52 protein-coding genes (1 of these 52 running past the window's edge) are annotated in these 55,964 nt (G+C 63.6%); 35 read left to right on the top strand and 17 right to left on the bottom strand.

Annotated elements, in window-relative coordinates; all coding sequences use genetic code 11:
* The 10 genes from gyrA to GTA51_RS06170 form a co-directional block, all read left to right on the top strand.
* Positions 1–1,872 carry the 3' portion of a DNA gyrase subunit A gene (gene gyrA / locus GTA51_RS06215; protein WP_343039485.1) on the top strand. Its footprint begins 570 nt before the window's first position, so the window shows 1,872 of its 2,442 coding nt (coding positions 571–2,442); the start codon falls outside the window, past its left edge; it ends in the stop codon at positions 1,870–1,872.
* Positions 1,851–2,657 (top strand): tetratricopeptide repeat protein, encoded by an 807-nt coding sequence (locus GTA51_RS06210; RefSeq protein WP_160959577.1) that lies wholly within the window; start codon positions 1,851–1,853, stop codon positions 2,655–2,657. The genes gyrA and GTA51_RS06210 overlap by 22 nt, the downstream gene beginning before the upstream one ends.
* Before the next feature lie 99 nt (positions 2,658–2,756).
* On the top strand, positions 2,757–3,632 hold the full coding sequence (locus tag GTA51_RS06205; protein WP_160959575.1) for a PilZ domain-containing protein: 876 nt from the start codon (positions 2,757–2,759) through the stop codon (positions 3,630–3,632).
* 43 nt (positions 3,633–3,675) lie between these two features.
* Positions 3,676–4,896 (top strand): bifunctional phosphopantothenoylcysteine decarboxylase/phosphopantothenate--cysteine ligase CoaBC, encoded by a 1,221-nt coding sequence (gene coaBC, locus GTA51_RS06200; protein ID WP_160959574.1) that lies wholly within the window; start codon positions 3,676–3,678, stop codon positions 4,894–4,896.
* The gene (locus GTA51_RS06195; protein ID WP_160959572.1) at positions 4,872–5,600 is read left to right on the top strand and encodes a hypothetical protein; all 729 of its coding nucleotides are present in this window, start codon (positions 4,872–4,874) and stop codon (positions 5,598–5,600) included. The genes coaBC and GTA51_RS06195 overlap by 25 nt, the downstream gene beginning before the upstream one ends.
* Complete coding sequence (locus GTA51_RS06190) at positions 5,587–6,948, top strand: NfeD family protein (RefSeq protein ID WP_246198013.1); 1,362 nt, start codon at positions 5,587–5,589, stop codon at positions 6,946–6,948. The genes GTA51_RS06195 and GTA51_RS06190 overlap by 14 nt, the downstream gene beginning before the upstream one ends.
* A 27-nt stretch (positions 6,949–6,975) precedes the next feature.
* Positions 6,976–7,836 carry a slipin family protein gene (locus GTA51_RS06185; RefSeq protein ID WP_160959569.1) on the top strand — a complete coding sequence of 287 codons (861 nt, stop codon included), beginning with the start codon at positions 6,976–6,978 and terminating at the stop codon, positions 7,834–7,836.
* 58 nt (positions 7,837–7,894) lie between these two features.
* Positions 7,895–8,902: an NAD-dependent epimerase gene (locus GTA51_RS06180; protein WP_160959567.1), complete on the top strand. Its 1,008-nt coding sequence runs from the start codon at positions 7,895–7,897 to the stop codon at positions 8,900–8,902.
* Positions 8,903–8,983: 81 nt separating this feature from the next.
* Positions 8,984–9,274, top strand: a complete 291-nt coding sequence (locus GTA51_RS06175) for a GAK system XXXCH domain-containing protein (protein ID WP_160959566.1) — start codon at positions 8,984–8,986, stop codon at positions 9,272–9,274.
* 85 nt (positions 9,275–9,359) lie between these two features.
* Entirely contained in the window at positions 9,360–10,133 is a 774-nt protein-coding gene (locus tag GTA51_RS06170; protein ID WP_160959564.1) for a ParA family protein, read from the top strand.
* A gap of 95 nt (positions 10,134–10,228) precedes the next feature.
* On the opposite strand, the gene GTA51_RS06165 is transcribed toward GTA51_RS06170, so the two are convergent.
* The gene (locus GTA51_RS06165; RefSeq protein WP_160959682.1) at positions 10,229–10,660 is read right to left on the bottom strand and encodes a hypothetical protein; all 432 of its coding nucleotides are present in this window, start codon (positions 10,658–10,660) and stop codon (positions 10,229–10,231) included.
* 136 nt (positions 10,661–10,796) lie between these two features.
* Between GTA51_RS06165 and GTA51_RS06160 the strand changes: the two genes are divergently transcribed.
* Genes GTA51_RS06160 through GTA51_RS06130 form a run of 7 tightly spaced genes read left to right on the top strand, consistent with a single transcriptional unit; the run spans position 10,797 to position 16,340 of the window.
* Positions 10,797–11,726 carry a ParB/RepB/Spo0J family partition protein gene (locus GTA51_RS06160; protein WP_160959563.1) on the top strand — a complete coding sequence of 310 codons (930 nt, stop codon included), beginning with the start codon at positions 10,797–10,799 and terminating at the stop codon, positions 11,724–11,726.
* A complete protein-coding gene (locus GTA51_RS06155) occupies positions 11,723–12,820 on the top strand; it encodes a bifunctional heptose 7-phosphate kinase/heptose 1-phosphate adenyltransferase (RefSeq protein ID WP_343039483.1) in 1,098 nt (365 codons plus the stop codon). Before GTA51_RS06160 ends, GTA51_RS06155 begins: the two co-directional genes overlap by 4 nt.
* Complete coding sequence (locus GTA51_RS06150; protein WP_160959561.1) at positions 12,817–13,152, top strand: STAS domain-containing protein; 336 nt, start codon at positions 12,817–12,819, stop codon at positions 13,150–13,152. The genes GTA51_RS06155 and GTA51_RS06150 overlap by 4 nt, the downstream gene beginning before the upstream one ends.
* 27 nt (positions 13,153–13,179) lie before the next feature.
* Positions 13,180–13,950: an ABC transporter permease gene (locus GTA51_RS06145; RefSeq protein ID WP_160959560.1), complete on the top strand. Its 771-nt coding sequence runs from the start codon at positions 13,180–13,182 to the stop codon at positions 13,948–13,950.
* 14 nt (positions 13,951–13,964) lie between these two features.
* Positions 13,965–14,792 (top strand): ATP-binding cassette domain-containing protein, encoded by an 828-nt coding sequence (locus GTA51_RS06140; protein WP_160959558.1) that lies wholly within the window; start codon positions 13,965–13,967, stop codon positions 14,790–14,792.
* Positions 14,793–14,796: 4 nt separating this feature from the next.
* A complete protein-coding gene (locus GTA51_RS06135; RefSeq protein ID WP_160959556.1) occupies positions 14,797–15,708 on the top strand; it encodes an MlaD family protein in 912 nt (303 codons plus the stop codon).
* The gene (locus GTA51_RS06130; RefSeq protein ID WP_160959555.1) at positions 15,705–16,340 is read left to right on the top strand and encodes an ABC-type transport auxiliary lipoprotein family protein; all 636 of its coding nucleotides are present in this window, start codon (positions 15,705–15,707) and stop codon (positions 16,338–16,340) included. Before GTA51_RS06135 ends, GTA51_RS06130 begins: the two co-directional genes overlap by 4 nt.
* A 321-nt stretch (positions 16,341–16,661) precedes the next feature.
* Here the strand turns inward: GTA51_RS06130 and GTA51_RS06125 are convergent, their stop codons facing one another.
* Positions 16,662–17,672, bottom strand: a complete 1,011-nt coding sequence (locus GTA51_RS06125; RefSeq protein ID WP_160959553.1) for a glycosyltransferase family protein — start codon at positions 17,670–17,672, stop codon at positions 16,662–16,664.
* A gap of 134 nt (positions 17,673–17,806) precedes the next feature.
* Between GTA51_RS06125 and ilvD the strand changes: the two genes are divergently transcribed.
* The 10 genes from ilvD (at position 17,807) to GTA51_RS06075 (ending at position 29,674) form a co-directional block, all read left to right on the top strand.
* Complete coding sequence (ilvD, locus tag GTA51_RS06120) at positions 17,807–19,483, top strand: dihydroxy-acid dehydratase (protein WP_160959551.1); 1,677 nt, start codon at positions 17,807–17,809, stop codon at positions 19,481–19,483.
* Between the two features lie 215 nt (positions 19,484–19,698).
* Complete coding sequence (locus GTA51_RS06115; protein ID WP_160959550.1) at positions 19,699–20,436, top strand: class I SAM-dependent methyltransferase; 738 nt, start codon at positions 19,699–19,701, stop codon at positions 20,434–20,436.
* 89 nt (positions 20,437–20,525) lie between these two features.
* On the top strand, positions 20,526–21,794 hold the full coding sequence (hisS, locus tag GTA51_RS06110; RefSeq protein ID WP_160959548.1) for a histidine--tRNA ligase: 1,269 nt from the start codon (positions 20,526–20,528) through the stop codon (positions 21,792–21,794).
* A 46-nt stretch (positions 21,795–21,840) separates the two neighbouring features.
* Positions 21,841–23,646: an aspartate--tRNA ligase gene (gene aspS / locus GTA51_RS06105; RefSeq protein WP_160959546.1), complete on the top strand. Its 1,806-nt coding sequence runs from the start codon at positions 21,841–21,843 to the stop codon at positions 23,644–23,646.
* Between the two features lie 4 nt (positions 23,647–23,650).
* Positions 23,651–24,175 (top strand): peptide deformylase, encoded by a 525-nt coding sequence (gene def / locus GTA51_RS06100; RefSeq protein ID WP_160959544.1) that lies wholly within the window; start codon positions 23,651–23,653, stop codon positions 24,173–24,175.
* Positions 24,176–24,183: 8 nt separating this feature from the next.
* On the top strand, positions 24,184–25,152 hold the full coding sequence (gene fmt / locus GTA51_RS06095; RefSeq protein ID WP_160959679.1) for a methionyl-tRNA formyltransferase: 969 nt from the start codon (positions 24,184–24,186) through the stop codon (positions 25,150–25,152).
* A 142-nt stretch (positions 25,153–25,294) separates the two neighbouring features.
* On the top strand, positions 25,295–26,128 hold the full coding sequence (locus GTA51_RS06090) for a DUF116 domain-containing protein (protein ID WP_160959543.1): 834 nt from the start codon (positions 25,295–25,297) through the stop codon (positions 26,126–26,128).
* Entirely contained in the window at positions 26,125–27,468 is a 1,344-nt protein-coding gene (locus GTA51_RS06085) for a transcription antitermination factor NusB (RefSeq protein WP_160959541.1), read from the top strand. Before GTA51_RS06090 ends, GTA51_RS06085 begins: the two co-directional genes overlap by 4 nt.
* 245 nt (positions 27,469–27,713) lie before the next feature.
* Positions 27,714–28,571 (top strand): alpha/beta fold hydrolase, encoded by an 858-nt coding sequence (locus GTA51_RS06080; RefSeq protein WP_160959540.1) that lies wholly within the window; start codon positions 27,714–27,716, stop codon positions 28,569–28,571.
* Complete coding sequence (locus GTA51_RS06075) at positions 28,568–29,674, top strand: NADH:flavin oxidoreductase/NADH oxidase (protein WP_160959538.1); 1,107 nt, start codon at positions 28,568–28,570, stop codon at positions 29,672–29,674. The genes GTA51_RS06080 and GTA51_RS06075 overlap by 4 nt, the downstream gene beginning before the upstream one ends.
* 379 nt (positions 29,675–30,053) lie before the next feature.
* Here the strand turns inward: GTA51_RS06075 and GTA51_RS06070 are convergent, their stop codons facing one another.
* From GTA51_RS06070 to GTA51_RS06050, 5 genes are all read right to left on the bottom strand, one after another.
* Positions 30,054–32,291 carry a sensor histidine kinase gene (locus GTA51_RS06070; RefSeq protein WP_160959537.1) on the bottom strand — a complete coding sequence of 746 codons (2,238 nt, stop codon included), beginning with the start codon at positions 32,289–32,291 and terminating at the stop codon, positions 30,054–30,056.
* 228 nt (positions 32,292–32,519) lie between these two features.
* Complete coding sequence (locus GTA51_RS06065; RefSeq protein WP_160959535.1) at positions 32,520–33,758, bottom strand: EAL and HDOD domain-containing protein; 1,239 nt, start codon at positions 33,756–33,758, stop codon at positions 32,520–32,522.
* Positions 33,759–34,025: 267 nt separating this feature from the next.
* Positions 34,026–35,252 (bottom strand): amidohydrolase family protein, encoded by a 1,227-nt coding sequence (locus GTA51_RS06060; RefSeq protein WP_160959534.1) that lies wholly within the window; start codon positions 35,250–35,252, stop codon positions 34,026–34,028.
* Between the two features lie 139 nt (positions 35,253–35,391).
* Complete coding sequence (locus tag GTA51_RS06055) at positions 35,392–35,919, bottom strand: hypothetical protein (protein WP_160959532.1); 528 nt, start codon at positions 35,917–35,919, stop codon at positions 35,392–35,394.
* 82 nt (positions 35,920–36,001) lie between these two features.
* Complete coding sequence (locus tag GTA51_RS06050) at positions 36,002–37,096, bottom strand: radical SAM protein (protein WP_160959531.1); 1,095 nt, start codon at positions 37,094–37,096, stop codon at positions 36,002–36,004.
* Positions 37,097–37,230: 134 nt separating this feature from the next.
* Between GTA51_RS06050 and GTA51_RS06045 the strand changes: the two genes are divergently transcribed.
* Both GTA51_RS06045 and GTA51_RS06040 read left to right on the top strand, forming a co-directional pair.
* Positions 37,231–37,659, top strand: a complete 429-nt coding sequence (locus GTA51_RS06045; protein WP_160959529.1) for an HIT family protein — start codon at positions 37,231–37,233, stop codon at positions 37,657–37,659.
* A 98-nt stretch (positions 37,660–37,757) separates the two neighbouring features.
* Positions 37,758–38,060 (top strand): integration host factor subunit alpha, encoded by a 303-nt coding sequence (locus GTA51_RS06040; protein WP_043633634.1) that lies wholly within the window; start codon positions 37,758–37,760, stop codon positions 38,058–38,060.
* 176 nt (positions 38,061–38,236) lie between these two features.
* Here the strand turns inward: GTA51_RS06040 and GTA51_RS06035 are convergent, their stop codons facing one another.
* From GTA51_RS06035 to wrbA, 3 genes are all read right to left on the bottom strand, one after another.
* Positions 38,237–38,986 carry a septal ring lytic transglycosylase RlpA family protein gene (locus tag GTA51_RS06035; protein ID WP_160959527.1) on the bottom strand — a complete coding sequence of 250 codons (750 nt, stop codon included), beginning with the start codon at positions 38,984–38,986 and terminating at the stop codon, positions 38,237–38,239.
* 148 nt (positions 38,987–39,134) lie between these two features.
* Complete coding sequence (locus GTA51_RS06030; protein ID WP_343039480.1) at positions 39,135–41,291, bottom strand: putative bifunctional diguanylate cyclase/phosphodiesterase; 2,157 nt, start codon at positions 41,289–41,291, stop codon at positions 39,135–39,137.
* A gap of 230 nt (positions 41,292–41,521) precedes the next feature.
* Entirely contained in the window at positions 41,522–42,133 is a 612-nt protein-coding gene (wrbA, locus tag GTA51_RS06025; RefSeq protein WP_160959526.1) for an NAD(P)H:quinone oxidoreductase, read from the bottom strand.
* Between the two features lie 191 nt (positions 42,134–42,324).
* Between wrbA and GTA51_RS06020 the strand changes: the two genes are divergently transcribed.
* Positions 42,325–42,504 (top strand): hypothetical protein, encoded by a 180-nt coding sequence (locus GTA51_RS06020; RefSeq protein ID WP_160959524.1) that lies wholly within the window; start codon positions 42,325–42,327, stop codon positions 42,502–42,504.
* A gap of 94 nt (positions 42,505–42,598) precedes the next feature.
* A complete protein-coding gene (trmFO, locus tag GTA51_RS06015) occupies positions 42,599–43,912 on the top strand; it encodes a methylenetetrahydrofolate--tRNA-(uracil(54)-C(5))-methyltransferase (FADH(2)-oxidizing) TrmFO (RefSeq protein ID WP_160959522.1) in 1,314 nt (437 codons plus the stop codon).
* 91 nt (positions 43,913–44,003) lie between these two features.
* On the opposite strand, the gene GTA51_RS06010 is transcribed toward trmFO, so the two are convergent.
* The 6 genes from GTA51_RS06010 to GTA51_RS05985 form a co-directional block, all read right to left on the bottom strand.
* Entirely contained in the window at positions 44,004–44,561 is a 558-nt protein-coding gene (locus GTA51_RS06010; RefSeq protein ID WP_160959521.1) for a hypothetical protein, read from the bottom strand.
* A gap of 67 nt (positions 44,562–44,628) precedes the next feature.
* Positions 44,629–45,498: a UDP-N-acetylmuramate dehydrogenase gene (murB, locus tag GTA51_RS06005; RefSeq protein ID WP_160959519.1), complete on the bottom strand. Its 870-nt coding sequence runs from the start codon at positions 45,496–45,498 to the stop codon at positions 44,629–44,631.
* Between the two features lie 170 nt (positions 45,499–45,668).
* The gene (locus GTA51_RS06000) at positions 45,669–46,259 is read right to left on the bottom strand and encodes a cyclic nucleotide-binding domain-containing protein (RefSeq protein ID WP_160959518.1); all 591 of its coding nucleotides are present in this window, start codon (positions 46,257–46,259) and stop codon (positions 45,669–45,671) included.
* A 122-nt stretch (positions 46,260–46,381) separates the two neighbouring features.
* The gene (locus tag GTA51_RS05995) at positions 46,382–46,696 is read right to left on the bottom strand and encodes a hypothetical protein (RefSeq protein WP_246198012.1); all 315 of its coding nucleotides are present in this window, start codon (positions 46,694–46,696) and stop codon (positions 46,382–46,384) included.
* Between the two features lie 227 nt (positions 46,697–46,923).
* A complete protein-coding gene (gene hemL, locus GTA51_RS05990) occupies positions 46,924–48,189 on the bottom strand; it encodes a glutamate-1-semialdehyde 2,1-aminomutase (RefSeq protein ID WP_160959516.1) in 1,266 nt (421 codons plus the stop codon).
* The gene (locus GTA51_RS05985; RefSeq protein ID WP_160959515.1) at positions 48,186–48,635 is read right to left on the bottom strand and encodes a VOC family protein; all 450 of its coding nucleotides are present in this window, start codon (positions 48,633–48,635) and stop codon (positions 48,186–48,188) included. Before GTA51_RS05985 ends, hemL begins: the two co-directional genes overlap by 4 nt.
* A gap of 496 nt (positions 48,636–49,131) precedes the next feature.
* Here GTA51_RS05985 and GTA51_RS05980 point away from each other — a divergent pair, with 496 nt between their 5' ends.
* A complete protein-coding gene (locus GTA51_RS05980) occupies positions 49,132–49,557 on the top strand; it encodes a 3D domain-containing protein (RefSeq protein ID WP_160959513.1) in 426 nt (141 codons plus the stop codon).
* 213 nt (positions 49,558–49,770) lie between these two features.
* Here the strand turns inward: GTA51_RS05980 and GTA51_RS05975 are convergent, their stop codons facing one another.
* Positions 49,771–51,819 (bottom strand): SpoIIE family protein phosphatase, encoded by a 2,049-nt coding sequence (locus tag GTA51_RS05975; RefSeq protein ID WP_160959512.1) that lies wholly within the window; start codon positions 51,817–51,819, stop codon positions 49,771–49,773.
* Positions 51,820–51,983: 164 nt separating this feature from the next.
* Here GTA51_RS05975 and GTA51_RS05970 point away from each other — a divergent pair, with 164 nt between their 5' ends.
* The 3 genes from GTA51_RS05970 to GTA51_RS05960 all read left to right on the top strand — a co-directional run bounded on the left by GTA51_RS05970 (position 51,984) and on the right by GTA51_RS05960 (position 55,441).
* Positions 51,984–52,373, top strand: coding sequence for a CBS domain-containing protein (locus tag GTA51_RS05970; RefSeq protein WP_160959510.1), 390 nt, complete (start codon positions 51,984–51,986; stop codon positions 52,371–52,373).
* 21 nt (positions 52,374–52,394) lie between these two features.
* Complete coding sequence (locus tag GTA51_RS05965) at positions 52,395–52,892, top strand: hypothetical protein (RefSeq protein WP_160959509.1); 498 nt, start codon at positions 52,395–52,397, stop codon at positions 52,890–52,892.
* A gap of 137 nt (positions 52,893–53,029) precedes the next feature.
* Positions 53,030–55,441 (top strand): GGDEF/EAL domain-containing response regulator, encoded by a 2,412-nt coding sequence (locus GTA51_RS05960; protein ID WP_160959507.1) that lies wholly within the window; start codon positions 53,030–53,032, stop codon positions 55,439–55,441.
* Positions 55,442–55,964: the final 523 nt, after the last annotated feature.

Here is a 55,964-nt window from a genome sequence, read left to right as displayed (position 1 = left end):
TTGCTCGACAATCCGCACTGCCCGGTGACCGACATCATCGGTCTGGTCAAAGGCCCGGATTTTCCCACGGCCGCTTCCATCTACGGCGGCAAGGGACTGATCGAAGCCTACACCACCGGGCGCGGCAGCATCAAAATCCGGGGCCGGACCGAAGTCGAAGAGCGCAAGAAAGACTATGCCTCGGTGGTCATCCGCGAGATTCCCTATGCGCTCAATAAATCCTCGCTGGTGGAAAAGATCGCGGCCCTTATCAACGACGGCCGCATTGAAGGCGTGTCTGATTTGCGCGATGAGTCCGACCGCAAGGGCATCCGCATTGTCCTTGATCTGAAAAAGGGCACCATCCCGGACATCGTCATCAACGCCCTGTACAAGTACACGCCCCTGGAAACGTCCTTTGGCATCAACATGCTGGTGGTGGCTGAGAACCGCCCGGCCCTGCTCAATATCAAGCAGATGCTGGAGCATTTTTTAACCCACCGCCGCGACGTCATTATCCGCCGCACCCGGTTTGATCTGCGCAAATCCGAGGAACGCGCCCACATCCTGGAAGGGTTGCGCATCGCTCTGGACAATATCGACGAAGTGGTGGCCATCATCCGGGCGTCCAAAAACGCCGTCGAAGCCCGGGAACGCCTCATGGAGCGTTTTGAACTGTCCGAGCGCCAGTCCCAGGCCATCCTCGACATGCGCTTGCAGCGGCTGACCAACCTCGAGCGCCAAAAGCTCATTGACGAATACAATGAGCTCATTAAGCTCATCGAATACCTGCGCTCGATCCTGGAAAACGACGAGGTGCTGCGCGGCGTCATCCGCGATGAGATCACCGAGATACAAACGCGCTACGCCACCCCGCGTAAAACTGAGATTCTCGAAGACCTCGAAGGCATAAACATCCTCGATCTCATTCCCGACGAGGACGTGGTCATCACCCTGTCGCGGCGCGGCTACATCAAACGCACCCGCATCGACAACTACCAGCAGCAAAAACGCGGCGGCAAAGGCATCGCCGGGGTTTCGACCTCGGCCGACGACTTTGTCCAGTCCTTTTGCGCCACAACCAACCACCAGCAACTGCTGCTGTTTACCAACCTCGGCCGCATGTTCATGCTGCCGGTGCACCAGATTCCCGAAGGCCAGCGCACGGCCAAGGGTGCCCATATCGCCAACCTGCTCCCCATGGACAAGGAAGAATTTGTGGCCACGGCTTTGGCCATCCGCGAATTTTCCGAGGAACGCTATTTCCTGTTCGTGACGCGAAAGGGCATGGTCAAGCGCACCTGCACCGACCTGTATAAAAACTGCCGCTCAACCGGCATCATTGCCGTGGGCCTTAAGGAAAACGACGAACTCTTGACGGTCAAAGAAATTGACGACGAGACCGAAGTGCTCCTGGCAACCCAGCACGGCCTGTCCAACCGGTTTCATATCAGCGGCGTGCGGCCCACCGGCCGCGGCGCGGCAGGGGTTAAGGGCATTGCCCTTAAAGGCAACGACCGCGTGGCCGCCGGGGTGGTCATCACCCATGCCAGCCGCAGCGAGGTCTTGACCATCTCGACCAATGGCTACGGCAAGCGCACCTCCATTGACCATTATCCCCTGCGCAATCGCGGCGGGTCCGGCGTTATCAACATGCGCGTCACTCCCAAAACCGGGCTGGTCATTGGTGCGGTGATGGTGGGCGAAGGTGATGAGATGCTGCTGCTCACATCAGCCAACAAGATCATCCGCCTTTCGGTTGCCGGCATCTCCACGGTCGGCCGGGCGACGCAAGGTGTTATGCTGGTGCGCATGGATGAAAACGACAGTGTCATCGGTTTTGACCTGGTCGATCCGAGCGACCTCGAACGGTGTACGCCGTCCGTCGAATAGCCCGAGCGTTCCTGTACGCCGGTCTGGCCTGGCTGCTGCTGGGCCAGGCCGGGTGCAGCGGACCGCAACCGGACCCTGAAGGACGCCTGCTGGAATCGGCTCGCCGGGCTTTGCTCGACGGCCGATTTTTGCAAGCGCAAACGGCCTACCAGTCCTATTTGCAGACCTATCCCCAGGGGAGTGCCCGGCTTGAAGCCTGGCAGCGGCTGGTGGATATAAGCCAGGATGCCCAGGGCGCAACCGGGCAGGCCACCAGTCTGGCGGAAGCGGCTTTGCTGGAATTTGGCGGCGACACCCCCACGGCCGCAGCCCTTGATGTCCGGGCGGCCCGGCTGCGCTTTGATCGCAAAGAGTACGCCAAGGCGGTTTCCCATTGCCGTGTTGTGCTGGACAATCCCGGTGCGCCGGATAATTCTTTGCTGGAGTGCTCGTTGCTGGCCGCGCGCAGTGAGCTGGCCCTGGGCCAGGGGGAAAAGGCTTTGGCCCGCTACATCGCCTGCGGCCAAAGCCGCTTGCCGCCCTCTGGCAAGGCCCGCTGTGCCCTGGCCCAGGCCGAACTGCTCAGCCGTTTTCAGCGCGATAGTGAAGTGGAACCTCTCTTGCAGGCCGTTTTCCAGGCGGCAGATATTGACCCGGCCCTGCGGGCCCAGGCCGGCTTTGATCTGGGCCTGCTCTATGAAGCCCGAAATGACAAGGCCGCAGCCAAAGCGGTCTATGAGGCCGTGCGGCCCCTGCATCCCAATCCCATGGTTGTGGACAAACGACTCGATTCGCTTCAAAATTGAAAACCCCGGCCAGGGCCGCTCGTGCAGAGCCCGGCCCGCGCCAGTGACGCACATTTCGCCCCACCTGGGTGCACCATCCTTTGACCGGATTGGCAGGCCATGGTTTTGGATCTTTTGCGAGGCAAAAAGCCCTCCAAAGAGGCAGAGCAGGAACGGCGGCGAAACGCTGATATCCTGGATCTGGCTATGGGCCAGCGCGCCAAGGTCCATGTCCAATTCGATGAAAAAGACACGAATCTGACTGGCGTGACCGCCACGGTCATGGGGGTCAATGATGCCGCCGTGTTGCTGGAACTGGGCGGCGTGTCCGGCCTCAAAGACCGGTTTCTGAAAAAAAACGTCACCTGTTTTTTTCGCATTATTGAGCGTGATGAACGGCATCGCGAGATTTTTTATAATTTCACCAGCGAGATCCTGCGCATCCGGCAACAGCTCGATGGCCCGCCCCAGATCGCCGTGGCCTTTCCGGCTGCTTTAAACGGTGCCCAACGCCGTAAAAGCCTGCGTATGCGGCCGGATTTTCAACAGTTTTCCCACATTGGCATTTGGAAATACGAGGCCAGCGGTTTCGATATCAACAAACCCTCGGTAGGCCACTGCCATTTTAAAAACGGTTTGGCCCATATCGATAATATTTCCGCCGGCGGATTGCGCTTTGTCGTGCGTCGGCCGCATCTGAAAGAAAGCGCCCTGGACCCCAAAAAAGGGGATCGCTTCATTTTGTTTCTCACCTTTGGCGACAAGGTTCCCAAACTGCGCGAAGAGTATTGGCTGGTGGCCAAGGTCAATAACATCCAGCCCGATCCTGTCTCGGGCGATCTGGCCCTGGGTCTTGAATTTGTCGCCAACGGCGTGCGCCAGCCCGAATCCAGCAAGGTGGAATGGTCCAAAATCACGGATAACGTCATCGACGATCTGGCCCAGCGCATCTATCTCTGGCACGTGGCCCTCTACCGTGATCGGGGACTGACCTGACCCCGAGCTTCCCTTGATGGCCGGCCCTGGCCAAGGACACCCCATGCAGAGCACCCATCTCGATTTTACCGGCTACATGGGCCGACGCATCCATCTTGGCGTCACCGGCTCGGTGGCAGCTTACAAAGCCCTGCCACTCCTGCGCCGGCTGTTGGCCACCGGGGCCGGGGTGGGCGTCACCTTGACCCAAGCGGCCCGGCAATTTGTCACCCCCCTGTCCTTTGAAGCCCTGGGGGCTGATCCGGTCTTTACCGATCTTTTTCTGCCGGATTCGGCCAATTTCGCCCATCTGGCCCCGGCCCAGACCGCCGATCTGCTGGCCATCGTCCCGGCCACGGCCAACACCCTGGCCAAACTGGCCCACGGGCTGGCCGATGATTTGCTGTCCTGCCAGTCCCTGGCCTTTGCCGGGCCGCTGGTCATTGCCCCGGCCATGAATTCCCGCCTGTGGCAGGCCCCGGCCACCCAGGACAACTGGCGCACCCTGCTTGGGCGCGGTGTCATCGGATTAACCCCCCAGTGCGGCCCCATGGCCTGCGGCGAAACCGGCCAGGGGCGTCTGGCTGACGACGACGCCATTTTTGCTACCATGCTGCGCGCCCTGACCCCCCAGGATCTGGCCGGGCGCAGTGTGCTGGTGAGCCTTGGCCCGACCCGGGAATATTTCGACGCCGCCCGGTTTTGGTCCAATCCCTCCACCGGGCGCATGGGAGCCTGTGTGGCCATGGCCGCCTGGCTGCGCGGTGCCACGGTCACGGTGGTGTCCGGTCCGGTATCCTGGTGGTTCCCCCAGGACGTACGGCTGTTGCCGGTGACCAGCGCGGCCCAGATGTATGACGCCTGCCTCGATGTCTGGCCGGACAGCGACTACGGCGTCATGGCGGCTGCCGTGGCCGATTTTTCGCCCTTGCCCCACCCGGGCGGCGGCAAATTTAAAAAAGATGCGGCAAGCGGCCGTCCACCGCTGGAATTTGTCCCCACCCATGATATCCTGGCGGCCATGGGTGGCGTCAAACGGCCCGGGCAATATCTTATCGGCTTTTGCGCCGAGACAGACAATTTGTATGAAAACGCCAAGGGAAAGCTGACCCGCAAACGCTGCGACGCCATCATCGCCAATCCCATCGGCCGCAGCGACGCCGGCTTTGCCGCGGTATCCAACGAAGCCCTGGCCTTGGATGCCGGCGGGCGGCAGGAAACCTGGGGCAGTATCCCCAAAACCGAAATGGCCATGAAAATATGGGACTTCTCGATTCGCTCCTAGAGGTGCCCGAACATCTGCGCGTCTGGCAGATGGCCGGCGTGCGCCATTTCTACCTCGACCCCGACGCGGTTCCGGTGCCGGGCGACAGGCCACCCGGCGACCAGCCCGGCCTTGCCGCCCTGCCTTTAGCCGACAGCCCGGCCGGCGCAGCCTGCGGCCCCGGCAGCGACGCTTCCCCTTGCGCCGCAGCCACGGTCGCAACCCCGAGCGCAGCCGTCCTGGCTGCGTCCGAAGCGTCGCAGACTTCCCCGCCCACTGTCCTGCCGCCCCACCCCGGCGACTGGCCGCAGCCCTGGCCCGGCCTTTTCGCCAAGGCCCCGGCCCGGCCCCGGCTGGTCATCGCCTACCGCGAATTGGGCCTGGATCTCACCGGTCAGGCCGATCCCCGGCGCGGCGGGCTCTGGCGCAACCTTATCCGCGATTTGCGCCTGACCGGCCAAAACGCCGTGGCCTTTTGGCCCCTGGCCCTGCCCCGGGACGGCGAACTGGTGGATCAGCCCGAAGCCTTTGCCGCGGGGCTGGCCCTTTTTTCTCCAGAAATAACGGCTGTTTTCGGTCCCTTGCCCGAAGTGGTGGCCGCAGCCCTGGCCGCCAGAACCGACACGGCCACGTTGCCGATCACCGTGCTTCCCCATCCCGATGTCCTGCTTCAAGGCGACCCGGAGGTCTGGGACCATGTGTGTAGCCTCCTTGGCATCGACTAAGATCCGCCGGTTTTTTCCTGCCTGCGCCCTGCTCCTGGGCTGTCTGCTTTGTGCCGGGCCGAGCCTGGCCTTTACGGTCCTGGATGTGCGTCTGGCCGGGGCCATCTCGCCGGCCCAGGCCGATATGCTCGATGCCGCCTTGGCTTTGGCCGGCAGGCAGGCCAACCCCGATCCAACCCGCCCTGCGGCCCAGGAACAGCGTTTCGATTTGGTCCTGTTACGCCTGGACACTCCGGGCGGCAGTATCGAGGTCATGCGCCGCATGGTCGCTTCCATCCTCAATGCGCCAACCCCGGTGGCGGTCTACGTGAGCCCCGGCGGAGCCCGGGCTGCTTCGGCCGGCGTCTTTCTCGTTGCCGCCGCCGCCGTGGCCGCCATGGCCCCCCAGACCACCATCGGCGCGGCCTCGCCCATTACTGCCAGTGGCGACGATTTGGAGAAGACCGCTGATAAAAAGGTTCGCAACGATCTGCAAAGTCTGGTGCGCGGTCTGGCCGACAAATACGGGCGCAACGTCAACTGGTACAAACAGGCCATCGATCAGGCGGCCAGCTTGAACGCTGCCGAGGCAGTGACTGAAAAAGTGGTGGACTATATCGCGGTGGATCAGGCCGATCTGCTGGTCCAGATCGGCAAGCGCGGCCTGCCCACCCCCACCGGCAAAGTGCGCTTTGACGGCAGTCAGGCCCGGTTTGTCGCCTACGAACCCGGGCCGTGGTATAATCTGCTTTCCTGGCTGCTCGATCCGCAGATCGCCTATGTGTTGCTGCTTATTGGCGTGGCCGGCGTATTTTTCGAGCTGACAACCCCAGGGGCCATCCTGCCCGGCGTGGTTGGCGGCTTGAGCCTTATCGTGGCCCTGTATGCCCTCTCCATTTTGCCGACCAATGCCGCCGGGCTGTTGCTGCTGCTCCTTTCCGGCGGGTTGTTCCTGCTGGAACTGCACGTCACCAGTTTCGGCCTGTTAAGCCTTGCCGCGGTGGCCTCGCTTTTTCTGGGATCGTTGCTGCTTTTCCGCTTTGACGGCAGCAGCGGCCTGCCCTTGGGCCTGATCCTGCCCACCGTGGCCGGGGTTTCCGCCCTGCTCCTTGGCGCGGTCTGGATTTTGTCCCGGTCGCAACGCAGCAAACCCCAAACGGGCCTGGAAGCACTTATCGGCCAGAAAGCCCTGGTGCGCCATTTTAAGGGGCGCATGGGCAAAGTCTTTGTGCACGGCGAAATCTGGGACGCCCGGCTTGTGGGCGACGGCCCGGCCGTGGCCCTGGCCCCGGGTGCGGAGGTCGTCATTGACGGGGTGGAGGAATTTACGTTGTTAGTAAGCTTGGCCACGAAGTCGCCAACGTCCTAACCAAGGCCACCAGGCGCGGAGGATACCATGTTCGGCTATTTGCCACTGCTTGCCATTGTGATTTTTCTGCTCATGGCTTCGCTACGGGTGCTCAATGAATACGAGCGCGGTGTGATCTTTCGCCTGGGCCGCATCATCAAGGCCAAAGGGCCAGGTCTTATTTTGCTCTTCCCGGTCATTGATCGCATGACCAAGGTGTCCCTGCGCACCATTGCCATGGACATACCGCATCAGGACGTTATCACCCGGGACAACGTGAGCATCAAAGTCAATGCCGTGGTCTATTTCCGGGTGGCCGAGCCGATCAAGGCCATCCTGGAGGTCGAGGACTACATGTACGCCACCTCCCAGATTTCCCAGACGACCCTGCGCAGTGTCTGCGGCGGCGTGGAGCTGGATGAAATTTTGGCCCACCGCGACAAGGTCAACGAGCGGGTGCAGACGATTCTGGACGCCCACACCGGCCCGTGGGGCATCAAGGTGGCCAATGTGGAGCTGAAATATATCGATCTGCCCCAGGAGATGCAGCGGGCCATGGCCAAACAGGCCGAGGCCGAGCGTGAACGCCGGGCCAAGATCATCAATGCCGAAGGTGAGTTCCAGGCTGCGGCCCGCTTGGCCGAGGCGGCCGAGATCATCAGCGTTCGGCCCGAAGCCATGCAGTTGCGCTATCTGCAAACCATCCGCGAGATGGCTGCGGAAAGCCAGGCCACGACAATTTTGCCCATCCCACTTGATTTTATCCGCTCTTTTTTTAATGGTCCGAGCCACGCCGCCGCGCCCACAAGTGCCCAGTCCCCGGTGACGGTGGCCCAACCCCGGGAAGGATTGGGAAGAGACGACCCGGCCGTGCCCGGAGCACTTGCAGCTCCCCGGGATGACGCCTGATGTCGTCTCGGTGCCCGGCGTGCCCCAATTTTTGATAGGACTGTTACCCAAAGGAATCATGAATATTCTTGTTACCGGCGCTGCCGGCTTCATCGGCTTCCATCTGTGTCGCCGTTTCTTGTCCATGGGTTTTGACGTTACCGGTCTGGACAACCTCAACCCGTATTATTCCGTTGCCCTGAAAAAGGACCGCATCGCCCTGCTCTCCGCCGACGCCCGGTTCCGGTTCGTCCAGGAAGACATGGTTGACCGTGCGGCCATGGATCGTCTCTTTGACGCCGGCGGCTTTAACTATGTCATCAATCTGGCGGCCCAGGCCGGCGTGCGCCACAGCCTGACGCATCCTGAAGATTACATTAATGCCAATATAATCGGCTACTTCAATATCTTGGAGAATTGCCGCCAGCACAAGGTGGACCATTTTGTGTTCGCCTCGTCGAGTTCGGTCTATGGCTTAAACACCAAGATGCCTTTTTCCGTCCACGACAACGTGGACCATCCGATCAGCCTCTATGCGGCGTCCAAAAAGTCCAACGAGTTGATGGCCCACTCCTACAGCTATCTGTTCGGACTGCCGTGCACCGGGCTGCGTTTTTTCACGGTCTACGGGCCTTGGGGCCGGCCGGACATGGCTTTGTTTTTGTTTGCCAAGGCCATTATCGAGGACAAGCCCATCCAGGTTTTCAACCACGGCAAGATGGAGCGGGATTTCACCTATATCGATGATATCGTCGAAGGTGTTGTCCGGGTGACGCAAAATATTCCCACGCCCAATCCGGCCTGGGACCCGGCGCAGCCAGACCCCAGTTCCAGCATGTGTCCGTACAAGCTGTACAACATCGGCAACAACAACAGTGTCACGTTGCTGGAGTTTATCGAAGCCATTGAATCGGCTCTGGGCAAGAAGGCCATCAAGGAATTTCTGCCGCTCCAGCCCGGCGACGTTCCAGCCACCTGCGCCAATATTGACGATCTGATCAGCGACGTGGGCTTTAAGCCGTCCACCACCATACAGACAGGCATCGCCAATTTTATCGACTGGTATCGTGAGTATTACCTTCATTAATATTGACAGGATGCGTTCGGTCCTCTAATCGGGCCTTTTACAGAACCCTCTCTAACCCGTTTCTAAGGACGGACAGCGGTGATGGAATTCAAGACCACGAAACGTGATCTCGAGGCGGTATTTGCCCAAATCCAAAACCAGGTCGTGGATGCGACGCTGCCTGATGAAGAATTGGTTCACCGCTTGACCCGTCTCGCCCGCAGGATGCATCAACTGGCTCAAGACGCCTGGGCAGACGAGGCCGAGGATTTTTCCCATCTTGCCGGTCAACTGCTCAATGCTGTAAAAAAGGGCGATGTGGAAGGCTGCGTCATGCTCGTCGAGTCTCTTGACGATGCCCAGACCTTTTGCCATCGCACCTTTCGCGAATAAGCCGCTGCCCCGCTGTTTCACGTGAAACAGTCGGGGGAGGCGCGTCTCGACCGTTACGGGACGTATCCGGCCGAGGAGATGCGTCATGGCCCGTGTCATTGTTATTGCCAATCAAAAAGGCGGCGTGGGAAAAACCACCACCGCCGTCAATCTGGCCGCTTCCCTGGCGGTGATGGAAAAAAAAACCCTGCTGATCGACTGCGATCCCCAGGCCAACGCCAGCAGCGGGTTGTCCATCTACCAGGATGCCATCACCGAAAATCTCTATTCCGTCCTGTTTGATCCCCAAAATGCCAGCAAAGCCTTTGTCGGCACGGAACTGCCCTTTTTGACCGTGTTGCCCTCGGCCCCGGACCTCGTGGCCGCAGATATCGAATTGGTGGATAAACCGGGCCGGGAATTTTATCTGCGCAGCCTGATCGAACAGGTGGCCGGGGATTTCGAGTATATCCTGCTCGACTGCCCGCCGTCCCTGGGGCTGGTGACACTCAACGCCTTGTGCGCCGCAACCGAAATGCTCGTGCCGCTGCAGTGCGAATACTACGCCCTGGAAGGCATCGCCCAACTGCTGCGGACCTATGATCAGGTGCGCAAACGGCTCAATCCCCGGCTCAAACTGCTCGGCGTGGTGCTCACCATGTACGACGGCCGCAACAAGCTTAATCGCCACGTCAAACGCGAAGTCTGGAAATGCTTCCCCAAGCTCTATTTCCAAACGCTCATTCCGCGTAATATCCGCCTGTCCGAAGCCCCCAGCTACGGCAAACCCGTGCTCACCCACGATGTCAAATCGCGGGGGGCGGAAGCCTATCTGTCCCTGGCCCAGGAAGTCGTGCGACGCCAGACCGCCGCCGGTTGATACCGGCACGCAGGGAGTTTTCCTGCAGTCGGGACTCCCCATAAAAAAAGCCGCCGGCGCGAACGCCGGCGGCTTTTTTGTGCCTGGGAAACGGATCAGCCCTTTTCGATGTAAGGCTTGCACTCCACGGTCAAATGCTTTTTGAAATGTTTCTTGAGCACCAGGGCCTTGCATGCGGCGCATTGGAAGGTTACCAATCCACCGAGATTGGCGTTTCGCAACCGGAAAACGCGCGGCGTGTCCGCGCGCCAATCATCCGTCTTGGCACCGCAGCAATCGCAGTGGACGTCGTAGGTCGGCGGATAGGTAAAATCCCAATAGGCCAGCAGTTGTTCCAACTCGGCCATGGGTTCGGGCCGTTCGTCCGGCTCCGGCCGGCTGGACGGGTCGAGCTTATACAGAGCCTTGGTCAGGCCCGGCAGCACGGCCTCCTTGCACAGTTCCCAGAGTTGCGGGCTGATGTGGACGCCGCGCGGGGCACCGGCGGCGTCGAAGAGTTCGAGAAAATGGGGCGAAATGGGCGGCACAAATGGCTCCTTGGCTGGCGGCAGGCCGGACCGGGACAGGGTGGTCGCAGCGGCCATTTAAAACAGTATCGGATAAACCTGACAGCGGATGCGCCACGGGCGTCGTCCGAGCACTACAGTAAGAAGGAAAGCATCCATGGCGCAAGCCCAAAAAGGTTTGGGACGGGGACTTGAGGCCCTGCTCGGCGGCTATCAGGACGAACGGGAGGCCGGCGACATCCTGACCCTGGCCCTGGACGCCATTCGGGCCAACCCGGAACAACCGCGCCGCGCTTTTGCCGATGACGCCCTGGCCGAACTGGCCGACTCCATTCGCGCCCAAGGCGTGCTCCAGCCCGTGCTGGTGCGGCCGGTCTCCGGCCCGGGTCAGATCAGCCACGAAATCGTGGCCGGCGAACGTCGCTGGCGGGCCGCTAGACTGGCCGGGTTGACCGAGATTCCCGCCCTTATCCGGGACGTGGACGATGAAACCGGCTTTGCCCTGGCTTTGGTTGAAAATCTCCAGCGCGAAGATCTCAATCCCATGGAAGAGGCGGCCGGCTATCAGTTGCTGGTCAGCCGGTTTGGCCTGAGCCAGGACGCCCTGGCCAAAAAAGTTGGCAAAAGCCGTTCCGCCGTGGCCAATGCTCTGCGCCTTAATGCCCTGGCCGAACCCATGCGCCAGGATCTGGCCGAGGGACGCCTCACCGCCGGCCATGCCCGGGCATTGCTGTCGCTGCCGGAAGGGGCACTCCGTGACGCGTTGTGGCAACGCGTCGTCACCGATGGCCTCAGCGTGCGCGAGGCCGAGGCCGCTGCCGGCTATGCCAAGCAGAACGGTTGCCTGCCCGGGGCGGGAGACGCCCCGGCGGCCGAAACGCCGCCCAAACGCAGCGCCAAGCCGGCCGTGGATGCCCGGCTCGTCGGCCTGGAAGCCCTGCTCACCGAGCGGGCCGGGGTGCTGGTCAAGACCGGGGGCACGGCCGATCACGGCAAGCTCACCTTCCATTTCAGCTCCCGGCGCGAATTGGAGGGGCTTTTGGAGCGCTTCAATCTGCAACCGGCCGCCCTGGGAGACGAGGCGTGAACGCCACCACCGACCTTCCCAGGCTGGCGGCGGCCCTGGAAGCTGTGGCCGGCAAGCCCATCCTGGTTGTCGGCGACTGCATGCTCGACCACTATCTGATGGGCGACGTGGGCCGCATTTCGCCCGAAGCGCCGGTGCCGGTGGTGCGGGTGGCCAGCGAACGCCATACCGCCGGCGGAGCCGGCAACGTGGCGCGCAACCTCGTGGCCCTGGGGGCCAAGCCGTTTCTCGTCTCGGCCACGGGCGATGACGATGCCGGGCGCATGCTGGCCGCCATCCTGGAAAGCGAGGGCATCGAAGCCTTGCTGGTGCGCGACCGCACCCGCCCAACCACCATAAAGACCCGCATCATCGCCCAGAACCAGCAGGTGGTGCGGGTGGACCGCGAATCCGACGCGCCCCTGGCTGACCGGGCCAGACGTGGCCTCATCGACGCCCTGACCAAACTGGCCCGGGAAGCCCGTGTCATCGTGGTTTCCGACTATGCCAAGGGGGTGATCGGCCGCGAACTCATGGACGCCCTGCGCGCCGCCATCGCCGGACTCGATCCCAAACCTCTGGTGCTGGTCGATCCCAAACCGGCCAACGCCGCCTGCTATGCCGGGGTCGATCTGCTCACGCCCAATCTCAAGGAAACGCTCGAAATGGCCGGAGCCCACGGTCTGGGCCGGGAATCCGGGCGTACCGGCGTGCTGCGGGCCGGGTTGGCACTTTTTAAGGCCACGCGGGTCAAGCACCTGTGCGTCACTTTGGGACCGGAAGGCATTGCTCTGTTTCGTTCGCCCTCGGACGTGACCCACCTCCCCACCGTGGCCAAACGGGTCTATGACGTGACCGGGGCCGGCGATTCGGTCATGGCGGCCCTGGCCTGCGGGCTGGCCGCCGGGCTCGACCTGCTCGATGCCTGCGTGCTATCCAACTATTGCGCCGGAATTGCCGTGTCCCAGGTGGGAGCCGTGGCTGTCACGCGCCAGGAACTGGCCGCTGCCCTGGCCACCGCCGTTGCCCCGGCCCTGGAGCGCTGGCTTGAGCCGTCCCGAACAACCTCGACCGCCCCAGACGTCCCAGGCGTCCCAGACGGGAGTTCCTCTTGAGCACGACCTCCGCAAAAACGCCCCCGCCGACCTGGACGCTCACTCGGGGCGATGGACCCGGTCAGGTGATCCTGGCCGGTGAAATAGATTTTTCCTCGACCCCTGAAGTACGTCTGCGCCTCCTTGAAGCAATGGACAACGACGCCCCGGAAATTGTCCTCTCGCTGGCCAAGCTGGTCTATGTTGATAGCTCCGGGCTGGCCCTTTTCATTGAAGCGCGAAAGCACCTGGCCGAAACCGGCCGCACCATCCGTATCGCCGACATTTCGCCGCAAGTCGGCAAACTCTTCAGTCTGACCCAGCTCGGCGGCCTGTTCGGCCTGCCCGAGTAGCGGCAGGCAAGGCGCGCGACAGCGGTTATGGCTCGCAAACAAGACGACCTCGGCGTCCTTGTCGGACTCGTTTCCGGGTTGCTGGCCTGCGCCAGGGATACCGTCAATCCCAGGCACCGCACCAAAACCTATCTGCGCTCGCGCACGGTCAGCCATCTTGCCTGGGTCGGGGCCGATTCTCTGGCAATCGTCAGCATCATTGCCGCCTGTGTCGGCATCATCCTGGCCCTGCAGGCCGCTATTCAACTGGAAAAAGTCGGGGCCATGAGCTATGTGGCCAATCTGGTGGGGTATTCCCTGGTCACCGAGCTTGGGCCGCTTTTGACCTGCCTGATCCTCTCCGGCCGGGCCGGGGCGGCCTTTACCGCGGAAATCGCCACCATGCAGATTAACGAGGAAGTGGACGCCCTCACAGTCATGGGCATCGAGCCGGTGCGGTTTTTGATCTGGCCGAAATTCGTGGCCCTTGGCCTCATGGCGCCGCTTTTGTCCCTGTGGGCCGATGCCGTGGGCATTACGGCCGGCGGCGTGTTCGCTGCCCTGGCCCTGGGGCTGTCCGGCACGGTCTATTTCGAGCAGACGGCCTATTTTCTGACCATGCGCGATGTGCTCTCCGGTCTGGTCAAGGCTGCCGGTTTCGGGGTGGCCATCACCGTCGTCTCCTGCTGGCAGGGGTTATTGGCCCGGGAAGGCGCGGCCGATGTCGGCCGGCGCACCACCAGCGCCGTGGTCCAGTCGATCTTCGTCATGATCCTTTTGGATTTGTTTTTTACAGCTCTCAATTATAGTTTCCGGTAAAAAAGGAGTCCCCTGTGACCGGTCGGCTGGAATCCCCTGACATCGCCCTGACCGACGTCAGCGTCGGCTATGGGGACCGGGTGGTGCTTTCGGGCATCACCACGGTGCTGCCCGGGGGCAAGGTCAGCGTGATCCTCGGCGGCTCGGGCTGCGGCAAATCCACCTTGCTGCGAAACATTATCGGCTTGGTTCCCATTCAAAGCGGCCGCATCGTCCTTGGCGGCCGGGATATGGAACACCTTTCCCCCGAAGACCGGCTGGACACGCGACGGCGCATGGGCGTGCTCTTTCAGGATGGGGCGCTGCTCGGCTCGTTGCGGCTGGGCGAGAACATCGCCCTGCCCCTGCGCGAACATACCGAGCTGACCAATTCGCTGATCGAAGAGGTCGTTGGCATGAAGCTCAAACTGGTGGGGCTGGCCGATTTCACGGACTATTTTCCCAGCGAACTGTCGGGTGGGATGCGCAAACGGGCCGGACTGGCCCGGGCCATGGCCCTGGACCCGGCCGTGCTCCTGTGCGACGAGCCCACCTCCGGGTTGGACCCCATCACCGCAGCCGACATGGACCAACTCATCCTCGAACTGCGAACCACCTTTGATATGACCATCGTTGTCGTCACCCACGACCTGCAAAGTCTCACCGCCATTGCCGATCACGTGGTGGTCTTAAGCGAGGGCAAAATGCTCTTTGAGGGTTCACTCCCCGAACTGACTGCCTGCGACGATCCGTTTATCCGACAGTTTCTAGCCCGCCAGCCCAACCGCGAAAGCCGCATCCTGGGCGAGAACTGGGCCACCATGATCGAAAAACGGCGCGATTTGAGCGCCGGGAGGCCCTGATACCATGCTCACCGCCAAGGCCAGCCGGTCGGAATACGTCAAGGCCGCCGTGACCCTGGCCCTGGGGTTGTGCATCCTCGGGGGCTTTATGGTGGTGCTGGGCGGCAACTGGTTCTGGGTCAAATACGATTTCTACGACATCCGTTTTCCTTCCATCAAGGATTTGAGCCGCGGCCGGCCGGTCAAATATGCCGGCCTGGATGTGGGGCGCGTGGAGGCCATCACCCTGGATCTGGCCGATCCCCGCTTCATAGCAGTTAAGGTGGCCATCAAACAGGGCTTTCCCCTTTTCACCGGCACCGTGGCCCGCATTGCCCAAAAGGGTCTGGTCGGCGATTACTACGTGCTGCTCGAACTGCGCGGAGTACCTGGTGCCCAGTTTGCACCTGGCGGGACCATCCCGGCCGTGGTCACCATGGACATGCAGGAACTGGCGGCCAAGGCCGGCGAACTCCTCGACGACATCAAACCCAAAATCACCGACATCGCCGACAACATTGCAAAGTTGTTTACGCCAGAAAATTCCGAAGCGCTCAAAAAAGCCCTGGAAGGAACCCCGGAACTGGTTAATGATCTACGATTGGCAGCGGGCGACTTCCGCAAAAATTGGGAGTCCCTTTCGAGCAAGGGCGGCAAGGCGGCCGAAACCCTGGACGCAAGCCTTAAGCGCATGGACAAGACCGTAACCACCATCGAGGCCGAACTGACCAAGACCCTGGCCAACTTCCGCACCCAGGCGATAAGCGTCGGCGGACTCGTGGGCGATGTGCGCCAGGGGTTTAACTACGACCAGGAACAAATTGAAGACATTTTAAAAAACCTCAACCGGACGAGCCGGGATGTCCGGGAGCTTTCCGCCCGTTTGCGGGAACGCCCCTGGGAACTGCTCCGGCCGCCCTCAGGACCAGCCAAATGAAGTACGCCACTGCCCTGGGCCGACTGGCCCTGCTCGGCCTTGTTGCCGCCTGTCTGGCCGGCTGTTTCGGCAAACCGCCGCCGGAGCAACGCTATCTGCGCGTGGCCATGGAATCGACGCCCTGCCCCGGTTCCGCCAGCCAACAGCATCGCCTGCCCCTGGGGTTTAAGCCGCTGAAGTCCCTGGAAAACCTCGACCGCACGGCCGTCATGACCGCCCAGAACCAAGTTTTAACCGCAAGCCTTCAGTATTATTGGGAAGGTCCGCCCCAGGATGTCGTTGGGGGCATTTTGCGCCAGGGCATCGAATGCCAGTCCACGGCCCTGACCCCGGTGGACTACCAGCCCCGGGTCGAACACGACGCCGTGCTCACCGGCGAAGTCACCGCCTTTAATGTGGACTACACCGACGGCGGCCGCTTCGTGGTCTCCCTACACCTCGACCTGTGGACCAAAAACATGGGCGCGCGGATTTCCACCGGCGATTTCAACGCCTACGCCCCGCTGGACGACTTTAAGGGCGACACCATTGCCAAGGCCGCAACCAGCGCCCTGGGCCGGGTCACCCCCAAAGTCATCGAGTGGCTGGATCAGGGCATGCCAAAATTGCAAAAAGCCATGGAACGCAAGTAAGGCCGTAAAGGATTTTTTTCAAGAAAATGCGGCCCTTGGCCGCTGGCGAGTTGGGCGTTGGGATTTGGGTGGTTGGGCCAGCCGGGCTTTGACGGCTGGCCCAACCACCCAAATCCCAACGCCCATTCTCTTGCACGCCCCGCCGCCCTGCCACCCCGCCCTCCCAGTCGCAACCACCCACCCATCCCGTCGAGGGGTCCGGGGGGATCATCCCCCCGGTGGGGTTCGGGGCAAAGCCCCGATTCTCCGCCTCCTGCCTTCCTCCTCCACCTTCCACCCTTCTCTCCCCGCCCTCGCCGCCGGCCATCCCTCCCCGCTTCGCTAGGGCCGGGACATATCCAGAAAAAACTGCCGTTCGCTCACAGGCAGCGGCAGGCCTTCGTCTGTGGCGAGCATGGCGAACGCTTTGCGCATTTCCGGGTGCACCGTTTGGATGGCGGCCATTCTTTGGGCTGGCGCGCCGGTTTGGGCCAAGTGCAGGGCTGTGTCGAGGATTTGGCGGGCGCGGTGAAGGACGGTGTGCCGGGCCAGGGTCTTGCGTTTGCCGGCAGCGGCGATGGCGGCCAGGGTGGCCGGGTCGGCAAGCGTTGCCCGGGCCACGGCGGCGGCATGACCGGCATCGCCACGGGTGTAGGTGAGGCACTCAAGGCCTGGCGTAAAGAGGTCGGCCAGGCCGTTATGGGTTGCTTCGGTTAAAACGGCAGCACCGCAGGCCATGGCCTGGAACAGGCGGAAATTGAGTTCGCCGGCTGCGGATTGATTCAAAACGATCTGGCTGCGGGCGAAGATGGGCGGGTAGGCGCCTTGTTTGGCGAAAAGTGGTGCCTGGGCGCGAAAGGCGTCGAGGAAGGCTTTGCGGCCGGGGTTGGCAAAGCTTTTGAGCGTGCCGACGAAGCTCACGGGAATGTCGCGGGGGATAAGCGGGTCGCGGTCAACGGTTGGATCGCAAAAAAGCGGCATCCAGGCGGCGGGCCGGTTGGTTGGCGCAGCGGCAAACAGTGGCAGATAGTCTTTTTGGGCCACGAAAACGGCGTCAAAGCCGGCGCTGTAGGGGACATGCCAGGGGTTTAAGTACTGGTCCACGGAATAGCCGATGACCACGGCCGGCAGATTTTCAAAGCCGAAAATCCAGGGAGGTTGGCAGGCGTCGCACCAAAGGATCAGATCCGGGCGCATGTCCTTGGCCGCGAGCACTTCCAGAAACCGTTTACAGGAGAGCGGCTGGTCGAGATGGACGTCACAGTCGGGCGTGGTGCCGATGGCCAGGACGTCGTGGCCGAGTTTGCGGAAAGTGGGGACGAAGGCCGGGTGGTGGAGATTAACGATGCGCATTCAGGCTCCGGCGGGAAGGCTTTGGTAGATGTGGGCTGGGGCGAGGGCGGGCCGGCCTTGCCAGTCGGGTGGTGATTGTGGAAAACTCCACGTTCCGGCGCACGGCCGGACAACCCTCCCCCAAGGAAACCGTCATGCGCAGTTCGCTTTTCAAATCCGGGCTGGAAAAGGCCCCGCACCGTTCGTTGCTCTACGCTCTTGGTCTGACGAAAGAGGAAATGGAGCGCCCGCTGATTGGCGTGGTCAATTCCGCCAACGAGGTCGTTCCCGGCCACATCCATTTGAACACCATTGCCGAAGCGGTCAAGGCCGGCATCCGTATGGCTGGCGGCACGCCCATGACCTTCCCGGTTATCGGCGTGTGCGACGGGTTGGCCATGAACCATGCCGGCATGCATTTTTCCCTGGTCAGCCGCGAGATCATCGCCGATTCCATCGAGATCATGGCCTCGGCCCATCCCTTTGACGCGTTGGTGTGCATCCCCAACTGCGACAAGGTGGTGCCTGGGATGCTTATGGCCATGCTGCGGCTCAATATCCCGTCGATAATCGTGAGCGGCGGCCCCATGCTGGCGGGCGTCACCGACGCCGGGCAGGTCGATCTCATCGACGTGTTCGAGGCCGTGGGCAAATTCAAGCGCGGCACCATGGACGCCGAGGGGCTGGAGGAACTGGAGCAAAACGCCTGTCCGGGCTGCGGCTCATGTTCGGGCATGTTTACGGCCAATTCCATGAACTGCCTGTCCGAGTCCGTGGGCCTGGGGCTTCCCGGCAACGGCACCATCCCGGCCGTGACGGCCAAGCGGGTGCGCCTCGCCAAGACGGCCGGCATGCGCGTCATGGATCTGCTGGCCAAAAACATCCGGCCCCGGGATATCGTCACGGCCAAGAGCATCGAAAACGCCGTGACCATGGACATGGCCCTGGGCTGTTCCACCAACACGGTGCTCCATCTGCCGGCCGTTTTTGCCGAAGCCGGTCTGCCGCTCACACTTGATATCTTTGACGCCATTTCGCGCAAAACCCCGAATTTGTGCAAGCTGTCCCCGGCCGGCAAGCACTATCTGGACGATCTGGAGCGGGCCGGTGGCATCCCGGCGGTCATGTCCGAGTTGGCCACGCGGGGGCTGATTCACCTCGACGTCATGACCGCTACGGGCAAGACGCTGGGGGAAAATCTGACGGATTTGAAGGCGCGGGTGCGCAATTTCGACGTCATCCGGGCCAAGGAGCCCTATGCCAACGAGGGCGGCATCGCGATTTTGCGCGGCAGTCTGGCTCCCGACGGGGCCGTGGTCAAGCAGTCGGCCGTCCTGCCGGCCATGATGCGCCACGCCGGCCCGGCCCGGGTGTTTGACAGCGAGGAAGCGGCCAATACGGCCATCCTTGGCGGCCAGATCAACCCCGGCGACGTGGTGGTCATCCGCTACGAAGGACCGCAGGGCGGGCCGGGTATGCGCGAAATGCTCTCCCCCACCTCCAATATCATGGGCATGGGCCTGGGCGAATCCGTGGCCCTTATTACCGACGGGCGCTTTAGCGGCGGCACGCGCGGCGCGGCCATCGGCCACGTCTCGCCCGAGGCGGCCGACGACGGCCCCATTGGCTTGGTCCGCGAAGGTGATCGCATCGAAATCGATATCCCGGGCCGCCGGCTCGATGTCTGCGTGGACGCGGCCGAATTGGAGGCCCGTCGGGCAACACTGGTCCATCCCGAAAAGGTCATTGAATCGCCGCTGTTGCGCCGCTATGCATCCCTGGTCAAATCGGCTGCCCAGGGTGCTGTGTACAAGGACCCCCGGGGACGGTAGAAGACAGGGCTGCGCCTGGACCGCCGGGTGCAGCCCTGCCAGCCTGCCTGTGGGCGGCCGCCCACGGACACCTGCCCGGCCAGGGCGGTCCGGGCAGGGCAACACGCCACCGCCTTTGCCGGAATCGCCAAAGGGAGGGAAGGTGGTCGGGCGAGGACTGTTGCTTGCCTTGGGCAAACGGCCCGGGGAGCCTTGCCGGCTGCTTCGCACACGCCATGTGGGACAAAGAAACCGCCCGACGCTACGATGCCTGGTTTCAGACCGAAGCCGGGTCGTTTGCGCTCAAGCGCGAACTGCGCCTTTTGGAACGCATGACCGCAGCCTGGCCCCGGCGCGGCCAGCGGCTGCTGGAGATTGGCTGCGGCACCGGGGTGTTCCTGGAAGTGCTGCACCACAGCGGCTTTGACGTCACCGGCCTGGATGCGTCGCCGGATATGCTGGAGCAGGCCCGGGGACGCCTGGGCAATCGGGCCGATCTGCACCTGGGCGACGCCGGGCATCTGCCTTTTGATGACAAGGCCTATGATTACGCCGTGTTGCTGACCGTGCTGGAATTTTGCCCTGATCCGGCCCTGGTGCTGCAAGAGGCGGCCCGGGTGGCCCGAAAGGCCGTGCTGGTGGGGTTTTTAAACCGTTTTTCGTTCTACGGGCTGTCCTCAAAGCTCTGGCCTGGGTCCACGGGCAAGCTGTTGCGCAACGCCTGCTGGTTTACCCCCTGGGGGCTGACCGGTCTGGTGCGCCAAAGCCTGGGGCCGCGTCCCCTGCGGCTGGGGTCGGTGCTTGTCGGACCGAAATCCACCTGGCGCGAGGCCTCGCCATGGCGGCAGCTCAATTCGCTCATGTTGCCGGTGCCGGTGGGGGCTATTTGCGCCTGCGCGGTCAATCTGACGCGCGAGCCGGTGGTGACGCCGCTGCCGGCCTTTGGGGCCAAGGCAGGCGCGTGCGCCGGGTAGCGCCCGGCCTTTTGACAAGGCGAGCGCCCTGATCTAGGGTAGCCCTCTTTTTTAACGACGCGACACCATCGCCCAGCCCGGCGGATTCAATGGAAAAAATACAGAAAATCAAAGGCTTTGCCGATCTCTTTCCGCCCGATTCCAGTGTGTTCTCGTTTATCGAGGCCACTGCCCGGGACGTGTTCTCCCGCTACGGTTACAAAGAATTGCGCGTTCCCATCCTCGAACGCACCGAACTCTTTTGCCGCTCCATCGGCGAGGAAACCGATGTGGTCCAGAAGGAAATGTACACCTTCCCGGACCGCAAAGGCCGCTCGCTCACCCTGCGCCCCGAAGCCACGGCCAGCGTCATGCGCGCCCTGGTCGAAGAAGGCCGCGCCAGCGAAGGTCTGGCCAAATACTACGCCTACGGGCCGATGTTTCGCTACGAACGGCCGCAAAAAGGCCGCATGCGCCAGTTCCACCAGATCGACGTTGAAGCCGTCGGCTCCCCCGACGCCCTGCTCGACGCCGAAGTGCTGCTCATGCTCGACCAGTATCTGCGCGCGCTGGGGCTGACCAACCTGACCATCGAACTCAATTCACTCGGTTGCCGCGACTGCCGGCCGGTCTTTCTCGATACCCTGCGCGAGTTTTTAAAGGGCATGCACAAGGAACGGCTTTGCGACGACTGCATGCGCCGCAAGCTCACCAACCCGCTGCGCGTGCTGGACTGCAAGGTGCCGACCTGCAAGGAATATACGGCCGACGCGCCCAAAATAACCGATCATCTCTGCCCGGACTGCGCCGAGCATTTCGCCGTGGTGCGCCGCATCCTCGACGGGGCCGGGTTGGCTTACAGCCTGAGTCCCCGGCTGGTGCGCGGCCTGGATTACTACGTGCGCACCACCTTTGAGATCGTCTCCGGCGACATCGGCTCCCAATCCTCCGTGGCCGGCGGTGGCCGCTACGATGGCTTGGTCCACTCCATCGGCGGCCCGGACGTGCCCGGCGTCGGCTTTGCCTGCGGCATGGAGCGGCTGGCTTTGCTCATTGATAAAACGGCCGACCCCGCCCCCGATTTCGCCCTGGTCGTTCTCGACGCCACCGGCCTGGAACGCGGCCTGCTGCTGGCCCAGGAGCTGCGCCTGGCCGGGTTTGGCGGCGAAGCGCCCTACGCCGCCAAAAGCGCCAAAAGCCAGATGCGCGCGGCGGATAAGTCCAAAGCCGCCTTCTGCCTGGTGCTCGGCACGGACGAACTGGCCGCCAATACCGTGGTGGTCAAAAATATGCGGGCCGGCGGCCAGGAAACAATCGGCCAGGCCCTGCTCGCCGCCTACCTGCGCGCCCGCCTGGAAGAAGGCAGAGCGCAAGAATAAGAAATCCGGGGCGCTGCCCCACCGGCTTGAAAAAAGGATCACACACATGAGCGAGACCCTGGCCCTCGATATTCTGGGCGATTGGCGGCGCAGCCACGATTGCGGCGCGCTTCGGGCAACCGATGTCGGCAGCGACGTCTGCCTTATGGGCTGGGCCCAGTTCCGCCGCGACCATGGCGGCCTTATTTTTATCGATCTGCGCGACCGGGGCGGCCTGACCCAGGTGGTCTTTTGCCCCGAAGGCAGCGAATCGGCCCTGGAACGCGCCCATGTGCTGCGTACCGAATTCGTGCTGGCCGTCAAAGGCCGGGTGCGCGCCCGGCCCGAAGGCATGGCCAATCCCAATATGCCCACCGGCGCTGTCGAGGTTGAGGTCGCGGAATTCAAGCTCTTAAATACCGCCATCACCCCGCCCTTTCCCATCGAAGACCGCATCGACGCCTCGGAACTGCTGCGCCTGAAATACCGCTATCTGGATCTGCGCCGGCCCAAACTGGCCGCCAACTTCATGTTGCGCCACCGCGCCGTCCAGAGCATCCGCCGCTACCTCGATGAGCTGGGCTTTCTCGAAGTCGAAACCCCGGTGCTGACCAAATCCACCCCCGAGGGCGCGCGCGATTTTCTGGTGCCCAGTCGGGTCAACAACGGCTCGTTCTACGCCCTGCCCCAGTCGCCCCAGCTGTTTAAGCAGTTGCTCATGATGTCCGGGTTTGACCGCTACTATCAGGTGGTCAAGTGCTTTCGCGACGAAGACCTGCGCGCCGACCGCCAGCCGGAATTTACCCAGGTCGATATCGAAATGAGCTTTGTGGACGAAGAGCAGGTCATGGGCATGGCCGAGACCATGGTCAAGACCATGTTTCGCGAGGCCGCCGGCGTTACCCTGCCGGCCGTTTTCCCGCGCATGCCCTTTGCCGAGGCCATCCGCGACTACGGCCTGGACAAGCCCGACATCCGCTTTGATCTTAAGCTCGTGGACGTCACCTCCATCGTTCGCGGCTCGGGGTTCCAGGTTTTTGCCAAGGCCGAGCTGGTCAAGGGCATTCGCGTTCCGGGCGGCGGCGCCCTGTCGCGCAAGGAGATTGACGACCTGACCGAGTTCGTCAAAATCTATGGGGCCAAGGGCTTGGCCTGGATCAAGATCAAGGAAGACGAATGGCAGTCGCCCTTTGCCAAGTTCTTAAGCGACGAAGAGCGCCAGGGCCTGACCGACGCCTTTGGCCTTGAAATCGGCGACATTGTCTTTTTTCAGGCCGGCGCGTCCGACATGGTCAATAACGCCCTGGGCTATCTGCGCCTGCAACTCGGCGAGCGCTTCAAGCTGATCCCCGAAGACAGCTTCGCCCCGGTCTGGATCACGGATTTCCCGCTCCTGGAATACGACGCCGAGGCCAAGCGCTGGGTGGCCCGCCACCATCCCTTCACCTCGCCCCAGCCCGGCCAGATGGGGACCATCGAATCCGCCCCGGGCGAAGCCCTGGCCCGGGCCTATGATCTTGTGCTCAACGGCAGCGAGATCGGCGGCGGTTCCATCCGCATCCACGACCGCGAGTCCCAGCGGGCCATGTTCGCCGTGCTCGGCATCGGGGCCGAAGAGGCCGAGGACAAGTTTGGCTTTTTGCTGCGCGCCCTGGAATACGGCGCACCGCCCCACGGCGGCATTGCCTTTGGCCTGGACCGCCTTATCATGATCTTGGCCGGGGCCAAATCCATCCGCGACGTCATCGCTTTCCCTAAGACCCAGAAGGCCTTGTGCCTGCTCACCGAAGCCCCGGGCGAAGTATCCAACAACCAGTTGCGAGAGCTTGGCATCAAGTTGCGGACGCGCGAGAAGGACAAGGAACAATCCTGACGCCATGACGCTTGAAATACTGAAATATCCCAATCCGATCCTGGCCCGCAAGGCAGCGCCTGTCCCTGCCGTCACCCCGGAAATCCGGGAACTGGCGGCGGGCATGGCCGAAGCCATGTACGCCAACCAGGGTGTTGGTTTGGCCGCGCCCCAGGTTGGCGCGTCCCTGCGGCTGATCGTTATTGATCTGTCCGGCCCGGATAAGCGCGAGGCGCTTATGACCCTGGTTAATCCCGTCATCACGGCCGCTTCGGGCGAGCAGGAGGACGAGGAAGGCTGTCTGTCCGTGCGCAGCTACCGCACCGTGGTCAAACGGGCGGCCACTGTCACGGTAACAGCCCAGGATCTCGACGGGAACCCGTTTGCCATCGAGGCGGACGAGTTGTTGGCCGTTTGCCTCCAGCATGAGATAGACCATCTCGAGGGCGTGCTGTTTATCGACCGCATAAGCCGCCTCAAACGCGCCATGTACGACAAGCGGGTGAAACGATGGGCCTTGACGCCAAAACCGGACCAGACAAACTCGTAGCCGTTTTCATGGGCACGCCCGAGTTCGCCGCCACAGTGCTTGAGCACGTGCTGGGCAGCGACGACGTGACTGTGGCCGCTGTCTACACCCAGCCTGACCGGCCTTGCGGGCGGGGCAAGAAGTGTTTGCTGGGGCCGGTCAAAAAACTGGCCCTGGAAAAAGGGCTGCCCGTGCATCAGCCCCAATCCTTTAAAGACCCGGCCGAGGTGGCAACCCTTGCGGCCTACAAGCCCGATGTCCTGCTGGTCGCTGCCTACGGCATGATTTTGCCCCAGACGGTGCTCGACGTGCCGACGAAAATGCCGCTCAACGTCCATGCCTCGCTTTTGCCCTCCTGGCGCGGCGCGGCCCCCATCGAGCGCTCCATTGCCGCTGGCGAGCAAATAACGGGTGTAACCATCATGCGTATGGCCCTGGCCCTTGATGCCGGACCCATGGTCATGCAGCGCAGCATGAATATCGGCGTCAACGACACCGGCGGCGAGCTGCGGGCTGAACTGGCCGATCTGGGCGGACGACTGCTCACCCACTGCCTCATGCGGCTGCGTATGGGGGCGGTGCCGCTCATTGAGCAGGACGCCAGCCGGGTCACCTACGCCAAAAAGATCGACAAGGCCGAGGCGCTCATTGATTGGACCAGGCCGGCGGCCGAAGTCCACAATCTGATCCGGGCCATGACCCCCAACCCCGGGGCGTTTTTTTTCTGGAAGCCGGCGGCCGATAAGCCGGCCCTGCGCATCATCGCCCAGCCCGGCAAGGTGGGCTGTCCCCTGCCGCCCGGGGCCAAACCCGGCGACATCCTGGGGCTTATGGATTGCCAGATCGGCGTGGCCTGCGCCGACGCGGTCTATCTCGTCCCGGCCGTTATCCCGGCCGGCAAGCGGCCCATGAACGCCCAGGCCTTTTCCTGCGGCTATCTCGGCAAATGCGACGAAGACGCCATGGCCGTGTGCGGTCCGCCGGATGGTTTAGCCTAGGCGGCTAAGAAAGACGAAGACGAAGAGAAGATGAAGAGGCCTCCGGCGGCCGGGGGGATGATCCCCCCGGACCCCCCGAATGGGTTAAGGGGGAGCGGCGTTGCCTCTGGGGACGCCATGTCAGGTTGGTATCAGGAGCCTTGTGGAACGTAACGAGCCTTCCAGAAAACGTCTTTTCATAGGCCTTTTGTGCGGCACGGGACTGGCCGTGTGCGCGCTTTTGGCTTTTGTCTGGGCTGTTCCCTCCATTGGGTTGGCCAATATCCATCCCCTGGCCCCCTGGGTTCTCGGGCTGGTCTGCGCCGCCGCCATTGTCCTGGTGCTGTGGGCGACCCTGGGGCTGGCCGCCAGCGTCGCCCTGAGCCGGCCGTTTCTGGGCTCGACCCGTCTGCGCGGGGTCATGGCCCGGGTGTTTTTGCCGCTCATGACCATCTTTGCCCGGTTGGTCCACATCTCCAAGTCCCGGGTGCGTTCGTCGTTTATCAAGGTCAATAACGAAATGGTGGCGGCCGAGGCCGGGCGCTATGAGCCGGGCCAGATTTTGGTGCTGCTGCCCCATTGCCTGCAATCGAGCAGGTGTAAGCATCGGCTCACCTACGACATCAACAACTGCAAGCGCTGTGGCGAATGCCCGGTGGACGGCCTGCTCGCCCTGTCCCAGGCTTACGGCGTCCATATCGCCATCGCCACCGGCGGCACCATTGCCCGGCGCATTGTGGTGCAAAAGCGGCCCAGGCTGATCGTGGCCGTGGCCTGCGAACGCGATCTGACCAGCGGCATCCAGGACACCTACCCCATCCCGGTCTACGGCGTGCTTAATGACCGGCCAAACGGCCCCTGCCTGGACACCCAGGTCGCCCTGCCCCATCTGGAGGCCGCCCTGCGCTTTTTCCTGATCGGCGGCGAAGTCCGTAAACCCGTGTTTGGTCCGTTTCCCGGACTGGCCCGGCTGCATCCCACAGGCGGTACGAAATGACTTCGCCGACACCGGCCGCGTTGCCGCCAGCCCGCAGAATCGCCTTGGCCGTGTTGAGCCGGGTGCTGCCCAGCCCCGGACCCAAGGGTAACCAGGGCCAGGACGTGCAGGCGGCCCTGGACGCCGGACTGGCTGATTCGACCCTGGACCCCCGGGATCGTGGCCTGGCCACGGAACTGGTCTACGGCTATCTGCGCCTGTGCGGGCGCATTGATTTCGCTTTGTCCGGGTTTTTGAAAAACCCGGCTGCCGTGCCCGTACCGGTGCGGCGCATTCTGGGGCTGGCCGCTTACGAAATTCTCTACTGCGCCAAGGTGCCGGCCTATGCCTCGGTGGATTGGGCCGTTTCAGCCGTGCGCCGGGCGGCGGGCAAGGGCCTTTCCGGCATGGCCAACGCCGTGCTGCGCCGGGTGGCGGCCGATCCCCGGGCCTTTGACGATCCGAATTTCTACCGCCGCGACCGACCCACCGAAGCCGTCCATCTGAGCCGGTATTATTCCTGCCCGGAGTGGATCGTGTCCCTGTGGCTGGGGGCCTACGGTCCCGAAGCCGCCCGGGAGCTGCTGACCGCCCAGGCCGAACCCGCCCCGCTGGGGCTGCGGATCAACCGGACCCGGGAAGGGGCCAGGGAACTCTTTGACGCCCTGGCCGCCCTGCCCGGCGTCCTGTGGGCCGATTTCCCCACCCTGGCCGTGCCCACCGGGGCCGATTTCGCCCCGGCCGGCATCAATCTGGCCGAGGCCCTGGCTGCCGGCCGCCTGTCCCGGCAATCGGCTGCAGCCCAGCGCATTCTGTACCAGTTGGGGCTTGGCGACTGGCCCGAGCCGATCTTTGACGCCTGCGCCGGGCGCGGCGGCAAGGCGCTTTTGTTGGCCGAGGCCGGCAAGCGCGTTTTTGCCGCGGACATGCATGCCGCCCGCCTCTCCGCCCTGCCCCGGGAAGCGGCCCGGCTCGGGCTGGCCCCGCTGCCGGCCTTTCGCGCCTCGGCCACGCGCATGCCCCTGGCCGCGCCGCCCGGGACCATCCTGCTTGACGCCCCCTGTTCCGGCCTGGGCGTGCTCTCGCGCCGGCCCGATTCCAAATGGCGGCGCAACCCCGAGGACATCGCGGGCCTGATCCGCCTGCAAGGGGCCATGCTGGAATCGGCCTACGCAGCGCTTCCGCCGGGCGGGCGCATCGTCTACGTCACCTGCACGGTCAATCCGGCAGAGAATGAAAAGGCCGTGGACCGCCTCGGCAGCCGGCGTCGGGAGCTGGTGCTGGAAGCCGAGCTGGCGGCCGGCCCGGAAACGCTCTTGGGCGAAACGTTTTACGGGGCAGTCCTGCGCAAACCGGCCTGACCGCCCTCCCCTCCCCTCCCCTGCTCCTGGGCCTTGGAAACAAGAGGCCCAGGTCGCTTAAAACAAGTTGCATTTGCGGCTGTGGGCTGACTACAGTCTTTGAAGGCATGTCCTTGGGCATGTCCTTGGGCATGTCCTTGGGCATGTCCTTGGGCTTGGGCTTGGTGCGCCTTTATGCCCGCTCACTGGGAATTACGCGGAGGCAGTGCCGTCACAGCACTTCTGTACATTGTGAAGGGAGCCAAATGAAACGGATCGTTTCTTGTTGTGTGTCTGTGGCTGTTGTGCTGGCGTTGTTGGTGGCAAGTGTATTCGCCGGCGATATTGCCCCTGTTGGTGCAGCGATTGGCACCGACAAACAGGGAAACAGCATTCACCGGGTTCGCGCCAATGGCATCGATATTGCCTATAAATTGATTGGCTCGGGCCAGCCCTTGGTCATGCTGATGGGGCTTGGCGGTACCATGGAGCGTTGGCCGCAAGAGGTCGTCGATCTCTTGTCCAAGCAGTATCAGCTGATTATTCTGGATAATCGGGGCATGGGCCTGACCACCGTCAATGACGAAGCCTTCAGCTACAAACTGTTTGCGGATGATGTTGTCGGCTTGCTTGATGCGCTTGGCGTCGCGCAAGCGAATATCCTTGGCTATTCTCTCGGCAGTACCATGACGCAGGAATTGTTGTATGCATATCCACAACGCGTCAATAAAGCGATCATCTACGCCACGTCAGTCGATGGAAGCAATGTTGCGAAAGTCTTGAGCGGCATGCAAATTACCGACCCCATCATTTTGCGCTATCTGGAGGCGACAGCCCATTGGAAAACGCCGCTCGAGAAATTGCCGGGCATCACGAATCCGGTCCTGTTTCTCGTAGGGACGGCTGATACGGTTGTTGGCCCGGAAAGCTCCAAGATCCTGGCCACAACGCTGCCTGGGGCGTGGCTGGTGCAATTTAAAAACGCGACACACGGGCTGATGTTTGAAGCGCCAACAGCTTTTGCCACAACAGTTCTGGCCTTTTTAAAAATCGATGCGACGATACCGCCGCAAACGGCTACAACAAGTGCTCGCCCCATTGGGCACCAGGAGCAACCACAATGACCAACACAACCACAACGACATCCCCTGGCGAAGCCAAACTCCTTTCACCGTTGACCATTCGCAGCGTCACCCTGCGCAACCGCATCGGCGTGTCCCCCATGTGCCAGTATTGCTGCACCGATGGTCTGGCCGACGACTGGCATCTGGTGCATCTGGGCAGCCGGGCCGTGGGCGGGGCCGGTCTGGTCATGGCCGAGGCCACGGCAGTAGTGCCCGAGGGCCGCATTGCCCCGGGCGATTTGGGTTTGTGGAGCGACGCCCACGGGCGCGCCCTGGCCCCGGTTGCCGCCTTTATCCGCCGCATGGGCGCGGTTCCCGGCATCCAACTGGCCCACGCCGGCCGCAAGGCCAGCTGCCGTCCGCCCTGGGAAGGCGGGGCCAGGATCGTGGACGCCAAAGACGGCGGCTGGGACGTCCTCGCCCCAAGCGCCCTCCCCTTTTCCGAAAGCGACCCCCTGCCCCACGCCCTGGATCTGGCTGGCATCGCGGCTGTTACAGCGGCCTTTGTCGCGGCGGCCCAACGCGCCGTGGCCGCAGGCTTTGGCCTCATCGAGCTGCACGCCGCCCACGGCTATCTGCTCCACCAGTTCCTCTCGCCCTTAAGCAACACCCGCACCGACGCCTACGGCGGCAGCCTGGAAAACCGCATGCGGCTGCCCTTGGAGGTCGCTGCAGCCATCCGGGCCGTGATCCCGGCCGATATGCCGCTTTTCACGCGCATTTCAGCCACGGATTGGGTGGAAGGCGGTTGGGATCTGGAACAGTCGGTGGTCCTGTCCAAGGAGCTGGCCGCCCGGGGCGTGGATCTGATCGACGTCAGTTCCGGGGCCTTGGTTCCCCATGCCCGGATTCCGGTGGCACCGGGCTTTCAGGTGCCGTTTGCCGCCGCCATCCGCGCCCGGGCCGGGGTGCTCACCAGCGCCGTGGGCCTTATTACGGAACCGGCCCAGGCCGAGGCAATCGTGGCCTCAGGCCAGGCCGATCTGGTGCTGCTGGCCCGGGAGATGCTGCGCACGCCCTATTGGGCGCTCCACGCCCAGCAGGAACTGGGCGCTGCCCAGACTTGGCCGATCCAGTACGGCTACGCAGTACAACGCCGCTGAGGCGTGGTGAAGAAGAAGAGAAAGAGTAAGAGGAAGAGCCTCCGGCGGCCGGGGGGGATAATCCCCCCCGGACCCCCTTGATTGGAGAAGTATTTTGAGGGGTTATTGGGCATTGGTGGCAAGCTGGGTGGCTGCCGGCCTGGGCCGCCAGCGTTTGGGATTGACGGGGACACCGTTGTTGCGGCGGTGCTCGTCAACCATGCCCTGCGGCATGCGCCCGCCCGTCGGACGTCCCGCTCCCACCCACCGTCACGGCAACGCCCTTCCCCCCTAACCCCTTGCCTTTAGGGTGGGATTCCAAAGGGGCCACCCCTTTGGCCGCCGGAGGCTCTTCTGTCTTCTGTCTTCTGTCTTCTGTCTTCTGCCTTCTCCTCTCTCTCTAGGACGCGTTTTCCTCGGCCGGCACTTCCAGGCACACGGCAAACGAAAACACGCTGCCCTTGCCCGGTTCGCTTGCGACGGTGATCTCCCCGCCCATGAGCCCGACCAGCCGCCGGCTGATGGTCAGCCCCAGGCCCACACCGCCGAAGCGCCGGGTGGATGAGCCGTCCACCTGGGTGAAATCGTCAAATATCCTGGCTTGATCGGCCGCAGCGATGCCGATGCCGGTATCGCGTACGGCAAAAATGATTTCCGCCGTCTGACTTGCCTGACCCATCTGATCCATCGGGCCTGCTTGGCCCGCCTGGCTCACCTGATCTGTCTGGTCTGCCTGATCTACCGGGCTTGCCTGGCCCACTTGCCCCGGCAGCCGACACGGGCGGGCGCAGGCCACGGCCACCGTGACCCCGCCTGTCACCGTGAATTTCACGGCATTGCCCGCCAGATGCTCCAGCACTTCCCGCAGCCGTTCGCCGTCGCCAAGGACCAGACGCGGCACGTCCGGCGCAAGCTGCGTCGTAAACGTCAGGCCCTTTTGGGCGGCCACGGGCGTCAGCGTGCCCGCCACACCCTCGAGGAGGGAGGCAAGGACCACGGGCTGGCGGGCAAGCACGAAGCGCTCGGCATCAATGCGGGCCAGCTTCAGCAGATTGTCAACCAGCATCAGCAAGGAATCGGCGGCGCTGGTCAGATCGGCGAGCCATTGGCGTTGCCCGGGCTCAAGGGGCGAAATTTCAAGCAGCTGGGCCATACCCAGGATGCCATTTAGTGGCGTGCGCAACTCGTGGCTGACATTGGCCATAAAATCGCTTTTGGCCCGGCTGGCTGCCTCGGCCGCTTCCCTGGCCCGCACGAATTCCGTGGCGTCCCGGGCAAACAGGACCGCCCGGTCGCTCGCACCGGCAACCGAGGGCAAGGGGGCGATGATATTGTCGAAAACAATGCCGGCCCGTTCATCGGTAAAACGCACCGGCTGCCCGATCTCCAGGGCGCGGCGCAGATGGGCCAGCCGCAACCGGGCAATGGCGAGGGGGAAAACGTCGCCAAGGCTCAGGCCGAGAAGGGCACCCGGTGTAGTTTGCAAGCCGGTTGCGGCGGCGTCATTGGCACCAAGGATTCGCCCGGCGGTGTCTACCACCAGCACGCGGTCCGAGGCGGCGTTGAGCAGCGTCGTCACGGCCGCCGCATTCTCCCGGGCCGCGGCTTCGGCTGCTATGCGGGCGCTGATGTCGGCAATGACGGCAATGCAATATAGGGGGATTCCGGCCTCGTCCCGCATCAGCGACACGGTCAGGCTGACCCAGACCAAGGCCCCGTCTTTACGCACATACCGCTTGTCCAATGTATAGGTGCTGATTTCCCCGGCCTGGAGTCGGGCGAGCTGGCGGAGATCCTCGTTCAGATCGTCGGGGTGGGTGATGGCGGCAAAGGTCAGGGCGGCCAGCTCCTGGCCGCTGTAGCCGGTGATGCCCTCGAATCGGGAGTTGACCCGTAGCAATGTGCCGTCCAGGCTCACATGGGCAATGCCCACCGCCGCCAGTTCAAAGGTGGCCCGAAACCGCTGTTCGGAGGCGGCCAGGGCGGCCTGGGCGTCGGCGCTTATCCGGGTGGCCAGCACGGCCCGGCGCAGCAGCAGCGCAAAACAGACCCCGAGCAGCGGCATGCCCACGGCCAGGGCGGCGAGGCCGGCCCGGGCCAGGCCTTGCTGTCTGGCCAGCAAAGCATCCATCCCGGCGTCGAGGGCGGCGTGGCAGCGTTCCAGGCAGGCCTGCAGCTCGGCCTGGGCCACGGCGTAGGCGCGCCCGCGCACCGTCTCCCAGGCCTGGTCCGGCGCGGCAGCGGCCTGGGCCATGGCCTCGGCCTGGAGGGTGCCAAGCTGGCGGAGATGGGCTTCGATCCCGGTCGGATCGGAGCGGCCGGCGGTTTGCGGGGCGAGCCGGTGCAGGGTCTCCAGGGGGGCAGCCAGGGCGGCGCTGCGTTCCCGGTAGGCCACGGCATACCGCTGCTCCCCTGTGCCCAGGCGCAGGAGCATCAAGGCGTGCAGCCCGTCGCTGGCCGCGCGAATCTGGTTGAGGGCCTCTTCGGCCATCAGTTCCACATCGTGAAACGCCGCTGCCGTGCGGCTGGTCGTCAGCACCAGCCAGCCCAGGGCAGCGTAGAGGGCCAGCCCGGCACCGAACAGCGCCAGGGCAAAGCGAACGGGAAAACGGTGGGTATTCTGGCGATAGGTGGTCATGGCGACGACTTGGTTGTTGCGGGTTTCGTTTGCATGCCGACGCCGCGCAAGCCGTCAGAAGTCTGGTCGGGTAAACAGAGGCAACCTATCCAATGCGCGGTGAAAGGGCAAGGCGGTCGGCCGTGTGGCCCTCTTATGAACGCAGCAATAGGATTTGTTCAAAAAATAAACTGTAATTGGAGTGTGTTGGATTGCTTTTGCACAGAGCCGGCGATCGAGGACGCCGCGTCAGGACCGGAACATGTCCGCTGCCCAGGCCAAGGCCGCGAAATAGCTGTCCGAGGCGTCGTCCGGGCGGATGCCGAAGGTCTTCATGGCCGCAGCGGCCTGTGCGCCGCCGTTGTCGTAGCAGCCGGCCAGGGCCAGACAGGGGGCGCAGGGACTGGCTTGGCCGTTTAGGGCGTCCCGGATGTGGCTATCGATGGTAATGCCGGTCAGGGCTTTGGCCATGGGCATGGCAAGCATGGCGTCGAGCAGCGAGAGCAGCCCCAACAGGCAGATGCTGTCACCCTGGTGGCAGGGTTTGGCGCGTCTGGCGTCGGCCAGGGCCAGGAAACGGCCCCGCACGGCCGAGGCAAAGGCCAGTTCCCGGTCGTGGGCTGTTGAACCCAGGTTGGAGAGCATGTTGACCGCCACCCAACTGGCCAGGGCGTTGCGGCCCAGGCGGGAGATGGCGAAGTCCAGGGATTCAATGGGCTGGCCCCGATAGAAACTGGCCGTGTTGACGTAGCGCAGCAGCTTGTACGTCAGGGAAACGTCGGAGCCGATGATCTCCCGGATGCGCCGCACGTCCAATTCCGCCCGGCCGACTTCGGCCAGCAGATTCAGCTTGATCGCCTGGTTGGGTTCCAAAATCTTGGTCGTCACCACCTGCGGGCGGCTGTAGTAAAAGCCCTGGGCCAGGGGAATGCCCCGGTCGCGGCACCAGGCAATATCCGCAGCCGTTTCCACTTTCTCGGCCAGAACGGTCTTGCCAAGAGCCAGACAGCGGTCCGCCACCGCCGCCATATGGACCGGATCGTCGCGCAGGGCCAGCAGATCCAGCTTGATAAAGGTCATATACGGCAGGATCGGGTCGAAGCTCGCCTGGCCCACGTAGTCGTCCAGGGCCAGAACGTATCCGGCCTCGCGGATGCCGCGCACCAGTTCGACAAAGGCCGCGTCGCAGGTCACATGTTCCAGCACTTCAAGGACGTAGCGGGCCGGGTCGAGAAACCGGTGGTGGCCGGCTGCCAAAATGACCGTGGAAAAATTGATAAAGATGCGTTTATCCCGGGGGATATCCTGGGAAATGGCATGGATGCCGTTGGCCAGGACAGCCAGGGTGGCCTCGGCGTCGGAGGGGAACGTGGCGACATTGCCCCCGCCCACAGTGCGATAAAGCAGTTCGTAGCCAAAGACATCGCCGTCCACATGGTAGATGGGATGCCGGGCGACGGCGTAGTTCGAATCGGTGTCGGAGGTCATGGATTGGTGTCCAAAAAGCCGGGCGGTTATGGGCCTTGGTTGCGCTGAAGACTAAGGCCGGAAAGTGTCCTGGGCGTGACCGGCTGGGGAAAATCTTGCTTAAACAATACGTGTTTTGCTGCGATAATTCAAGGTGAAATGCTCCGGAGCGCAACAGCGCCCGGATGCCTGGGCCTGACGAAGGTGGCGAGGCCTGACAAAGCAGGACGAGGTGGGGCGAAACCTGACGCGGCAGGACGCGGGCCGTACGAGGCAAGACGCGCTGGCTTAGCCCCGGCCTGGGCTGCCCAGGTCCAAGGCCTCGGCCAGATCGGGCGGGATGACGGCGACCCCGCCCACAGCCCCGGGAACCAGCCTGCCCAGGTCGTGTGCCCTTCCCAGCAGCCGGGCCGGGGTGGTCGTTAGCGCATCAAGGACCACCGACCCAGGCAGGCCGGGATGGACGGCGAGCAGGGCGCGCACCTCGTTCCAAAGGTCAAGATCGTCATTGGAGGCCAGAGAGTCCGTGCCAAGGGCCAGGGGCACGCCGGCAGCCACCAGGGCCGCGACATCGGCCACACCCACGCCAATGCGGGCGTTGCTGCGCGGACACAGGCACACCGTGGCACCGGAGTTTGCCAAAAGGGCCACATCCGTGGCGCTCAGATGCACGGCATGCACGGCCAGGGTGTCCGGTCCGAGCAGGCCTTGGGCCAGGGCTTCGGCTGTCGGCGTGCGGCCCGGAGCGCGCCAGCCCTTGGGGAGCAGCCGCCCGCGCAACAGCGCGGCGAATTCCCCCGTGCCGCTGGCAAAAAGTTCCACTTCGCCCGGATGTTCGGCCAGATGCAGGCTAAAAGGCGTGCCCCGGGCCCGGCAGAGGGCTTGGCCTTGGCGCAGATTGTCGGGGCTGGTGGAATAGAGGGCATGGCCGCTGACGGTCGCGGCCAGTCCATCCCCGACAGCTGCGTCCAGGGCCGGGGGAACGCCTGTGGCGGCGAGAGAGCGCCAGCCGAGAAATTCGTGGCAGACCAACCCTTGCAGGCCGGCCCGGCCCAGGGCGGCGGCCACGGCCGGTCCGGCCCGGCTGCCGATGTCGATGACGGCGGCCACGCCGCACCCGGCTGTTTCGGCCACGGCGGCATTGAGGGCGGCAGGGGAAAGGGCGTGGAGGTTTTGGCCCATAAGCCATGCGACCCAGGCGCAAAAGCCGGCCCCGCTGGGGGAGTGAGCGCCCAGATGGGACAGTTCCAGATGGCTGTGGGCGTTGAGAAGCCCCGGGACCAGGACGGCTTGTGCGCCAAGGTCGGTGGTTGGACCGCAAAAGCCGCGCAACACCAAGCGTCTGGGGCCGATGTCGAGCACGCGCCGGCCGGCCAGAATGACGGCGGCGTCATCCAGTGGCGCGGCCCCGGGGACCATGGTCAGGGCGGTACGGGCTATGACGGCCCGGGGGGCGTCGCCCGGGGGGTGGAGCGAAGCAGGCGGGCGGTGTGGACGGGGCAGGGCGTTGGGCATGGGTGGCTGCTCGGAGGTAGCGCGGCCCGCAGCCGTCGTTGGCCAGGGGCGCAGGCCGGTGTCTTCCCTGTGCCCTGGCCAACGACAACAGCGGACCGAGGCAGGGCTGCTGTGGTGGGCGCACTTGCGGCAGCGGCCGTTAGCGTTGGAACACGATCAGGGATGATTTGATGAAGGCGCGCAACATGTCGATGCGTTCGTTAAATTCCGCCAGCTGTTTGGCCGGGACCGAGGATTTGTTTTCCAGCAGATTGGCAGTGGGGGGATAGGGGGCGTCCCGGATTTTTTGCAGAGCCTCCGTGATATTGTCGAGGCGGTCAAAGAGGTAGTTTTTCTCGTCTTTGGTGAAGCAATACGTGGTTTTATTATAGATAAAGTAAAGATCGCACAGGTTGAGCGCCAGCCCCAGGCTTTTTTCAATGCGGCTGTTTAAATCCTGGAAAAAGACGAATTCGTCGGTAAAGGGGTGTTTCGCGGCAATCCCCTGCTGCTCCTCATATTCTTTGATCTTAATGGCCTGGACAACCGCTTCATTGAAATAATTCATGAAGTAGTTGATGCTTTGTCGCATGTTGGGCGCTTCGGCCGAGGCCGGGACGGCCCCGGTGAGACAGATGAGGCCGGCGAGGCAGACGGAGCAGACCAGGGCGGCAAGGAATCGCTTCATGATCGTTCACCAGGCAGAGGTTTACGGGTTGTGGGACGCAGCGTCCCTGTTTCCCAGATGTGGCACGAGAGCGCGCCCCAAGTCAAACAGCTTGCACCCGGAGATGGAAATCCTCCCGGTCGCAAAAGCGCACGCCTGCCCTGGGCAGGCCCAGGTCGGCATAGGCCTGAAGCAGTTCGCCGGCATGGCCAAAGAGTTCTCCGGCAAAGCGTCTGGGCGCAGCCAAGCCGGCCGGGGCGCACCCCAGGGCGCGGACTTCGGCAGCAATGAGCGCCAAGAGCGCTCTGGCCCGCACCCGCGCCCCCAGGGCCGGATGGCGCGGCCCGGCCAGCACCGCCGCTTCGAGGCCGGGTTCCGGGGCCAGGCCCAGCCGGGCCACCCGGATGCCGGCCTGCCACAAGGGCAAAACGGCTGCGGCCAGGGCGTCAAGCGTCGTTTCCAGGGGCCAGGGCGAAAAGCCGCCGGCCCGGTAGAGCGCGGCCAACGGCGTGCCGTCCACCACCAGACAAGGGTGCAGGCGCACGATCTCCGGGGCCAGGGCGCACGTCTCGGCCACGTCCCGGGCCAGGGTTGCCGGCTCGTGGCCGGGCAGGCCGGGCAGCAGTTGCACGCCAAGCCCAAGGCCGGCTTCGATGATCTGGCGGGCGGCGCGGCGGCTGGCGGCGGCGTCGTGGCCCCGGCCGCTGGCTGCCAGCACGGCGTCGTCAAAGGTCTGGACGCCGATTTCGACCAGGGACAGGCCCTGGTCGGCCAGTTGGGCCAACAGCGGCGGGGAGCAGGCGTCGGGGCGGGTGGAGCAGCGCACCCGGCTGATCACCCCGGCCTGGCGAAAGCGCGCCGCAGCGGCCAGAAAGCGGGCCGGCCAGGGTTCGGGCAGGGCGGTGAACACTCCGCCGTAAAAGGCCAGTTCGTATGGTCCCCGGCCGTCCCGGACCGCTGCCGCCAGATCGCGCTCCAGGGCGTCCAGGGTCGCTTCCAGGGGTTGCGGCCTGGTGCCGGATTGCACAGGCTGGGCGCAAAAGACGCAGCGGCCCGGGCAGCCCTTAAAGCTGAGAAACACCGGCCAGATGCGCGTGCGGGGTTTTTCCGGCTCGGGATGTCGAAAAAAACGTCCGTTCGCATCGGTTTTCGAGGTGTCATTTTGGCAAAGATTGGGCGAAGGCGGCAGGGGGGACATTATTTTCTCCTAAACCTCTTGAAAAAATGCCTTTCCTCTACTATAAGTGGCGTCAATGCATTTGCCCGGCCCATGCCGTGTGGGGCCGGTTGTGCGTAACCGCGCCCTGCGCTGATCCGGAGACAGCACTCGATATGCACACTGCGGACTGTATCTTTTGCAAAATTGTCACGGGTGAAATCCCCTGCGCCAAGCTCTACGAAGACGGGCAGGTGTTGGCTTTTCTCGATATCGCCCCGGTGGCACCGGGCCATGCCCTGGTCATCCCCAAGCTCCATTGCGCCGACCTGTTCGACCTGCCCGACGCCCTGGGTGCCGCCTTGCTGGCCGCCCAGAAGCTGGTGGGCCGGGCCGTGATGACGGCCCTTGGCGCGACCGGGCTTAACGTGCAGCAAAATAATGGCGTCAGCGCCGGGCAGGTGGTGTTTCACGCCCATGTCCATCTTATCCCGCGCCGGGACGGGGACGGTTTGGCCCTGTGGCCGGGCGCGCCCTATGCCGATGCCGCGGCCATGGCTGCCGTGGCCGAATCGGTACGGTGTGCGCTGTCTGCCTTGAAATAATGTACGAACAATCATATGTGTGCTACCAATCTCGGTAAGACGCCAGGAAGGCTTGACGTTTTGCCCCGTGTCCCAAACGTAACGCGCCGGAGAATGCCATGAATGGGAAAACCCTCACCAAGGCCGACATCGTTGATTACATCTATGAAAAGACCGAGCGCAACCGGGCCGAGGTCAAGGTGCTCGTGGATCATCTGCTGGAGCTTATGAAGGACTCCATCAAACGGGACAATTCGCTGTTGGTCAGCGGTTTTGGAAAGTTTGAATCCTACGACAAAAAGGCCCGCAAGGGGCGCAATCCCCAGACCAACGCTTCCATCATGCTGCCGCCGCGCAAGGTGGTGGTTTTTCGGCTGTCGCGCAAGTTTCGGGCCGAGCTTAATCCCGACGAAGTGCTGTAGCCGCGCCAGCCGCCTGCAGGCTGCGGCGGCACGGCGATACGTCGGCCTGGGCTGAACGCTCTGCTTCCAGCGCAACTGTGGCCCGGGGTGCTGTGGCGTGTGGGACGGCAGCGGTATGGCGGTCTTGGTCGCGTCGCGGCCTTGGGGTGCCGGCCGGCCGGGTGGCACCCCCCGCCTCATTGGGCGATGACAAAGGCTCCGGCAAAGACGGACCCCAGGCGCAGCCGGGCTTCCTCGGCCGCTGCCGTGCTGGGGAAAACCCCGGCGTGGACCTGATGCAGGCCCACTCCGTCGATCTCGCGAAACTGGAGGCGTGAACCGGCATAGCCGGCCGAGCGCAACCGCCCCAACAGCTTCTCGGCATTGCCCACACGGGCAAACGCTCCCACCTGCACGTAAAATGGTCCGGGCAGCTCGCCCCCGGGCGCAACTCCCGGCACCTCGCCTTCAATCTCCAGCCGCACCCGGGCCGTGCCCTTGGCATGGACCCCAAGCTCCTTGGCCCCGGCCTGGGACAGATCGACAATCCGCCCGGCCACGAACGGCCCCCGGTCGTTGACCCGCAGCACCAGACTGCGCCCGTTCTCCAGATTGGTCACCCGCACCATGGTGTGCATGGGCAACAGCTTGTGGGCGCAGGTCAGCTTGTACTGGTCGTAAATTTCGCCGCACGAGGTGGTGTGGCCGTGAAAGCCCGGCCCGTACCAGGAGGCGATGCCGTCTTCGCGGTAGCCCTTGGCCGAATGGAGCGGGACATAGGTCACGCCCTTGATGGTATAGGGGCGCAGGGTGGCCGGCGTGCGGTTTGTCGAGCGCGGGATGGAAGCTTTGGCCGCGCAACCGCCCAGGAACAGGCCGAGCAGGGCCACAGCCAGCAGGCGCAGGAGAATACCGGAGAGTGCGACGCGTCGAAAACCGTGAGCCATGTGCCTTAGGTAGCCGTTGCCGGCCGGGCTGGCAACCGGGTGCGGCCGGCAACGCGCCCGGAGCAGATGACCCGGGAAAGTAAAAGCGTTGCGAGTGCCAGGCCGCGGGTGCGGCCGGCAACGCCCCGGGAGCAGGCTCAGCCCGGGATCAGACGCAATCCGTCTTGAGGTGCTGCGGCGCGTCCGGCCCGAAATGCTGGCCCAAAAGACCGAGCAGGGCGCTCTCGTCCATGGGCCGGGCGTAGAGAAAACCCTGGCCCAGGTCGCAGCCAAGGCCGGCCAGTTCGTCCAACTGGGCTGTTGTCTCGATGCCCTCGGCCACCACGTCGTAGCCCAGGTTGTGGGCCAGACTGACCACCGACCGGACAATGACCCGGTTGCCTTGCTCCTCCATGCCCGAGACAAAGCTGCGGTCCACTTTGAGCGTGTCGATGGGGAAACGTTGCAGATAGGACAAGGACGAATAGCCGGTGCCAAAATCGTCTATGCCGATGCCGACGCCGAGTTCCCGCAGGCCGCGCAGTTTGAGCATGGCCGATTCGGGATGCTCCATGAGGATGCTTTCGGTGATCTCCAGCTTGAGATCGCCGGCAGCCATATTTTCCCGGCGCAGGGCGGTAATGACCTGTTTGACCAGATCCGGCTGGGTGAACTGGCGGGCCGACAGGTTGACGGCCATGAAAAACGACCGGTCGGCGAGCGTGCCCGCGCGCCAGCGGGTCAAGGCCCGGCAGGCTTCGGCCAGCACAAGAGCTCCCAGGGGAATGATGAGCCCGCTTTGCTCGGCAGCCGGGATAAATTCGGCCGGGGAAACCAGTTCGCCGTCTGCCCGACGCCAACGCACCAGAGCCTCGACGCCGCGCGGCACCAAGGTGGCCAGATCGAAAATGGGCTGGTAGTAGAGGATGAATTCGCCGCGCTCCAGGCCCAGGCGCATGTTGGTTTCCAGGTCCATGACCCGCTCGGCCCGCTCCCGCATGGACCAGTCGAAAACCCGCACCCGGCCGCAGCCAGCCACCCGGGCGCTGCCCATGGCGATGGCGGCGTTTTGCAGCAGTTCCTCGGGCCGGTCGTAATCGGCCGGGCCAAGGACCACGCCCAGGCTGGCCGTGATGTAGATCTGGCGTCCTTCCACGGTAAACGGGATGCGCAGGCGTTCGCGCACGGTTTTGACAATGCGCAAGGCATCGCCGGGCGAGGCGATCTCTTCCAGCAGCACGACGAATTCGTCGCCGCCCACCCGGGCCACGGTGTCGAGCTGGCGCACCTCGCGGCGCAGCCGTTCGGCCACCCGGCGCAGCAAGCCGTCCCCGGCCAGATGGCCCAGGCTGTCGTTGACGAGCTTGAAGCGGTCCAGATCCAGAAAAATCAGGGCGTAAATGTAGTTGGACCGGCGTTTGGCCCGTTCGATGGCCCGGGCGATGCGGTCCAGGCACAAGGCCCGGTTGGGCAGGCCGGTCAGGGCGTCGTGGAAGGTGCGGTAGCGCAGCCGTTCCTCGCCGCGTTTGCGCTCGGTGACGTCTTCCAGGGCCACGGCCACCTGGCCGGGCTGGGGACAGTAGGCCTGGGCCAGAAAATACATATTCAGATCGCCCAGATAGTTCTCAAAGCGGGTCGGGCGTCCCGAAACGGCCGTGGTGCTCAGGGTGTCGAGCCAAAACGGTTCAATGCCGGGCAGGGCCTCGCGCAGGGTGCGGCCAACGACCGTGGCGCAGGCCAGACCGGTGACGCGTTCAAAAGCCGGGTTGGCCGCGAGAATGCGGAAATCCTGGTTCGGGGCCGGGAGCAACTCCAGCAGCAAAAAGGCGTTTAACATGCCGCTGAACAGCTCGCGGTAGTGCCGTTCGCTTTGGCGCAGCTTGCGTTCGGTGTGGTGTTTGAACAGCGCCACCTCCACAGCCGTTCGCAGCCAGTCCTCGTCCACGGGTTTGAGCACGTACCCGTACGGGGCCGTGCGTTTGGCCCGTTGCAGCGTGACCTGATCGGTGTGGGACGTGAGAAAGATAACCGGGACATCGCATTCGGTCTGGATGACGCAGGCGGCTTCAACGCCGTCCATGGCCCCCGAGAGGAAGATGTCCATGAGCACCAGATCGGGCTTGAGGGACGCGCACAATTCCACCGCTTCGGCACCGGAAGCCGTGACGCCGGCCTGGATGTACCCCAGCCGACGCAAAATGCCTTTGAGGTCAAGCGCCACCACACGTTCGTCTTCAACGATAAGCAGGCGCGGAGCGCGACCGTCCAGGCCGTTTTCGACGGACGACTCGTCCTGGCAGGGAATTGTAGGATGCGGGGTGCTCACTTCATCTCCAGAAAGCAGCAGTGTCGCTGCGGATATCCGGAAAGATGACGGTTTTCCGATTGGGTGTAAAGGGCTGGCTGCCAGGGCCAGGACCGATTGTTCTTTTTTTCACGACAAATGCTCGTCGGTACAGCAGCCGTGCCAAGCCCCGGGCCGGGGTCGGGCCGTGTCCAGGCCGGCCCGGCCCGAAGCCGGACGGCGGCTTCGGGCCGGTGCCTCAAGCCGGGGCCTCAGGCCCCAAGCTTTTGGGTGATGGCGGCGATGTGGTTGCCCTGAAAGCGCGCCGCGTCCAGTTCGTTTTCGCTGGGCCGGCGCGAGCCGTCGCCGCCGGCGATGGTGGTTGCGCCGTAGGGCGAACCACCCGTGATTTCATCCAGGCGCATCTGGCCGGCAAAGGCGTAGGGCAGTCCGACCACCACCATGCCGTGGTGGAGCAGGGTCTGGATGGAGGCCATGAGCGTTGTTTCCTGGCCGCCGTGCTGGGTGGCTGTGGAGCAAAAAACGCCACCGGGTTTGCCGACCAGACCGCCGCGTTGCCAGATGGAGCCGGTGGCGTCGAGAAACTGGCGCAACTGGCCGCACATGTTGCCAAACCGGGTCGGCGTCCCAAAGACGATGGCGTCGGCCGCCTCCAGTTCCTCCAGGGTGCAGACCGGCACATGGGACTGGGCTTTCTGGGCCTCGGTGCCACCCATTTTGGCAATGACCTCGTCCGGCAGCGTCTCGGGCACGCGGCGCAGGGTGGCGGTCATGCCCGGAACCTGATGCACGCCTTCGGCCACGGCCTGGGCCATGGTCGCGATATGACCGTAAAGCGAGTAATACACGATCAGCACGTTCATACGTCTGTGCTCCGCTATTTGGGTTATGGGTTCCTGATTCCCCATCATCTACGCCCCCGGCAGGCAAAGGACAAGGCCGCCGACGCACTGGTCTTGCCCGGCGGGCGGATTTCACCTAATTGAAACGCCGGATGCCGGCGCGGCCGGTTTCCGCTGCCCGCCAACCTTGCGCCGAAACGGTTTGGCCGCCCATGCAGACAGCCCTTGTCTGCCTGAAGGCCGTGGCCGACGCCTGCGGACTTCCCTTTGACCCGGCCGCTGGCAGCGAGCGCTCCGGATTTGGTGCGGCCGCACCAGGCCCCGATATCCTGGTGCCCATGGCCGCCGAAGCCGGACGCAATGCGACACCACGACAACAGAACAGTTTATAACAGCCCCCCTTAAAAATTTTTGGGAAGAAGGGGCGTGGGGAGGAACCCCTTTTTTCAAAAAGGGGTTCCTCCCGACATTCTCGGAGTGAAATATATGTCTCTTGCAATCATCGGCGGCGGTTTGGCTGGTTGTGAATGCGCTCTTGCTTTGGCCCGGGCGGGCGTCCCTTCGACGATTTTTGAGTGCAAGCCGGCGCTGTATTCCCCGGCCCATTTGCTGCCGGGGTTGGCGGAGCTGGTGTGTTCCAATTCGCTGCGTTCCGATGAGCCGGTGACGGCGGTTGGACTGCTTAAGGTCGAGATGGCCGAGCTTGGCAGCGCGGTCATTGCCGCAGCCCGGGAGACGGCGGTGCCGGCGGGCAAGGCCTTGGCCGTTGACCGCGACCTTTTCAGCGCCGCCATGACGGCGCGCATCGAGGCCGAGCCGTTGGTGACGCTTGTTCGCCGCGAGATCATGGGGCTGGCCGATCCGGCCCTGGCCGGATTTGAAGCGGTCGTCGTGGCGGCTGGGCCGCTGGCTTCCGAGCGCATGGCGGCCAGTCTTTTGGAAACCATTGGTGGTGAGGGCCTCTATTTTTACGACGCCATTGCGCCTATCGTAGCCACCGATTCCGTGGACATGGACAAGGCCTTTTGGGCTTCGCGCTGGCAGGAAGGGGAAGGCGATTATCTGAACTGTCCGCTGACCAAGGACGAATACATGGTGTTTCTGACCGAACTTTTGGCCGCGCGCAAAGTGCCGAGCCGGGAGTTTGAGAAGGAGCTGCATTTCGAGGGTTGTCTGCCCATCGAGACCATGGCCGAGCGCGGCGAGCGCACCTTGACCTTTGGCCCCATGAAGCCGGTGGGGCTGACCGATCCGCGCACGGACCGCTGGCCGTATGCGGTGGTGCAGTTGCGCCCGGAAAATAAGGAGCGCAGCACGCTGAATCTGGTCGGTTTCCAGACCAAGCTGGCCTACGGCGAGCAGGAGCGGGTGTTTCGGCTCATCCCGGCGCTGCATGCGGCGGAATTTACGCGTCTGGGCAGCATCCACCGCAACACGTTTGTCAATGCGCCCAAAGTGTTAACCGAGCGTTTGGAGCTTGTGGCCCGCCCTGGCGTGTATCTGGCCGGCCAGATCACGGGCGTGGAAGGCTATGTGGAGTCGGCGGCCTGCGGCCTGTGGCTGGGCACCCAGCTTGGGGCCAAGATCGCCAGGGGCGTGGACATTGCCCCGCCGCCGCAAGTCACCTCGCTGGGGGCGCTTTTGAATCACTTGCGTACGCCGACCAAGAAATTCCAGCCGAGCAACGTCAATTTCGGCCTGACGCCGCCGCTGGAAGAGCGCATGAAAAAGGCCAACCGGAAGCTGGCCTACCCCGAGCGCGCACGGGCCGCGTGGGGGGAGTGGCTCGTTCGTCCGTAACAAATTACGCCGTCCTGCCCGGGTGGAGATGCGCGCGCTAGCCGGCCGCGTCGCGCGCATGGCGGCGTTGCAACGTGTTCAGGCGAGCCTTTTACGCAGCGCTGTTTTGTGGCTCCATATGCTGGGCGAGAAAAGCGGCGTGGGCTTTCTTGAGTTGTTCGATGGCCGCATACTCAGGGTCACGCTGCATGGCCTCGTAATTGAACGTCATTTTGGGTTGGGGCGTTGCGTCAAAGGCGCGCTGCGACATCGCTGTTGGAGCCTTGTTGATCGTGCCGTTCACGGCCTCGGCAATTCTCCTGGCGCGGGCTTGGGCGAGCTCAGGGCCGCTCAAAACACTCGACTCTGCGTCCGCCGCCTTGATGGCGTCGACACACGACGCGTGCATTGCGTTGGTTGTCTCCACGAATCCGTGATTATCGATTTTCGCGACCACTTTGCCATTGACGACAACAGTAGCATACGGCGCGTACGTTGGATTGTTTGCAGTGTCTGGTGCCTGGGAATATTGCAGTTGCAGCATGTCCTGCTTCGCTGCCATGACCATTTGAAAAAGGTCTTCGGGCGCTTCGGCAAGCGGCACGGCTTTGACCGTGGCGGCCAAGGGTTTCACGGAGGCAATGTCAAGGCGATAGGACGTGTCTGACATGGGCAAAAACCTCCTGCCGTAGGGTGGTTTTCGTTATCATGCAAATTAAATGCCTGTCCCGGTGTTTTTACAGAACCACCTGCTCCAACACCAACTCCACCCCATAGCGCTCCCGCGCCGCCTGCCGCATCACTTCCACAACACCCAGAATATCACTTCCGGTAGCGCCGTTGGCGTTGACGATGATGCCGGCGTGGCGTTGGGAAATCTGTGCGCCACCGAGGGTAAAGCCTTTCAAGCCGGCTTCTTCCATGATCTGGCCCACGGGCGGGGCACCTTGCGGGCGGCGAAAGACGCTGCCGGCGCTCGGCAGATGATACGGCAGTTTGGAGCGGCGCAGTTTGCCGATGCGGCCCATTTCGAGCAGCCCGGCCGCCGGAGCAGCGGCCGGGGGCAGGCGCAGGGTGACGCCTAAAATCACGGCGTCCGTGCCCTGGAAGGCGGTCAGGCGGTAGGCCGGGCGGCATTGCTCCCGCGCGAGGTCTGCTATCGCGCCCGTTCCTGGGAAATAGACCTTTACTGATTCCACCACATCGTAAAACGACGCGCCGTAGGCCCCGGCGTTCATATACGCCGCGCCGCCGACACTGCCGGGGATGTCCCACAGCCGCTCCAGGCCGGTCAGCCCGGCCCTGGCGGCGGCCCGGCAGACGTCGCGCAGTCGCGCGCCAGCCCCGGCCTTGACAAGATCATCCGCAACGACAACAGCCGCGTCAACGTGTTTGGTGCTGACAAAGCGTGTCGCAGCATCGTAATGATTGCGCGAAAGTATGACGTTGCAGCCGTGGCCGAGCAGCACGGTGCGCTCTCCAACAGACTCCTGCAAAGCAACAATCAATTCGTCTGCTGTTTGGGGAAAAGCGCAGGCTTCAGCCCGGGCCACGACCCGGTAAGAGTTGTGTTCGGTCAACCATGCCGGTGCAAAAAAAATCGTCATCTCAGTCTGCTGGCTCCCGTGCCTACTCCTGCAAGCAACTCCCGCCCGCCGCCACACCCGGCCCAGCTTACCCCCTCCAAGTCGAGGGGGTCCGGGGGGGATCATCCCCCCCGGCGGGTGCAGGGCAGCGCCCTGCTTTCTTCTCTTCTCTTTTCTTGTCTTATCTTCTCTTATTCCGGTACTTTACAGCGTAAATCCTGATTCTCGCGGGTGAGGTCGAGGACGCGGCGTTCCAGTTCGCGCACCCGGGCCGTGACGCCGGCCAGGGCCGAGGCGGCCATGTCCAGGTCGCGGCGAAGGGCGGCGGCGTCGAGGTTGGCCCGGGCCAGGCGGTCGTGGACCACGTCGCTGATGACTTCTTCGAAAAGCCGGCAGGCTTGTTTGCGTTCGCCCGGCGGCATGCGGTCGAGGATGGAAAGATCGATGGCGAAACTGGTGACTTTGGAGTGGGCCACAACCGAGGCGTTGCGCGGTTTGCCGCGCAGCGGTCCCATCTCACCGAAAATCTCGCCGTAGTTGGTCAGCCGCGCCACCTCGGCTTCCTGGGCCAGCACCCGGGCCTGACCGGAGATGAGGTAATAGACCCAGGTGTCGTGGTCGCCCTCGCGGATGATGGTCTCGCCGGCCCGGTATTCCCGGTGGCGCAGGCCTTTGTCCGCGAAAAGATCGGCAATCTGGTCATCGCCCAGGCCGGAAAAGGCGGGCATGCGGCGTAAAAGCCCCAGCACCCGTTCGGAAATGGTGATCTCGCGCTCTTCCATGCCGCTTTCCCCCTCACCGCACCGTTATCGCCTGCCTGCAAGCTTGGGGCATTGAACGCACAGGCCTGCGGCCTGTCAAGGCCTGCCGTCGCAGCCTGCCGCCGCGAATGGCCGGGTGGCGGCTAGAAATTGGGGTTGGGACAGGCCTCGTCGGCTTTGGGCGCGTCGGTTCGGCCGGGCGTCCCCGGGCTGGCCGGGGCGGGGGCAGCTTGGCGGCGCACAACGCCCTGGGCCTGCAGCTTGTCCATGACGCCGGCCAGCAGGGCAAAGGCCTCCACAAAACCTTCGGTGGTCATGACGACGCGTTGGCGGCGTTCCTTGGCCGGCTGCCCCTTGGCATCCACGGCATCGGCGGACAGGGTGAAAAAATCAATGCGCACGGCACCTTTGCCGTAACCGACGCCCAGGATGCCGTCGGCAAACAGTTCTTCGGACATGGGGCACTCCCCGGCAGGCGTTTTGGGTTCGCGAAAGCTGACGTCAAAAGTCTCAAGCAGCGGAGAGAACAAAGGGAGCGCACCGGGGTGATTTCCAGGGCGTCGGGCTGAAACGCGGCAACTCGGGCCGGCGGTTTCGGCCCCGCATTGCGCGCCAGCATCCCCCCTTCCAGGGGGTCCGGGGGGGATGATCCCCCCCGGCGGGGCCGGGGCAGCGCCCCGATTATTTAAAATTGCACCCCACGCACGGCGTCGAGGGTGCGGGCGTAGTCGTCGGCCGAGTGGGCAAACGAGGTGAAGGCGCATTCGTAGGCCGAGGGGGCCAGGATGATGCCGGCTGCGCGCATCTGCTGGTAGAAGCTGGCGTAGCGGGCGGCGTCGCCCTTTTTGGCTTCGTCGAAGTTGGTGACCGGTCCGTCGCAGAAAAAGAGCGTAAACAGCGAGGCCACCCGGGTCAGCGTCACCGGCGCGCCCTTTTCCCGCAAAATGGCGGCCATCTCTTCGGCCAGGGCCGTGGTGCGTTCGGTGAGGCCGGCGTAGTCAGAGGTCTTTAACTTATTCAGCGTAGCCAGACCGGCGGCCATGGCCAGCGGATTCCCGGACAGCGTGCCGGCCTGATAGACGTCGCCGCAGGGGGCGATGCGTTCCATGATGTGGCGTTTGCCGCCGTAGGCCCCCACAGGCAGGCCGCCGCCGATGATTTTGCCCAGACAGGTCAGATCCGGGTCGATGCCGTAGACGCTCTGGGCACCGCCGTAGGCCAGACGAAAGCCGGTGATGACCTCGTCGAAGATAAGGAGCGCGCCGTGGGCGCTGGTCAGTTCGCGCAGGCCTTCGAGAAAACCGGGCTTGGGCAAAACGAGGCCCATGTTGCCGGCCACGGGTTCGACGATGACGGCGGCGATGTCCGGGCGGGCCTCAAACAGCGCCTTGACGGCGTCCAGGTCGTTGTAGGGGGCGAGCAGGGTGTGGCGCACGGTGTCGGCCGGCACGCCCGGGGTGCCGGGGATGCAGAAGGTGGCCAGCCCCGAGCCGGCAGCGGCCAGGAAGCCGTCGGAGTGGCCGTGGTAGCAGCCCTCGAACTTCACGATCAGGGACTTGCCGGTGTAGCCCCGGGCCAGACGCACGGCGCTCATGGTGGCTTCGGTGCCGGAATTGACCATGCGCACCATGTCGATGCCGGGCACGGCCTCGGCCACGGCCTCGGCCAGGGCTACTTCGCCGGCACACGGCGCGCCGTAGCTGACGCCTTTCTCCACAGCGGCCCGGATGGCGGCGGTGACGTCGGGATCGCCATGCCCGAGCAGCATCGGCCCCCAGGACATGACATAGTCGAGCATCTCCCGGCCTTCGACGGTGGTCATTTTGGAGCCGGCGGCGGAGTCAATGAAAATCGGGTCGCAGCCCACGCTGCGGCAGGCGCGCACAGGGCTGTTGACGCCGCCGGGGATGAATTTTTGGGCCTTGGCGAACAGTTCGGCAGACAGGGTCATGCGGGCGTCTCCGGGGTTGGTGGTGTTGGGGCGCGTTCGGCGAAGGTTAAGACGTAGCCGTTTACGTCTTTGATGCTGCATTCGCGCGTGCCGTAGAAGGTTGTATGGGGCGCTTTGATGAAAGGCGCGTGTTCGCTTATGCGGGCGTAGAGTCCGTCGAGGTCGTCGCAGTCCAGGTAGAGGGACAGGGAGCCGCCGATTTTTGTTTCGGCGAACCTGGGGAGTTCGGCGGCCATGGCGGAGCGGGTCTCGAACATGAGCCGGGCCAGTCCGCTTTCCACCAGGGCAAAAGCCAGCGGGCCGGGGGCGGGCCACTGGGTCACGCTCGTGCGGGTGCCTTCGACAACGCCGACGACAAAGGCAAAGCCCAGGATATCGCGGTAAAAGGCCACGGTGCGGCTGACGTCTTCAACCATAAGGACAGGGGTGGCGCGGGTTATGGTCATGGGGCGATTCCTTCGGCGCACGGTCGAAACGGCTGCCGGGCGCGGTCTTCTACCGTAGCCGGGAGCCGCCCTTGGCGCAAGGGGCAGGCGCGAGCAGCCGCACCCCCTGAAATTACTGGTTATTGGCCGGGCAAGTCAGACTGTCGCAGTATGAAAAAAAGTGCTCGCGAAACTGGGAAAATGGCTGATTTTAGGCGCTATCATGCTGTATTGTAATGAATTAACCGGACTATTAAATAAAATTTCAGATAGGCTGAAACAGCCCTTTTCGGGTTGACATCCCGCAGTGCCTTTACTAGGAAGCGCCCCTCACAACGGCGCAAGAATCCTCCGTATCACCCTCGCGGCTCGATCCATCTCCGAGAGTATTCTTCCCATCGCCAACCACCCATCGATCCATGACCGCCGCATTCAGGATCATGCTTCCGGGATAACCTGACCGGTGGTTTTTCCGTATCGGTCAACGCTTGAAACACTGCATGGAGGTGTTCATTCCATGAGAGTCATTGCAATCATCATTACGGTTCTTCTTTTTGCCGCCACGGCCGAAGCTTCGAAACACAAAAACGTTTCTAATAGAAACAATGCATCCAAATCGCGCATTGCCGCCACGGTCACGGCCTACACCCCCGATCCCCGGGAAAACGGCGGCCGGGGCACGAAATCCGGCACCGCCATCGGCACCCGCATCCGACCGGGCATCGTGGCCGTGTCCCGCGATCTGCTGCGCCAGGGCTGGGGATTTGGCGACAAGGTCCACATCGAAGGCCTGGGCATCTTCACCATTGAAGATACCATGCACCAGCGCCACCGCCGCACCATCGACGTGGCCGTGCCCAATACGGCCGCCGCTGAAAAGATCGGCAGACGCCGCGCCATCGTGGTGACACTGCTGGAAGCCGGCGCTAGGAGTGGGAGTTGATGGGGGAGGCGGGAAGAAAAGGCAGAAGATGCCTCCGGCGGCCGGGGGGATGATCCCCCCGGACCCCCCGACGGGAAAAGTTTATAAAGGGGTTGCGGCACGCGACACCCTGGCCCGCATAAACCCTTGCCTTCCATGAGGGATTCCAAAGGGGTCACCCCTTTGGCCGCCGGAGGCACTCTTAGAATGGAAAAGGGCTCCCGGCCCAAAGCTTTAGACGCGTTTGACCACGACCAGCGTGACGTCGTCTTCCTGGCGGCGCTCGCCCCGGTAGGCGGCCAGCTCGGCCAGCACCGCCGCCACAATGCCCGCTGCCGGCAACCCGGCACTGCGGCGCACCACCTCCCGAAACCGGGCCTTGCCATACATCTCGCCGGCCGGATCGCGGGCTTCCCAGATGCCGTCGGTGCCAAGGACCAGCACTTGCCCCACCCCGGCAAAGGGCATGCCCTGCTCGGCATAGGCATAAGCCGGCTCGATGCCCAGCGGCAGGCCGTTGCCCGGCCATTCCGTAAAGGTGTCCAGGATCGGATCGTAGCACAGCGCCGGATCGTGCCCGGCCCGGACATAGCGGGCGACCCCTTGCTGCGGCCGGATTTCCATGGCGAGCAGGGTCATGAACCGGCCCGAGTCGGCCACGTCGCAGCACAGCAGGCGATTGGCCCGGCACACGCGCTGGGCCGGGGTTTCGCTGTCCTCGGTGGCCAGCAGCAAGGCCCGGGCCGTGGCCATGAGCAGGGCCGAGGGCACGCCGTGGCCGGTGACATCGCCCACGGCCGTGTCCAGACAGATCTCGTCACCGCGCCGCACCGCCCGATAATCGAAATAATCCCCGCCGGTCTCATCGCAGGAAAGCGACGCCCCGGCCACGTCCAGGCCCGGTATGGCCGGTGGCGCGGCCGGAAGCAGATTGCGTTGCACCTCCTGGGCCAGTTCCAGGGAGCGTTGCAGACGCACATGATCGGCCAGGACCGGCACGGTCTCGTTGAAAGCGTCAATGAGGGACTGGCGCTCATCGCCGGCGCGATCTGTCAGGCGCACGTTGAAGTCGCCGCTGCCCAGCCGCTTCCAGGCCTCGATCATGTTGAGCAAGGGGCGCACGAAGGCCTTGGTGCTGCAAAAGGCGGCCAGGACCACGGCGAACAGCACCACGGCCATGGCCGCGCCCGAAAGGGCGACAATGCGGTCGGTGGCGGCCAGGATTTCCTGGCTGGTCTGTTCGGCCAGGGGGGCCAGCATGGCTTTGGGCACGATGATAAGCAGCGAGGCCCCCTGCAACAGCCGGGAAAAGGCCCAGAAAGACGGTTCCCCGTTGTAGGCCAGCTCGGCCACGCCGGAGCGGTCGCGCTCCATGGTCGCAACCAGGGCGGTGAGGGCGGCGGTGTCGGGTGAGGTCAGACGCTCGAAATTGACGGCGCTTTTCCAGTCCCGGGCGTGTTCGCCGTTGGTCTGTCTGGCCCAGACAGCCAGGGACGCCCGGCCGGTGTGCGGATCGTACTGCGGGGCCACCAGGAAGGCGCGCATGGCCTGGGACCATTGGGAGGCGATCTCCTGGCCCTGGAGGATGCGGTCAACGGGCACGTCCAGGCTGGCCACGCCGATGAAGCGGCCGTGGGGGGCGAGAAGCGGCCGCGACAGGGTCAGGGTGAGCTGGCCCGTGGCGGCATCCACGGCGGCATCGTTCCAGATGACGCCGGGCGCGGCCGGGTTTTGGGGATCAACGGCGGCCTTGGCCGCCCGATACCAGGGGCGCTGCCGGGGATCGTAGTCGGCGGGCAGGTCGGGGCGGTTGGGGAAGGTGATGGCGGTGCCGTCCTCCAGGGTGACGGCGGCGGCGTGCACGATGTCCCCGAGTTCCGAGCGCAGCAGGGCCATGGTCGGGGCCAGGCTGGCCAGGCGTTCAAGCCGGCCGGAACCGGCGTTGGCTAAAAGGGGCCGGGCAACACCGGCCTGGGGGGTGTCCGGCGGCCCTGGCAACGGGACAACCGGAGCCTGGGGCGCGAACAGGGCGCGTTCGGCCTCGATGGCCAGCATGGACAGGCTGAAATCCAGGGCGCTTTTGGAGCGGCGCATGACCAGGGAGAAGTCCTCGGCGGTCTGGCGCAGCTCGTTTTTGACCACGTCTTCCATGATCGTGCGACCCTCGGCCGCGATGGCCCGGCCAAGCCGTTCCACATGCTTGCGGTTGATCCCTGTCAGGACGACCATGGGTACCAGGCTGAAGGCCAGCAGAATAAAGAAGAATTTCCACCGCAGGCGCATATGTTCCCCCCATCCTCCATCCTACGGAAGGCGGCGTTTAGAGGCAAGGACCAGTGTCAGATCGCGCCGGAATGCCCGCGCCGGCTTGACTTGCGGTAGCGATTCGGCAAGGATTTGACAACAAGGCGCTTCATCCGCCAGCGGCGCCGCCTGGAGATACCGGCATGCTTGTAGCCGACCTGATGACCAGCCAATTGCGTTGCCTTAAGGAAACAGACTGTCTGGCCGACGCCGTCGCCGCCATGCAGGAGCTTTTTATCCGCCACGTGCCGGTGCTCGACGCCGACGGCCGCCTGGCCGGAATCGTCACCCAGCGCGATCTGCTGGCCCTGGAGCACAAAAAGGACGCGGGCACGGCCCTGCGTGAGGTGATGCGCACCGATGTTGTGACCGTGGCCCCGGATACGCCCCTGCGCACCGCGGCCGAAACCATGATTTTCCACAAATACGGCTGTCTGCCCGTTGTTGCCGACGGAGAACTGGTCGGCATCATCACCGAAACCGATTTTTTAAAGCTCGCCATCTTTCCCCTCGCGCCCCGCCGCGCGGGCTGACCGTCGTACGAGGACGCTCCCATGCCCCACGCCGTCATTCGTTTCCTGGCCGTTTTTCTGGTTTTGGCCGCTGTGCCGGCCGTGGCCGGCCAGTCCCTGGACCTTGGCCGCTACAAGGAACTGCGCAACGATTATGTCAAGGTCACGGACATCAAGGAGCGCGAACGTTTCGAGGAACGCTATGTTGACACCGGCGGCAAGGTGACCCTGCAAAAGGTTCCCTACAAGGAAGTGATGATAACGGCGGAGATGGTGCAGCGGCCGCCCAGCAGCATGGACACCATGTTTGCCGGCGACGCGGCCCAGCCGTTTCTTAAAATCTGCATGGCTCCCTTCGACGCGGCCGGCAAGGCCCTGGACGAATCCTGCGGGACGTTTAAGTTTCAAAGTTTTGTGCGGGGCAATATCGGCACGGCCACTTTCCGCCTTGAGGCGGATATGGCCCGGTATGAATTTCATATGATCCAGCGCCAGGGCGATAAAGGTTCGACCATCAAGCTCTGGGTACCCACCAACTGATCCTCCCGCCGCGTTGCGGCGCTGCGTTCGTGCTCAAAGTAATTATTGCAGCGAGCAACTTTCTTGCGTATTTTCCCTACGCTTGACAGGAAGGACGACGCCTGGCGTCCCCGGGACGCTGGCGACTTGGGGGGATCATGACGCAGCCCCGCATTCTCATCGTGGACCAGGATCGCGCTGCGGCTTCGACCGTGGCCCGGCTGCTCGGCGAGCACGGCTACCAACCCCTGGGTCCGGTCGGCAGTTGCCGCGAGGCCCTGGAAACGGCGGCTACCCAGCGGCCGGGCATGGCCATTGTGGATCTGCGCTTAAACGGTGCCTGCGACGGGGTGGATGCTGCGCTGCTGCTGCGCGAAGGCCCCGGCATTCCGGTCATCCTGCTTACCCCTGCAAGCAGCCCCGACATCCTGGCCCGGGTCAAAAAGGCCGTGCCCTGCTGCTGTCTGGCCGTGCCCATCGACAGCCAGGCCCTGCTGCTGGCCATTGAAAGCACCCTGGCCCGTCAAAAAGCCGAACAGGCCCTTCACCGCAGCGAAGCGCGCAGCCGGGCGATTTTCGCCGCCGCCCCCACGGCCCTGGCCCTGCTGGATGCCGGCAATCTGGTCCGGGACGTCAATACCGCCGCCGCCCGACTTTTTGGCGCCTGCGCCGAAGCCTTTCGCGGCCGCCCCATCCAGGAGGTCTTTGCCGCCCGCGACGCCGCCATATTGCTCCCGCTCCTCGACGCCGCCGGCAACGGCGAAACGGCCCGGGCCCGCCTGCGCTGCCTGCGCCCCGAAGGCGGCGAATTCCCGGTCGCCGTCACCGCCGCGCCCCTGCCCGGGGTCGGTGACGAGCCCGGGCATGTGCTGCTTGAGGTGCGGCCCTGCCAGACCCCCGGGGTGCGTCTTGAGCTTCCCGACACCGATCTGACCGCCTCGGCCGAAGGCTTTTGCATTATCGACGGCGAGGATAAGCTGCGCCAGATCAATGCCGCCTGTGTGCGCATGTTTGCCCTGGACAATGTACCCCTGGCCGACGTCGCCCTGGACGCCGCCCTGCCCAAGGAACTGGCCGCTTCCCTGGGCCGGGACGCTTCCCGGGTCATTGCCTGGAACGAGCCGGTGAAAAAGGAAATCACGGTGACCCTCGGCAGCGCAGACAAGACGCTGCTCCTGTCCTTGTTCCCCATGGGCCTGGATGAATCCCGGCGGCTGGCCGGCTGTCTGGTCACCGACATCACCGACCGCAAGCAGTTGGAAAGCCAGCTCGCCCACATGGCCTTTCACGATCCCCTGACCGGGTTGCCCAACCGCAGCCTGTGCCTGGACCGCATCCGGCAGGCGCTGGAGCGTTCCAAACGCCGGGACAACTACCAGTACGCCGTTATCTTTCTCGATCTCGACCGCTTCAAACTGGTCAACGACAGCCTGGGCCACCACATTGGCGACCGCTTGCTGGAATGCGTGTCCCGCCGGCTGCGCGACTGTGTGCGCAGCCTCGACACCGTGTCCCGCCTGGGCGGCGACGAGTTTGTGGTGGTCCTGGAGGAGACCGGTTCGTACCGCGAGGTGGTGCGCATCATCAAACGCATGCGCGACGCCATGGCCCTGGTCTTTCCGCTGTCCGGGCACGACGTGCATATCACGGCCTCCATGGGCATCGTGGTCAGCCCGGCCAGCTACGACAAGCCCGAGGAACTGCTGCGAAACGCCAATATCGCCCTGCATCGGGCCAAGGCCGAGGGGAGAAACCGCTTCAAGGTTTTCAACACCCGCATGCTGGAAGACGCCATCCGGCTTATGGATCTGGAAAACGATCTGCGGGCGGCCCTCAAACGCGGCGAGTTTTTCCTCGACTACCAGCCCATCCTGGCCCTTTGCGACCGGCGCATGACCGGCTTCGAGGCCCTGGTGCGCTGGCGGCGGCCGGGCAAGGGTGTGGCTCCGCCCAATGATTTTATTCCCGTGGCCGAGGACACCGGACTCATTGTGCCCCTTGGGCTGTGGGTGCTGGCCGAGGCCTGCCGGACCATGGCCTCGTGGCATGAGCGGTTCCCGGAGACGCGCAGCATGTCCATGAGTGTGAACCTCTCGGCCAAGCAGTTGGCCCAGCCGACCTTGGTCGAGGATGTGGAGCGGGTGTTGCGCGCCACCGGCATGGACCCCAGAGCACTCAAGCTCGAGATCACCGAAACGGTCATCATGGATAATCCCGAGGTGTCGATCCTGCGCCTAAAACGCTTAAAAGCCCTGGGGGTGCGCCTCTCGGTGGACGATTTCGGCACAGGCTATTCCTCCCTGTCCTATCTGCAACGCTTCCCTATCGACACGCTCAAGGTGGACCGGGCCTTTGTCAGCGACATCGAGAGCAGCGAGAACCGCAAGATCGTGGGCGCGGTGGTGGCTTTGGCCCACAGTCTGGGCCTGGACGTGGTGGCCGAGGGCGTGGAACTGGAGACGCAGTCCGACGTCTTAAACGGCTTTGCCTGTGAGGCCGGGCAAGGGTTCCTGTTCTCGCGGCCGGTGTGCCGGGAGGACGTGGAGCGGCTGTTTGGCCAGGGTGGTTAACAGGATGTGCGGTCAGGCCGGTGGGCAGCGATGCCAGGCCGGTTGCCATTCCTGGCTTTTGCCAAGCGCTCCTGCAGCTTAGTCTGCCGGGCCGACGCGACGGTTCCCCGTGCATTCTCTGGTTTATTGCGTCGGTCGCAGCCGCAACGGTGTGTCTTAGCGCCGTTCCTGCGGCATCTCCGTGTTATTCCCGAATAATAGGCACATAAGTCTGGAGCCTTTGAGCTTGGCGTACGGGTTTAACCTGTGTCGTTGGCGTTTTATCGGTCCATGGTTCGGGTTGTTGCGATATGAACATCACAGGCTTGGTGTTAAGTATTGAGCTGAACGCATTATGTTTTGTGCTCATCTTGACTGAAGGGCGATATGTGTTTAAAGATGTTGTTAGAGTATATTCCATTACTGTCCGGCTAAGAAAAGGCTTGACGCCTGAAAGCGACAACTGGTGCAAGCTCATGATGCCTTTCCACTTAGGCGATCAATTTTGAAAAAATGGCATAAATTGCCATGACATCAAGTTCAA

The organism is Solidesulfovibrio aerotolerans (assembly GCF_009856865.1).
GTDB classification, from domain to species: Bacteria; Desulfobacterota; Desulfovibrionia; order Desulfovibrionales; family Desulfovibrionaceae; genus Solidesulfovibrio; species Solidesulfovibrio aerotolerans.
The sequence above is the reverse complement of the archived record's forward strand: the minus strand, read 5'-3'. Positions and strand labels throughout refer to the sequence as shown.

What these genes read in the sequence shown, in the direction of transcription:
- GTA51_RS06205 (WP_160959575.1), top strand. Translation starts at nt 2,757, where the DNA reads ATGGTTTTGGATCTTTTGCGAGGCAAAAAGCCCTCCAAAGAGGCAGAG.
- coaBC (WP_160959574.1), top strand. Translation starts at nt 3,676, where the DNA reads ATGCAGAGCACCCATCTCGATTTTACCGGCTACATGGGCCGACGCATC.
- GTA51_RS06195 (WP_160959572.1), top strand. Translation starts at nt 4,872, where the DNA reads ATGGGACTTCTCGATTCGCTCCTAGAGGTGCCCGAACATCTGCGCGTC.
- GTA51_RS06185 (WP_160959569.1), top strand. Translation starts at nt 6,976, where the DNA reads ATGTTCGGCTATTTGCCACTGCTTGCCATTGTGATTTTTCTGCTCATG.
- GTA51_RS06180 (WP_160959567.1), top strand. Translation starts at nt 7,895, where the DNA reads ATGAATATTCTTGTTACCGGCGCTGCCGGCTTCATCGGCTTCCATCTG.
- GTA51_RS06175 (WP_160959566.1), top strand. Translation starts at nt 8,984, where the DNA reads ATGGAATTCAAGACCACGAAACGTGATCTCGAGGCGGTATTTGCCCAA.
- GTA51_RS06170 (WP_160959564.1), top strand. Translation starts at nt 9,360, where the DNA reads ATGGCCCGTGTCATTGTTATTGCCAATCAAAAAGGCGGCGTGGGAAAA.
- GTA51_RS06160 (WP_160959563.1), top strand. Translation starts at nt 10,797, where the DNA reads ATGGCGCAAGCCCAAAAAGGTTTGGGACGGGGACTTGAGGCCCTGCTC.
- GTA51_RS06145 (WP_160959560.1), top strand. Translation starts at nt 13,180, where the DNA reads ATGGCTCGCAAACAAGACGACCTCGGCGTCCTTGTCGGACTCGTTTCC.
- GTA51_RS06135 (WP_160959556.1), top strand. Translation starts at nt 14,797, where the DNA reads ATGCTCACCGCCAAGGCCAGCCGGTCGGAATACGTCAAGGCCGCCGTG.
- GTA51_RS06130 (WP_160959555.1), top strand. Translation starts at nt 15,705, where the DNA reads ATGAAGTACGCCACTGCCCTGGGCCGACTGGCCCTGCTCGGCCTTGTT.
- GTA51_RS06125 (WP_160959553.1), bottom strand. Translation starts at nt 17,672, where the DNA reads ATGCGCATCGTTAATCTCCACCACCCGGCCTTCGTCCCCACTTTCCGC.
- ilvD (WP_160959551.1), top strand. Translation starts at nt 17,807, where the DNA reads ATGCGCAGTTCGCTTTTCAAATCCGGGCTGGAAAAGGCCCCGCACCGT.
- GTA51_RS06115 (WP_160959550.1), top strand. Translation starts at nt 19,699, where the DNA reads ATGTGGGACAAAGAAACCGCCCGACGCTACGATGCCTGGTTTCAGACC.
- hisS (WP_160959548.1), top strand. Translation starts at nt 20,526, where the DNA reads ATGGAAAAAATACAGAAAATCAAAGGCTTTGCCGATCTCTTTCCGCCC.
- aspS (WP_160959546.1), top strand. Translation starts at nt 21,841, where the DNA reads ATGAGCGAGACCCTGGCCCTCGATATTCTGGGCGATTGGCGGCGCAGC.
- def (WP_160959544.1), top strand. Translation starts at nt 23,651, where the DNA reads ATGACGCTTGAAATACTGAAATATCCCAATCCGATCCTGGCCCGCAAG.
- fmt (WP_160959679.1), top strand. Translation starts at nt 24,184, where the DNA reads ATGGGCACGCCCGAGTTCGCCGCCACAGTGCTTGAGCACGTGCTGGGC.
- GTA51_RS06085 (WP_160959541.1), top strand. Translation starts at nt 26,125, where the DNA reads ATGACTTCGCCGACACCGGCCGCGTTGCCGCCAGCCCGCAGAATCGCC.
- GTA51_RS06080 (WP_160959540.1), top strand. Translation starts at nt 27,714, where the DNA reads ATGAAACGGATCGTTTCTTGTTGTGTGTCTGTGGCTGTTGTGCTGGCG.
- GTA51_RS06075 (WP_160959538.1), top strand. Translation starts at nt 28,568, where the DNA reads ATGACCAACACAACCACAACGACATCCCCTGGCGAAGCCAAACTCCTT.
- GTA51_RS06070 (WP_160959537.1), bottom strand. Translation starts at nt 32,291, where the DNA reads ATGACCACCTATCGCCAGAATACCCACCGTTTTCCCGTTCGCTTTGCC.
- GTA51_RS06065 (WP_160959535.1), bottom strand. Translation starts at nt 33,758, where the DNA reads ATGACCTCCGACACCGATTCGAACTACGCCGTCGCCCGGCATCCCATC.
- GTA51_RS06060 (WP_160959534.1), bottom strand. Translation starts at nt 35,252, where the DNA reads ATGCCCAACGCCCTGCCCCGTCCACACCGCCCGCCTGCTTCGCTCCAC.
- GTA51_RS06055 (WP_160959532.1), bottom strand. Translation starts at nt 35,919, where the DNA reads ATGAAGCGATTCCTTGCCGCCCTGGTCTGCTCCGTCTGCCTCGCCGGC.
- GTA51_RS06050 (WP_160959531.1), bottom strand. Translation starts at nt 37,096, where the DNA reads ATGTCCCCCCTGCCGCCTTCGCCCAATCTTTGCCAAAATGACACCTCG.
- GTA51_RS06045 (WP_160959529.1), top strand. Translation starts at nt 37,231, where the DNA reads ATGCACACTGCGGACTGTATCTTTTGCAAAATTGTCACGGGTGAAATC.
- GTA51_RS06040 (WP_043633634.1), top strand. Translation starts at nt 37,758, where the DNA reads ATGAATGGGAAAACCCTCACCAAGGCCGACATCGTTGATTACATCTAT.
- GTA51_RS06035 (WP_160959527.1), bottom strand. Translation starts at nt 38,986, where the DNA reads ATGGCTCACGGTTTTCGACGCGTCGCACTCTCCGGTATTCTCCTGCGC.
- wrbA (WP_160959526.1), bottom strand. Translation starts at nt 42,133, where the DNA reads ATGAACGTGCTGATCGTGTATTACTCGCTTTACGGTCATATCGCGACC.
- GTA51_RS06020 (WP_160959524.1), top strand. Translation starts at nt 42,325, where the DNA reads ATGCAGACAGCCCTTGTCTGCCTGAAGGCCGTGGCCGACGCCTGCGGA.
- trmFO (WP_160959522.1), top strand. Translation starts at nt 42,599, where the DNA reads ATGTCTCTTGCAATCATCGGCGGCGGTTTGGCTGGTTGTGAATGCGCT.
- GTA51_RS06010 (WP_160959521.1), bottom strand. Translation starts at nt 44,561, where the DNA reads ATGTCAGACACGTCCTATCGCCTTGACATTGCCTCCGTGAAACCCTTG.
- murB (WP_160959519.1), bottom strand. Translation starts at nt 45,498, where the DNA reads ATGACGATTTTTTTTGCACCGGCATGGTTGACCGAACACAACTCTTAC.
- GTA51_RS06000 (WP_160959518.1), bottom strand. Translation starts at nt 46,259, where the DNA reads ATGGAAGAGCGCGAGATCACCATTTCCGAACGGGTGCTGGGGCTTTTA.
- GTA51_RS05995 (WP_246198012.1), bottom strand. Translation starts at nt 46,696, where the DNA reads ATGTCCGAAGAACTGTTTGCCGACGGCATCCTGGGCGTCGGTTACGGC.
- hemL (WP_160959516.1), bottom strand. Translation starts at nt 48,189, where the DNA reads ATGACCCTGTCTGCCGAACTGTTCGCCAAGGCCCAAAAATTCATCCCC.
- GTA51_RS05985 (WP_160959515.1), bottom strand. Translation starts at nt 48,635, where the DNA reads ATGACCATAACCCGCGCCACCCCTGTCCTTATGGTTGAAGACGTCAGC.
- GTA51_RS05980 (WP_160959513.1), top strand. Translation starts at nt 49,132, where the DNA reads ATGAGAGTCATTGCAATCATCATTACGGTTCTTCTTTTTGCCGCCACG.
- GTA51_RS05975 (WP_160959512.1), bottom strand. Translation starts at nt 51,819, where the DNA reads ATGCGCCTGCGGTGGAAATTCTTCTTTATTCTGCTGGCCTTCAGCCTG.
- GTA51_RS05970 (WP_160959510.1), top strand. Translation starts at nt 51,984, where the DNA reads ATGCTTGTAGCCGACCTGATGACCAGCCAATTGCGTTGCCTTAAGGAA.
- GTA51_RS05965 (WP_160959509.1), top strand. Translation starts at nt 52,395, where the DNA reads ATGCCCCACGCCGTCATTCGTTTCCTGGCCGTTTTTCTGGTTTTGGCC.
- GTA51_RS05960 (WP_160959507.1), top strand. Translation starts at nt 53,030, where the DNA reads ATGACGCAGCCCCGCATTCTCATCGTGGACCAGGATCGCGCTGCGGCT.